This is a genomic window from Nocardiopsis mwathae (genome assembly GCF_014201195.1).
Taxonomy (GTDB): domain Bacteria; phylum Actinomycetota; class Actinomycetes; order Streptosporangiales; family Streptosporangiaceae; genus Nocardiopsis_C; species Nocardiopsis_C mwathae.
Window position 1 is genome coordinate 5,163,167 of record NZ_JACHDS010000001.1, and the last position, 56,529, is coordinate 5,219,695.

48 protein-coding genes, 2 tRNA genes, 1 other RNA gene, 1 pseudogene and 1 riboswitch (1 of these 53 running past the window's edge) are annotated in these 56,529 nt (G+C 71.8%); of the genes and pseudogenes, 28 read left to right on the forward strand and 24 right to left on the reverse strand.

Annotated features, from left to right (window positions below; all coding sequences use genetic code 11):
• Positions 1 to 203: 203 nt before the first annotated feature.
• The 5 genes from HNR23_RS22620 (at position 204) to HNR23_RS27315 (ending at position 2,917) form a co-directional block, all read left to right on the forward strand.
• Positions 204 to 710, forward strand: coding sequence for a tRNA adenosine deaminase-associated protein (locus tag HNR23_RS22620; RefSeq protein ID WP_184080734.1), 507 nt, complete (start codon positions 204 to 206; stop codon positions 708 to 710).
• Between the two features lie 41 nt (positions 711 to 751).
• On the forward strand, positions 752 to 1,249 hold the full coding sequence (locus HNR23_RS22625) for a tRNA adenosine deaminase-associated protein (protein WP_184078524.1): 498 nt from the start codon (positions 752 to 754) through the stop codon (positions 1,247 to 1,249).
• Positions 1,246 to 1,746, forward strand: a complete 501-nt coding sequence (locus HNR23_RS22630; RefSeq protein ID WP_246421834.1) for a nucleoside deaminase — start codon at positions 1,246 to 1,248, stop codon at positions 1,744 to 1,746. Before HNR23_RS22625 ends, HNR23_RS22630 begins: the two co-directional genes overlap by 4 nt.
• A 10-nt stretch (positions 1,747 to 1,756) precedes the next feature.
• Positions 1,757 to 1,841, forward strand: a tRNA-Ser gene (locus HNR23_RS22635).
• A gap of 170 nt (positions 1,842 to 2,011) precedes the next feature.
• Positions 2,012 to 2,917 (forward strand): DUF3558 domain-containing protein, encoded by a 906-nt coding sequence (locus HNR23_RS27315; RefSeq protein ID WP_184078525.1) that lies wholly within the window; start codon positions 2,012 to 2,014, stop codon positions 2,915 to 2,917.
• Between the two features lie 68 nt (positions 2,918 to 2,985).
• On the opposite strand, the gene HNR23_RS22645 is transcribed toward HNR23_RS27315, so the two are convergent.
• Together HNR23_RS22645 and HNR23_RS22650 are read right to left on the reverse strand one after the other, a co-directional pair.
• On the reverse strand, positions 2,986 to 5,550 hold the full coding sequence (locus HNR23_RS22645; RefSeq protein WP_184078527.1) for an ABC transporter permease: 2,565 nt from the start codon (positions 5,548 to 5,550) through the stop codon (positions 2,986 to 2,988).
• A 159-nt stretch (positions 5,551 to 5,709) separates the two neighbouring features.
• Positions 5,710 to 6,483, reverse strand: coding sequence for an ABC transporter ATP-binding protein (locus HNR23_RS22650; RefSeq protein ID WP_184078529.1), 774 nt, complete (start codon positions 6,481 to 6,483; stop codon positions 5,710 to 5,712).
• 108 nt (positions 6,484 to 6,591) lie between these two features.
• Here HNR23_RS22650 and HNR23_RS22655 point away from each other — a divergent pair.
• Positions 6,592 to 7,775 (forward strand): IS3 family transposase gene (locus HNR23_RS22655; protein WP_246421823.1). Its coding sequence is split into 2 segments (ribosomal slippage): positions 6,592 to 6,838 and positions 6,838 to 7,775, totalling 1,185 coding nucleotides; the frame shifts between segments, so codons are not numbered across the junction.
• A 196-nt stretch (positions 7,776 to 7,971) separates the two neighbouring features.
• On the opposite strand, the gene HNR23_RS22660 is transcribed toward HNR23_RS22655, so the two are convergent.
• Both HNR23_RS22660 and cseB read right to left on the reverse strand, forming a co-directional pair.
• Positions 7,972 to 9,258, reverse strand: coding sequence for a sensor histidine kinase (locus HNR23_RS22660; protein ID WP_343070669.1), 1,287 nt, complete (start codon positions 9,256 to 9,258; stop codon positions 7,972 to 7,974).
• A gap of 5 nt (positions 9,259 to 9,263) precedes the next feature.
• Positions 9,264 to 10,016, reverse strand: coding sequence for a two-component system response regulator CseB (gene cseB / locus HNR23_RS22665; protein WP_343070670.1), 753 nt, complete (start codon positions 10,014 to 10,016; stop codon positions 9,264 to 9,266).
• A 491-nt stretch (positions 10,017 to 10,507) separates the two neighbouring features.
• On the opposite strand from cseB, the gene HNR23_RS22670 reads away from it, so the two are divergent.
• Both HNR23_RS22670 and HNR23_RS22675 read left to right on the forward strand, forming a co-directional pair.
• On the forward strand, positions 10,508 to 11,302 hold the full coding sequence (locus HNR23_RS22670) for a hypothetical protein (protein ID WP_184078533.1): 795 nt from the start codon (positions 10,508 to 10,510) through the stop codon (positions 11,300 to 11,302).
• A gap of 423 nt (positions 11,303 to 11,725) precedes the next feature.
• Positions 11,726 to 12,511, forward strand: coding sequence for a hypothetical protein (locus HNR23_RS22675; RefSeq protein WP_184078535.1), 786 nt, complete (start codon positions 11,726 to 11,728; stop codon positions 12,509 to 12,511).
• A 74-nt stretch (positions 12,512 to 12,585) separates the two neighbouring features.
• Here the strand turns inward: HNR23_RS22675 and HNR23_RS22680 are convergent, their stop codons facing one another.
• The 7 genes from HNR23_RS22680 to HNR23_RS27730 all read right to left on the reverse strand — a co-directional run bounded on the left by HNR23_RS22680 (position 12,586) and on the right by HNR23_RS27730 (position 17,716).
• Positions 12,586 to 14,574, reverse strand: coding sequence for an elongation factor G (locus HNR23_RS22680; RefSeq protein ID WP_184078537.1), 1,989 nt, complete (start codon positions 14,572 to 14,574; stop codon positions 12,586 to 12,588).
• A 237-nt stretch (positions 14,575 to 14,811) separates the two neighbouring features.
• On the reverse strand, positions 14,812 to 15,090 hold the full coding sequence (locus HNR23_RS22685) for an ATP-binding protein (protein WP_246421835.1): 279 nt from the start codon (positions 15,088 to 15,090) through the stop codon (positions 14,812 to 14,814).
• Between the two features lie 207 nt (positions 15,091 to 15,297).
• Positions 15,298 to 16,365: a tetratricopeptide repeat protein gene (locus HNR23_RS22690; RefSeq protein ID WP_184078539.1), complete on the reverse strand. Its 1,068-nt coding sequence runs from the start codon at positions 16,363 to 16,365 to the stop codon at positions 15,298 to 15,300.
• Positions 16,366 to 16,571: 206 nt separating this feature from the next.
• Entirely contained in the window at positions 16,572 to 16,862 is a 291-nt protein-coding gene (locus tag HNR23_RS22695) for a hypothetical protein (RefSeq protein ID WP_184078542.1), read from the reverse strand.
• Positions 16,862 to 17,161, reverse strand: coding sequence for a hypothetical protein (locus tag HNR23_RS22700; RefSeq protein ID WP_184078544.1), 300 nt, complete (start codon positions 17,159 to 17,161; stop codon positions 16,862 to 16,864). The genes HNR23_RS22695 and HNR23_RS22700 overlap by 1 nt, the downstream gene beginning before the upstream one ends.
• The gene (locus tag HNR23_RS22705) at positions 17,161 to 17,304 is read right to left on the reverse strand and encodes a hypothetical protein (protein WP_184078546.1); all 144 of its coding nucleotides are present in this window, start codon (positions 17,302 to 17,304) and stop codon (positions 17,161 to 17,163) included. Before HNR23_RS22705 ends, HNR23_RS22700 begins: the two co-directional genes overlap by 1 nt.
• A gap of 10 nt (positions 17,305 to 17,314) precedes the next feature.
• Positions 17,315 to 17,716: an ATP-binding protein gene (locus HNR23_RS27730; RefSeq protein ID WP_394353802.1), complete on the reverse strand. Its 402-nt coding sequence runs from the start codon at positions 17,714 to 17,716 to the stop codon at positions 17,315 to 17,317.
• A 115-nt stretch (positions 17,717 to 17,831) separates the two neighbouring features.
• Here HNR23_RS27730 and HNR23_RS22715 point away from each other — a divergent pair, with 115 nt between their 5' ends.
• Positions 17,832 to 18,581: a GntR family transcriptional regulator gene (locus HNR23_RS22715; protein WP_343070671.1), complete on the forward strand. Its 750-nt coding sequence runs from the start codon at positions 17,832 to 17,834 to the stop codon at positions 18,579 to 18,581.
• A 235-nt stretch (positions 18,582 to 18,816) separates the two neighbouring features.
• Here the strand turns inward: HNR23_RS22715 and HNR23_RS27735 are convergent.
• A pseudogene (locus HNR23_RS27735) lies at positions 18,817 to 18,966 on the reverse strand (helix-turn-helix domain-containing protein); the annotation flags it as partial.
• Positions 18,967 to 19,337: 371 nt separating this feature from the next.
• Between HNR23_RS27735 and HNR23_RS22725 the strand changes: the two are divergent.
• The 5 genes from HNR23_RS22725 to HNR23_RS22745 are packed head-to-tail and all read left to right on the forward strand — an operon-like array spanning position 19,338 to position 24,163.
• Positions 19,338 to 20,171, forward strand: coding sequence for an aminoglycoside phosphotransferase family protein (locus HNR23_RS22725; RefSeq protein WP_221308220.1), 834 nt, complete (start codon positions 19,338 to 19,340; stop codon positions 20,169 to 20,171).
• Positions 20,171 to 20,872 (forward strand): histidine phosphatase family protein, encoded by a 702-nt coding sequence (locus HNR23_RS22730; protein ID WP_184078554.1) that lies wholly within the window; start codon positions 20,171 to 20,173, stop codon positions 20,870 to 20,872. Before HNR23_RS22725 ends, HNR23_RS22730 begins: the two co-directional genes overlap by 1 nt.
• A complete protein-coding gene (gene serS, locus HNR23_RS22735) occupies positions 20,865 to 22,157 on the forward strand; it encodes a serine--tRNA ligase (protein WP_184078556.1) in 1,293 nt (430 codons plus the stop codon). Before HNR23_RS22730 ends, serS begins: the two co-directional genes overlap by 8 nt.
• 3 nt (positions 22,158 to 22,160) lie before the next feature.
• The gene (locus tag HNR23_RS22740) at positions 22,161 to 23,180 is read left to right on the forward strand and encodes a glycosyltransferase (protein WP_184078558.1); all 1,020 of its coding nucleotides are present in this window, start codon (positions 22,161 to 22,163) and stop codon (positions 23,178 to 23,180) included.
• The gene (locus HNR23_RS22745; RefSeq protein ID WP_184078560.1) at positions 23,177 to 24,163 is read left to right on the forward strand and encodes a hypothetical protein; all 987 of its coding nucleotides are present in this window, start codon (positions 23,177 to 23,179) and stop codon (positions 24,161 to 24,163) included. Before HNR23_RS22740 ends, HNR23_RS22745 begins: the two co-directional genes overlap by 4 nt.
• 377 nt (positions 24,164 to 24,540) lie before the next feature.
• On the opposite strand, the gene cysK is transcribed toward HNR23_RS22745, so the two are convergent.
• Positions 24,541 to 25,467 carry a cysteine synthase A gene (gene cysK / locus HNR23_RS22750; protein ID WP_184078562.1) on the reverse strand — a complete coding sequence of 309 codons (927 nt, stop codon included), beginning with the start codon at positions 25,465 to 25,467 and terminating at the stop codon, positions 24,541 to 24,543.
• On the reverse strand, positions 25,464 to 26,072 hold the full coding sequence (epsC, locus tag HNR23_RS22755) for a serine O-acetyltransferase EpsC (protein WP_184078564.1): 609 nt from the start codon (positions 26,070 to 26,072) through the stop codon (positions 25,464 to 25,466). The genes cysK and epsC overlap by 4 nt, the downstream gene beginning before the upstream one ends.
• Before the next feature lie 257 nt (positions 26,073 to 26,329).
• Here epsC and HNR23_RS22760 point away from each other — a divergent pair, with 257 nt between their 5' ends.
• Genes HNR23_RS22760 through HNR23_RS22770 form a run of 3 tightly spaced genes read left to right on the forward strand, consistent with a single transcriptional unit; the run spans position 26,330 to position 30,674 of the window.
• A complete protein-coding gene (locus tag HNR23_RS22760; RefSeq protein WP_343070672.1) occupies positions 26,330 to 27,631 on the forward strand; it encodes a TIGR04053 family radical SAM/SPASM domain-containing protein in 1,302 nt (433 codons plus the stop codon).
• The gene (locus HNR23_RS27580; protein WP_343070673.1) at positions 27,628 to 30,231 is read left to right on the forward strand and encodes a multicopper oxidase domain-containing protein; all 2,604 of its coding nucleotides are present in this window, start codon (positions 27,628 to 27,630) and stop codon (positions 30,229 to 30,231) included. The genes HNR23_RS22760 and HNR23_RS27580 overlap by 4 nt, the downstream gene beginning before the upstream one ends.
• Positions 30,228 to 30,674, forward strand: coding sequence for a hypothetical protein (locus HNR23_RS22770; protein WP_184078566.1), 447 nt, complete (start codon positions 30,228 to 30,230; stop codon positions 30,672 to 30,674). The genes HNR23_RS27580 and HNR23_RS22770 overlap by 4 nt, the downstream gene beginning before the upstream one ends.
• Positions 30,675 to 30,724: 50 nt before the next feature.
• On the opposite strand, the gene HNR23_RS22775 is transcribed toward HNR23_RS22770, so the two are convergent.
• A complete protein-coding gene (locus tag HNR23_RS22775; RefSeq protein ID WP_184078568.1) occupies positions 30,725 to 31,693 on the reverse strand; it encodes an alpha/beta hydrolase in 969 nt (322 codons plus the stop codon).
• Between the two features lie 276 nt (positions 31,694 to 31,969).
• On the opposite strand from HNR23_RS22775, the gene cbiE reads away from it, so the two are divergent.
• The gene (cbiE, locus tag HNR23_RS22780) at positions 31,970 to 33,256 is read left to right on the forward strand and encodes a precorrin-6y C5,15-methyltransferase (decarboxylating) subunit CbiE (protein WP_343070674.1); all 1,287 of its coding nucleotides are present in this window, start codon (positions 31,970 to 31,972) and stop codon (positions 33,254 to 33,256) included.
• A 63-nt stretch (positions 33,257 to 33,319) separates the two neighbouring features.
• Complete coding sequence (gene cobM, locus HNR23_RS22785; RefSeq protein WP_184078570.1) at positions 33,320 to 34,069, forward strand: precorrin-4 C(11)-methyltransferase; 750 nt, start codon at positions 33,320 to 33,322, stop codon at positions 34,067 to 34,069.
• 104 nt (positions 34,070 to 34,173) lie between these two features.
• On the opposite strand, the gene HNR23_RS22790 is transcribed toward cobM, so the two are convergent.
• Positions 34,174 to 35,292 carry a cobalt-precorrin-5B (C(1))-methyltransferase gene (locus HNR23_RS22790; RefSeq protein WP_184078572.1) on the reverse strand — a complete coding sequence of 373 codons (1,119 nt, stop codon included), beginning with the start codon at positions 35,290 to 35,292 and terminating at the stop codon, positions 34,174 to 34,176.
• 62 nt (positions 35,293 to 35,354) lie between these two features.
• Between HNR23_RS22790 and HNR23_RS22795 the strand changes: the two genes are divergently transcribed.
• Positions 35,355 to 36,101, forward strand: coding sequence for a cobalt-precorrin-6A reductase (locus HNR23_RS22795; protein ID WP_184078574.1), 747 nt, complete (start codon positions 35,355 to 35,357; stop codon positions 36,099 to 36,101).
• A gap of 55 nt (positions 36,102 to 36,156) precedes the next feature.
• Here the strand turns inward: HNR23_RS22795 and HNR23_RS22800 are convergent, their stop codons facing one another.
• The 3 genes from HNR23_RS22800 to HNR23_RS22810 are packed head-to-tail and all read right to left on the reverse strand — an operon-like array spanning position 36,157 to position 39,652.
• Positions 36,157 to 37,644: a precorrin-2 C(20)-methyltransferase gene (locus tag HNR23_RS22800; protein ID WP_184080745.1), complete on the reverse strand. Its 1,488-nt coding sequence runs from the start codon at positions 37,642 to 37,644 to the stop codon at positions 36,157 to 36,159.
• A 14-nt stretch (positions 37,645 to 37,658) separates the two neighbouring features.
• Positions 37,659 to 38,354, reverse strand: a complete 696-nt coding sequence (locus HNR23_RS22805; protein ID WP_184078576.1) for a precorrin-8X methylmutase — start codon at positions 38,352 to 38,354, stop codon at positions 37,659 to 37,661.
• Complete coding sequence (locus tag HNR23_RS22810) at positions 38,351 to 39,652, reverse strand: precorrin-3B synthase (RefSeq protein ID WP_221308221.1); 1,302 nt, start codon at positions 39,650 to 39,652, stop codon at positions 38,351 to 38,353. Before HNR23_RS22810 ends, HNR23_RS22805 begins: the two co-directional genes overlap by 4 nt.
• Before the next feature lie 113 nt (positions 39,653 to 39,765).
• A riboswitch (cobalamin riboswitch) is annotated at positions 39,766 to 39,841 on the forward strand.
• A gap of 53 nt (positions 39,842 to 39,894) precedes the next feature.
• On the opposite strand from HNR23_RS22810, the gene cobN reads away from it, so the two are divergent.
• Positions 39,895 to 43,521 carry a cobaltochelatase subunit CobN gene (gene cobN, locus HNR23_RS22815; RefSeq protein ID WP_184078578.1) on the forward strand — a complete coding sequence of 1,209 codons (3,627 nt, stop codon included), beginning with the start codon at positions 39,895 to 39,897 and terminating at the stop codon, positions 43,519 to 43,521.
• A 159-nt stretch (positions 43,522 to 43,680) separates the two neighbouring features.
• On the opposite strand, the gene HNR23_RS22820 is transcribed toward cobN, so the two are convergent.
• Positions 43,681 to 43,768, reverse strand: a tRNA-Ser gene (locus tag HNR23_RS22820).
• Positions 43,769 to 43,910: 142 nt separating this feature from the next.
• On the opposite strand from HNR23_RS22820, the gene ffs reads away from it, so the two are divergent.
• Both ffs and HNR23_RS22830 read left to right on the forward strand, forming a co-directional pair.
• An RNA gene (gene ffs, locus HNR23_RS22825) (signal recognition particle sRNA small type) lies at positions 43,911 to 44,006 on the forward strand.
• Between the two features lie 135 nt (positions 44,007 to 44,141).
• Positions 44,142 to 46,262, forward strand: coding sequence for a DNA polymerase III subunit gamma and tau (locus tag HNR23_RS22830; RefSeq protein ID WP_184078580.1), 2,121 nt, complete (start codon positions 44,142 to 44,144; stop codon positions 46,260 to 46,262).
• A 1,117-nt stretch (positions 46,263 to 47,379) separates the two neighbouring features.
• Here the strand turns inward: HNR23_RS22830 and HNR23_RS22835 are convergent.
• From HNR23_RS22835 to HNR23_RS22850, 4 genes are all read right to left on the reverse strand, one after another.
• Complete coding sequence (locus HNR23_RS22835; protein WP_184078582.1) at positions 47,380 to 48,522, reverse strand: methyltransferase domain-containing protein; 1,143 nt, start codon at positions 48,520 to 48,522, stop codon at positions 47,380 to 47,382.
• A 128-nt stretch (positions 48,523 to 48,650) separates the two neighbouring features.
• The gene (locus tag HNR23_RS22840) at positions 48,651 to 49,496 is read right to left on the reverse strand and encodes a polysaccharide lyase family protein (RefSeq protein ID WP_343070675.1); all 846 of its coding nucleotides are present in this window, start codon (positions 49,494 to 49,496) and stop codon (positions 48,651 to 48,653) included.
• Positions 49,493 to 51,127, reverse strand: coding sequence for an alkaline phosphatase D family protein (locus HNR23_RS22845; protein WP_221308223.1), 1,635 nt, complete (start codon positions 51,125 to 51,127; stop codon positions 49,493 to 49,495). The genes HNR23_RS22840 and HNR23_RS22845 overlap by 4 nt, the downstream gene beginning before the upstream one ends.
• A 213-nt stretch (positions 51,128 to 51,340) precedes the next feature.
• Positions 51,341 to 52,456, reverse strand: coding sequence for an alkene reductase (locus HNR23_RS22850; RefSeq protein WP_184078584.1), 1,116 nt, complete (start codon positions 52,454 to 52,456; stop codon positions 51,341 to 51,343).
• Between the two features lie 60 nt (positions 52,457 to 52,516).
• Between HNR23_RS22850 and HNR23_RS22855 the strand changes: the two genes are divergently transcribed.
• The 5 genes from HNR23_RS22855 to HNR23_RS22875 all read left to right on the forward strand — a co-directional run.
• Positions 52,517 to 52,885, forward strand: a complete 369-nt coding sequence (locus tag HNR23_RS22855; protein WP_184080753.1) for a MerR family transcriptional regulator — start codon at positions 52,517 to 52,519, stop codon at positions 52,883 to 52,885.
• 114 nt (positions 52,886 to 52,999) lie between these two features.
• Positions 53,000 to 53,353, forward strand: coding sequence for a YbaB/EbfC family nucleoid-associated protein (locus HNR23_RS22860; protein ID WP_184080755.1), 354 nt, complete (start codon positions 53,000 to 53,002; stop codon positions 53,351 to 53,353).
• A 122-nt stretch (positions 53,354 to 53,475) separates the two neighbouring features.
• Positions 53,476 to 54,075 carry a recombination mediator RecR gene (recR, locus tag HNR23_RS22865; protein ID WP_184080757.1) on the forward strand — a complete coding sequence of 200 codons (600 nt, stop codon included), beginning with the start codon at positions 53,476 to 53,478 and terminating at the stop codon, positions 54,073 to 54,075.
• A 227-nt stretch (positions 54,076 to 54,302) separates the two neighbouring features.
• A complete protein-coding gene (locus HNR23_RS22870; protein WP_184078586.1) occupies positions 54,303 to 55,574 on the forward strand; it encodes an aspartate kinase in 1,272 nt (423 codons plus the stop codon).
• On the forward strand, positions 55,571 to 56,529 hold the 5' portion of the coding sequence (locus tag HNR23_RS22875; protein WP_184078597.1) for an aspartate-semialdehyde dehydrogenase. Its footprint extends 103 nt past the window's final position; only the first 959 of its 1,062 coding nucleotides appear in the window; the start codon lies at positions 55,571 to 55,573; the stop codon falls past the right edge of the window. The genes HNR23_RS22870 and HNR23_RS22875 overlap by 4 nt, the downstream gene beginning before the upstream one ends.

The window sequence follows — 56,529 nt, forward strand, 5'->3', positions numbered from 1 at the left end:
TGACGATTCGGGTTTGACTTCCTAGATCCCGTTCTGCCGAGGACGGGATGTCCGTTCTAATAGGACGTGTGAGCGCGGACTTCTATCACGGTGACAGGCCCTCTGGGACGGAGCGTGTCGTGGACGAGAACAGGCACCACCATGACGCCGCACCGGCCGATCTGCGATCCTGGCCGGACGATGGCCTGCCTGGTGGGGTGACGATGACGGAACTCGAACAGAGCGACGACGACGAATCCGGCGACTTCGCGGCCGTCGCCTACCGGGAAGAGGAGCTCTGGGACGTCTACTGCCTCCCCGAGGCCCTGGCCCAGGACTTCTCCGGGCTGCTCCACGCGCTGCGCCAGCAGCCGAGCATCAGCGGAGCGATCGGCCTGGTCTCGGTCGGCGACGACTTCTTCATCATCATCCGCGTCTACGGCCGCGACGACGTCAGCCTGTTCCTGTCCGACGTGACCGCCTCCATCGACTGGCCGGTGGCCCGCGAGGTCCTGGACTACCTGGAGATCGACGTCCCGGACGACGAGGACCTCGACCAGGTGCTGCCCGCGGGCGACCTGTCGATCCTGGCCGACCTCGGCATGGACGAGATGGAACTCGGCGCGCTCGCCGGCGACCTCGACCTCTACCCCGACGAGGTCCTGGCGAGCATCTCCGAGCGGCTCGGATTCCAGCAGGCGTTCCAGCGTGCCCTCGACGGGATGGGGTAGGGATTCCTGCGGCTGGAACCGGGAGCGGACGGGAGCGGACGGTGCCGATCTTCTCGGTTCTCTTCTTCCGCGCGGTCGGCGTGTGGAGGGGAGAAGTGGTGGACCTGGCGGGCACGGAGAGCATCGACGACATCGCCGATCTCATGCGCGATGTCGCCGCCGCCCGCGATGTCGAGGCGGTCGACGGCACCATGGTCCTGATGATGGAGGCGGATGACGAGTGGTTCGGCGTCATCCGGGTCGACGACCACGCCGACCCCCGGGTGTTCCTGTCCGACGTCCGTGTGGTGGGCGAGTACCCGATCGCGGCGCTGCTCCTGGACAGCGGTGACGTGCACGCCCCCCAGCAGCGCGAGGGCACCGGCCAGCAGCCCTACCCCGACCCGGGGGGCGACGAGGAGCTTCTGGCGGACCTCGGAACGTCGGGCAAGGCCCTGCGGTCGATGGCGGTGGCCGAGGGGGCGCTGCCCGGTGACGTGCTCGCCGACCTCGCCGACCGGGCCGGCTTCGGCGACGTGCTGGACATGCTGCACTCATGAACGCGGGGGAACGGGCCATGGGGCGGGCGGAGATCGACGCCGCGCTGCGACTCGCGCTGGCCGAGAGCGATCTCACCTCGGGCAGCGAGGACGTGCCGGTCGGGGCCGTGGTGCTGGATCCCGAGGGCGTCCTCATCGGTTCGGGCCACAACGAGCGCGAGGCCGTCGGGGACCCCACCGCACACGCCGAGCTGCTGGCGATCCGCTCCGCCGCCCGGCACCTGGGCGCGTGGCGGCTGACCGGGTGCACGCTCGCCGTCACCCTGGAGCCGTGCACGATGTGCGCCGGGGCCATCGTGCAGGCGCGCGTCGAGCGCCTCGTCTTCGGCGCCCGTGACGCCAAGGCGGGCGCGGTCGGTTCGCTGTGGGACGTGGTCCGCGACCGCAGGCTGAACCACCGGCCGGAGGTCATCCCGCCCGACCTCGTGAGCAGTGACATCGCAGAAAGATGCGGTGGGATGCTGACCGAGTTCTTCTCACGGCGTCGTTTCGGGTAAACTCACTCGCGGTGGATTCGCCTAGTGGCCGATGGCGCCCGCCTCGAAAGCGGGTAAGGGGCAACCCTTCGAGGGTTCAAATCCCTCATCCACCGCGTCTGGCCGCCCTGGTCCTCCAGGGCGGCCATTTCCTTATGCTCGGGCGGTCGCGCCCGGGTTCCGGCTCCCGCCCCCCGACCGGGATCCGCGCGGCGGCCTGCTCTGGGACCGTCAGGACCGATGCGACGTCGCCACCCGCAGGTGGGTCGGCACCGGAAGGATTCGCATGAGCGCAGGGTCTCCGCCGCCCGGGCCGCCCCGGCCTCCGTCCGGACCGCAGGGGCCGTACCAGGGCCCTCCGGGCTGGTACGGCCCGCACCTGCCGGGCGGGCCCGGGGGCCCCAACGGGGGCTGGGGCGGCCCCGGGATGGGCGGGGACTACCCGCCGCCCCCGAAGCGGACCGGCCTGTGGATCGCGCTCGGTGCCGGCGCGGTGCTCGTGGTGCTCACGGTCGTCGGCCTGGTCCTCGCCGTGGGGCTGCCCGGCTACGACGACGCGTCCGAGACGGACGGCTCCCGTCCGACCGGCGGCGCCCACGGCGACGGCCGGGACGGGACTCCGGAGCCGGACGGGGATCCGGCCCGCTACACCGGCCCGGACCGGCCGACGAAGGTGGAGATCGGCGCCGGCCCCTACGAGCTCCCCGACGACCCCTGCGCCGCCTTTTCCCCCGAGACCCTGGTGGGCCTGGGGATCGACGGGGAGAAGGGGGAGCCGACCCTGACCGACTCCACGATCGCGAGCTGTACCTGGTACCACCTGGCCGGCGACGGGTCGTTCCACAATGTCCAGGTCGACTACACCGTGCCGCCGGATGACCCGACGTCGGTGGCCGATGCCGAGCAGATGTACGACTTCCACGCGGAGAAGGGCGTCGGCATCCTCGGCGACCGGGTCGAGGAGGAGAAGTCCGACGTCGGCGACGAGAGCGTGGTCGTCCTCACCAGGATGAAGGACGACGGCCACCACGAAGCGACGGCGCTGGTCCGCAAGGACAACATCATGGTCGAGGTGAGCCGCGGCATCCGCCCGGACCCCTCGGACACCTCCGGCGACCCCACCATCGAGTGGGCCGATGCCCAGAAGCTGATGCCCGAACTGGCCCGCCAGGCGCTGAACAACGTGGGTTGACCGGCGCAGGGCCCCGGCGCCACCGTGCCGGAGCCCTGAGCAGCCCTGCCGCGGCGCGGGCCCGTGCGTCACCCCTCCGCGACGGCTTCCAGCGGGCTCAGCGCGGCTGCCCGGCGCGCCGGGAGGGTGGCCGCGACCCCGCCGATCGCAAGCGACCCCAGGCACACGAGGAGCAGGGTTCCCCAGGGCACCACCAGCCGGTACTGCTCGATCGCGCCGTTGGCCAGCGAGCCGACCGCCCAGGCGCCGAACAGTCCGCCCGCCAGGCCGAGGAGCGTTCCGAACGCGGCGACCGTCACCGCCTCCAGGCGGATCATCCGCCGGATGCCGGCGCGGTCCATGCCGATGGCGCGCAGCACCCCGATCTCGCGGGTGCGCTCCGCGACCGAGATGGCCATGGTGTTCACGATGCCGAGCACGGCGATCACGGCGCCGATGGCCAGCAGCCCGTAGAACAGCGTCAGCAGGCTGCTCACGGCACCGCCGGCCTCCCGGATGAGTGCGCCGCGGTCCGCCACCTTGAGCAGCGGATTGCGGTCCACGGCGGCGCGCAGCTGCGCCTCGGTGGCCTGCGAGGTCACGCCGCCGTTCGTGCGGACGAGGATCCGCTGCACGGATCCGGGCCGGAAGCTGCTCTCCTGCACCTCGCCGAGGGCACCCAGCGCGTCCCCGGCGGTGGGGTTGTCCCGGTAGACGCCCACGACGGTGTAGGGGGTGAAGTCCTCACCCGGCCCCATGCGGGCGTTGAGCTCATCGCCGGCGCTCACCCCGTGTTCCCGGGCGATGGTGCTGGAGACGGCGATCCGGCCCGGACCGAGGTCGTCGAGGGAGCCACTGGTGAAGTCCAGTTTCATGGTGTCGTCCACGGTGCCGGGGTCGACGCCGGAGATCTGCCGGACGTCGCCGCCGACGAACAGGGTGGAGTCCGTGACGGCGGTCGCGGTCCGCACCGCGGCAGTGTCGGCCACCCGTTCGACGGCGTCCGGGTCGATGCCGGTCGTCGGAGTGCGGGTGCTGATCACGTAGTCGGCGCCGAGGCCGGCCGCGGCCTGGTGGTCGAGGGCCTGCTCGGTGGAGTTCCCGATCACGGCGAGCCCGGCGACCAGCGCTGTGCTGATCATCAGGGTGGCTGCGGTGGCCGCGGTGCGCCGCGGGTCGCGCAGCGCGTTGTCCCGGGCGAGGCGGCCGCTGATCCCGAAGCGGCCGGTCAGCCGTCCGGACATCCGGATCACGGGGGCGGCGAGCAGTGGCGCCAGCACGATCATGGCGGCGCCCACGGCGGCGCAGCCGAGCATCGCGGTCTGCAGGTTCTCCACTGACGCGTCCTCCGCCCCGGCGAGCGACACCAGCAGACCGGCGCCAGGGACGAGGAGACCCAGTCCCGCCGCGCAGCGGATCCAGGGACGGGTGGCGGTGGACTGCCGGTCGGCCGAGCGCATCGCCTCGACGGGTGCGACCTTCGCCGCCCTGCGGGACGGCAGCCACGCGGCGAGCACGGTGACACCCACGCCCACGCCGAGCGCCGCCGCGATGGGGCGCGGGCCGATCACCAGGGGGCCGCGGGGCAGGGTCTCCCCCGTCATGCTCAGGATGTCCGGCAGCACCCGGGCGATGCCGAGCCCGAGCAGGAAGCCGAGGGCCGATGCGGCGAGGCCGAGCAGGACGGCCTCCAGGAGGACGGAGCCGACCACCTGGCGGCGCGAGGCGCCGATCGCCCGCAGCAGCGCGATCTCGCGGTTGCGCCGGTTCACGAGCATGGTGAACGTGTTGACGACGAGGAACGAGCCGATGAACAGCGAGACCCCGGCGAAGATCATCGGCAGCTTGGCGTAGCCCCGGGTCAGGGTGTCGACAAGGATGGCCTGCTGGTCGGCCTGGGCGGTGCCGGTCACCGCCTCGGCCCGGTCGGACGGGAGCACCGCGGTGACCCGGTCGGCGAGCTCGGCCTCGCCGGTGCCGGGCTCGGCGGACAGGTCGATCCCGGTGTAGGCGCCCGGGGACGCGAACAACTCCTGGGCGGTGGCCGTGTCGAACAGGGTGAGGGTGCCGCCGGCGGTCACCCGGGTATCGTCGGTGGTGACGATCCCGACGAGCCGCTTGGCCATCACCGGGCCGTCGGTGGCCAGCGTGACCGTGTCGCCGATGCCGAAACCGCCGGCCTCGGCGGTACCGGTGTCCACGGCGAGTTCACCGCCGTTGTGCGGGGCGCGGCCCTCGACCAGCGGATAGCGGGTGTCCTCGCCGTTCTTCCCCGGCACGTAGGCGGCGGCCGGGTTCGCCCAGGCTTTATCGGCCCGGAGCGGGGCACCGTCGGCCGCGTTCAGCACGGCCGAGCCGTCGACCGCGGGACGCACCTCGGCGACGCCGGGCACGTCGGCGAGTTCCGCTGCCAGGGCGTCGTCGAGCACGGGGGCGGGCCGGTCTCCGGCGGACCCCGGTGGTGGGTCCTTCGGGATCACGGTGACCGCGGTGTCCGCGAAGTTCTTCGACGCGGCTGCGCGGTAGGCGGCGGAGGAGGAGTCGGCGAAGACGAGGGTGCCGGAGACGAACGCGACACCCAGGCAGACCGCGAGGACGGTCATGGCCAGACGGGCTTTGTGCGCGAAGACGTTGCGCAGGGCTGTTCTCAGCATGATGGGCTTTCGCAAGACGTGGCGGAACAGGGACGTGCGGCCTGGGGCGCCGAACCGTCCGTTGATCTCGGCGAAGTGCACCGAATGATCGGCGGTGGTTTCTTGTGTTCAGTGCACTTCGCCGAGATCAACTTCAGGATCCGGTGGGCGCGGCGCGGGTCAGCGGGTGCGTGAGTGGGTGTGGAGTGCGGGGGGCTGGGGGTTTCCCTCGGACAGGCGCCGCATCAGGTCCGGGACCCGGTCCGGGGTGGGGTGGGCCACCTCGTCGACCAGGCGGCCGTCGGCGAGGAAGACCACCCGGTCGGCGTAGCCTGCGGCGACGGGGTCGTGGGTGACCATGACCACGGTCTGGCCGAGTTCGCGCACCGAGTCGCGCAGGAAGCCGAGGACCTCGGCCCCGGAGCGGGAGTCCAGGTTGCCGGTGGGTTCGTCGCCGAAGACGATCGCGGGCCGGGAGGCCAGGGCGCGGGCGACGGCGACGCGCTGCTGCTGCCCGCCGGACAGCTGTGCGGGCCGGTGGTCGAGGCGGTCGGCGAGGCCGACCATGGCGACCACGCGGTCCAGCCAGTCCCGGTCCGGGCGGCGTCCGGCGATGGTCAGCGGCAGCGTGATGTTCTCCAGCGCGGTCAGCGTCGGCAGCAGGTTGAACGCCTGGAAGATGAACCCGATCCGGTCGCGCCGCAGCGCCGTGAGCTTCCGGTCGTCGAGCGTGCTCAGTTCGGTCGTGCCGACCCGCACGGAGCCGGAACTGGGCGAGTCCAACCCGGCGGCGCAGTGCATCAGGGTGGATTTGCCGGAGCCTGAGGGGCCCATGATCGCGGTGAACTCGCCCTCCCGGAAGGCGATGCCGACCCGGTCCAGGGCGACGACGCGGTTGTCGCCACTGCCGTAGACCTTCGACAGGTCGGTGGTGGCGGCCGCGATCCTGTCCATGGGGTGCGGTGTGTGCGGGGCACGGGGCTCGGTGGTCACAGTGAGGTGCCCCGAGGTTTCCGGACAGGGACCCAATAAGATGGTCCCGTAAGGAAACGAGGGGAAGAATTGAGCAGGGCAAGCAAGTACTCGCCGGAGTTCCGCGAGGAAGCAGTACGAATCGCGATCGAGTCCGGGCGTCCGATCGCGCATGTCGCCAAGGAACTCGGTGTCAACTCCGAAACCCTGCGCACGTGGGTCAAACGCCATCAAGAGAGCCGCGCCCCCGAAGAACCCGGACTCGACCTGAGCGAGCGCGCCCGCCTCCGGGAACTCGAACGGATCAACCGCGAACAGGCCAAAGAAATCGAGTTTCTAAAAAAAGCGGCCGCGTACTTCGCGAAGGATCGTCCGTAAGCGACAAATACGAGTTCATCGAGACCATGCGTTTCGATGACACCGCGAAGTACGCCTTCACCGTCGACTTCATGTGCTCCCGCCTCGACGTGTCCCGATCGGGGTACTACGAATGGCGAGCCCGACCGGAATCAGCAACCCATCAGCGGCGAGAACACCTGAAACTCCTCATCGAAAAGGCCTTCGACGACTCCGAGGGAACCTACGGCCACCGGCGGGTGCATGCCCAGCTCCAGCGCTGGGATGTGCAGGCCGGCCCCGAGCTGGTGCGCCTGCTCATGCGACAGATGGGCCTGGAGCCCTGCCAACCGCGCCCTGCCCGCGGGTGCCTGACCGACCCCGACGGCACCGCCGACATCCCCGACCTGGTCCAGCGCGACTTCACCGCCCCGGCGCCCGGTATGAAACTCGTCGGTGATGTCACTTACATTCCTACGTGGGAAGGGTGGCTGTACCTGGCGACCGTGATCGACTGCTGCACCAAGGAAGTCATCGGATACGCGATGGGCGACCACTACCGCACCCCGCTCATCATCCAAGCGCTGAAGAACGCTCAGCGAAACGGAAAGGTATCCGCAGGCGCAATCTTCCACTCTGATCGTGGCAGCAACTACACTTCACGGGGTTTCGGCGAATTCCTCGCCGAACACGGATTCCAGCGCTCGGTCGGCCGAACCGGGATCTGCTACGACAATGCCCTGGCCGAGTCGTTCTTCGGTGCGCTGAAGAACGAGCGGGTGAACCGCATGGTGTATCCCACTCGTGAAGGCGCCCGGCGCGACATCACTTGCTATATCGAGCACTGGTACAATCATAGGCGCCTGCACTCCGCACTGGGATACAACACGCCCGCGGAGGTATACGCAGCCCATCAGGAGATGCGATTGGCCGCGTGAAATAGCCGGTTCAACCCTGTCCGGCAACAGCGGGACCCCTCACAGGGACACTCCTCTTCGGTGCGCAACGGTGCACTTCGAAGGGTGTCCGGGGGACGTATCGGGGCCCGTGCCGCCGTGTATCGGCGTCCGCGCCGCTTCGTATCGGTTCTGTAGGGGCGCGGGCCGGGCGGTTCCCGGGAGAAAAGGGCCGGGGTCAGTCCGGCAGGCGCAGGGTGGCGACGGCGCCGCCGTCCGGGGCGTTGCCGAAGTGCAGCTCGGCGCCGAGGAGCCGGGCCTGGCCCAGGGCGATGGTCAGGCCCAGTCCGTGGCCGGAGCCGCGTTCCGCCGCGCCGGTGTGGAAGCGCTGGGGGCCGTGGCGCAGCAGGTCCGCGGGGAAGCCGGGGCCGTGGTCGCGCACGATGACCGTGTGCCCCTCGACGGTGACCTCGACCGGCGGGCTCCCGTGCCGGTGGGCGTTGACGACGAGGTTGCCGACGATCCGCTCCAGGCGGCGCGGGTCGGTCTCGACGGTGTGGGCGGCCTCGTCGACCGGAGCGTCGCGCGGCTCGTCGCACGGCGCGCCGGTGACGGTGACCGCGGTGTCGAGGCCGGTGCGGGCCGCGGCCTCGGTGACGACGGCGCCGAGCGGGACGGGGACGCGGACCGGCTGCTCGACTCCGGCGTCGAGCCGGGAGATCTCCAGCAGGTCTTCGACCAGGCCGCGCAGATCGCGGACTCGGGCCCGGAGCAGGTCCTCGGTCTCACCGGGCGGCAGCAGGTCGGCGGCGGCGAGCAGGCCGCCGACGGGCGTGCGCAGTTCGTGCGCCACGTCCGCGGTGAAGCGCCGCTCGGTGTGCAGGCGACGGGCGAGGCTGTCGGCCATCAGGTCGACGGTGGCGGCGATGTCGGCAACCTCGTCGCGGCCCCTGGTGGGCCCGGTCCGTGTGTCGAGGTCTCCGGCGGAGATCCGGGTCGCGGTCTCGGAGACCCTGCGCAGTCGGCGGGCGAGGAGCCCGGCGCCGTAGACCGTCAGCGGGGCTGCTGCCGCGAGCGCGGCCAGCGAGGCCACGGCCATGCTCATATCGAGCCGCCGCAGCCCGTAGAGCTGCGGGCCCATGTTCACCTGGACGGCGAGCACCGGGCTGCCCGGCCCTTCGGTCCGCTGGGCCGCCCAGACGCTCGGCCCCAGATTGCCGTCGACGCGCGGATCGTAGGCCGTATGCCGGTCGCCGTCGGGCGGGTTCCGCAGGTCGGCGGGCAGCTCGGCCGGGTCGAGCGACGCGCCCTCCGTCAGTGCTCCGGTGCGCCGGTAGACGTCCATGGCCGCGTACACGCTGTTGCTGGCCTGTGCTTCGGCCCGGTTGCGGATGTCGTGTGCGGTCCACACGTGGACGAGCACGCCCACCGCCGCCACGACCAGGAAGGCAGTGGCCGCGGCCAGTGCGGCGATCTTCCAGCGCAGGGACACGCGGTCCGGCCGGAGCCGGTGCAGACGGCGCACCCCTATCAGCGCCTGAGCTTGTAGCCGAAGCCGCGGACCGTCTCAATGCGGTCCCGGCCCAGTTTCCTGCGCAGCCGCTGCACGCACAGGTCCACGACCCGGCTGTCGCCGTCCCAGCCGTAGTCCCAGACGTTGCGCAGCAGGGTGTGCCGGTCCAGCACGATGCCGGGGTGGGTGGCGAACTCCAGAAGCAGCTTGAGTTCGGTCGGGGTCAGCGCCACCGGGTTCCCGTCGACGGACACCTCCATGCCGCCGGTGTCGATGGTCAGGCCGCCGAACTCCAGTAGCCGACCTTCGGACGGCGGCGCGTCGCTAGCGGTCCGCTCAGAGTCGGAGGCGGAGCCGGGGGCGGGGGGCGCGTAGGTCGCCCGACGCAGCAGCGATCGGATGCGTGCCACGAGCACGTAGGTGTCCACGGGCTTGACCACGTAGTCGTCGGCTCCGGCCTCCAAGCCGGCGACGACGTCGAGCCCGTCGCCGCGAGCCGACATCATCAGCACCGGCACCAGGCTGGTCTCCCGGATCCTCCGGCACAGGCCGATCCCGTCCAGGCCGGGCAGCATCACGTCCAGGATCAGGAGGTCGAAGCTCTCCTCGCGGAACAGTTCCAGCCCGGCGAACCCGTCGGCCGCACCCGTCACCCGGTAGCCGTAGCGTTCCAGGGCGACGGCGAAGGACCGGCGCATCAGGTCGTCGTCCTCCACCAGCAACACGCGGACAGCCCCCGCAGCGGCCGGATCCGGAGTGGACGAGGACACGGGCGAATGACTCCTGTTCGAACGGGCGACGTGCAACACCGGCCCCATACGCGCACAGGCGCACACGGTGACCTCAGAGGAATGCTATGCGTAGCCACCGCGTCGACCCGCACTGCCGACGAACGTGCGTCGGCTTTTCACGGGAACCGTCCGCGTCGGATGCGCGCCGAAAACATCGGATGAGATGGTTGACCGGTTTCGTGTGGTTTTCGCGCCGGTCTGCTCCCTGAATGCGGGGAGCCTGTAAGTCGAAGGACGAGATGAGCGACCAGTCCCAGCCCCCGATGCCTCCATCGCAGCCTCCTGGGCCTCCGGCCGGCGGTCCCGGGTATCCGCCGCCCCCGGGTGGGCCGGTTCCCGGGCCGCCGGGTGGGCCGGGGTATCCGCCTGCTCAGGGGTGGCCTGCCCAGCAGGGGTTTCCTCCGGGGGGTCCGCCTATGCACGGAGGGCCTGGTGGCCCGTATGGGCCGGGTGGTCCTGGCGGTCCGGGGATGCCGGGTGGTCCCCCGCCTGCGCCCAAGAAGCGGACCGGTCTGTGGATCGGGCTCGGTATCGGCGCGGTCGTCCTGCTGCTGGTGGTCGTCGGCGGCGTCGTGTTCATGACGTCGGGCGACGACGGCCCGGGAGAGACACCGGTGGCGGCCAAGGACCGGGACTCCGAGGACAGGGCCAAGGACGACCGCAAGGAGGACGACGAACCGCAGGACTCCGACCGGGATGCCGGGCCGAAGTCGGACGGGGCCGACGAATTCTCCACCTATCGGGGGCCCGACAAGCCCACCAAGGTCGACATCGGCTCGGCGCCCTTCGCTGTTCCGAAGGACGCCTGCGCGGCCTTCACCGATGAGACCCTGGCCGGGTTGGGCGTCGAGGGCGATGGCAGCAGTGTGGACATCGGCGACTCCGCCTCCTGCCGCTGGATGAACGTGACCTCCGATGGCACCCTGCACACCCTGAAGGTCGAGTACTGGGTGCCGCCGGGCGACCAGAAGTCGACCAGCAAGGGCGAGCGCCTCTTCGACTTCAAGGAGGCCGGGATCGCCGCCCTCGGCACCCGTAAGGAGGAGGACAAGCTCGACGTCGGGGACGAGGGCAAGCTGGTCTTCGCGGACAACAGCCTGCAGGAGGGCCAACTCGAGGCGACCGGGCTGGTCCGCAAGGACAACATGGTCATCGAGATCACCCGCGGCGTCCGCAAGGACGGCGGCGAGCCGGGGCTGGACTACGCGGACGTCAAGGTCCTGATGCCGGAACTCGCCCGCCAGGCGCTCAACAACGTCGACTGACACGTGTTCGCGAGGCCTTCACCGGATCACACAGCGACTCCCGCGACCCGGCGCCGACGACCCGGCGCCGACGACCCGGCGCCGGGTCCGGCCGGTTCGAGGCTGATGTGCCGAAGACGGTGTCGGATGAGATGGTTGACCGGTTTCATGCGGTTCTCCCGCCAGCCCGCTCCCTGACTGCGGGGAGCCTGTGAGTCGAAGGACGAGATGAGCGACCAGTCCCAACCCCCGATGCCTCCAGCGCAGCCTCCTGGACCCCCGGCCGGTGGCCCCGGGTACCCGCCGCACCCCGCCGGGCCCGGCGGGCCGGGGATGCCCGGCGGGCCGGGGTATCCGCCGCCTCAGGGGTGGCCTGCCCAGCAGGGGTTTCCTCCGGGCGGTCCGGGCGGCCCGTATGGGCCGGGTGGTCCTGGCGGTCCGGGGATGCCGGGTGGTCCCCCGCCTGCGCCCAAGAAGCGGACCGGTCTGTGGATCGGGCTCGGCGTCGGCGCGGTGGTCCTGGTGCTGGTGATCATCGGTGGCATCGTGTTCGCGACGTCCGGCGGCTCCGACGAACCCGCCGACCGCCGCGACGCCCCGGCCGCGGGTGGCACGGAATCCGAGGACAGCGAGGCCACGGGTCGCGCCTCCGACAACCGTGACGGCGATGACTTCGCCCGCTACACCGGTCCCTCCACTCCGACCAAGGTCGACATCGGCTCCGGGCCCTACGAGCGCCCCGACGTGCACGACGTGTGCTCCGTTCTCACCGATGAAACGCTGGACGGACTCGGCATGGACGAGCACGACTACTTCAACGAAAACGAGAGCATCACGAGCTGTGACTGGAGCCGATTGGCCCCCGACGGCAGCTTCCATACTCTGAGCGTTCAGTACTCGGTGCCGCCGGACGACCATGAGTCGGTCTCCCAGGCCAAGAACATCTACGGGTTCCATGCGGAGCGCGGCATCGGCATTCTCGGCGAGCGCATCGAGGAGAAGAAGTCCGACGTTGGTGACGAGAGCCTTATCGTTCTCACCGATATGTCCAGCAAGGACGCCGGCGAGGAGGCGACGGTGATCGTCCGGGCGGAGAACATGATCATTGAGATCGAACACGGCATCAGACCGGACAGCGATGCTCCCGTGGGCGATTCGTTGATGGACTGGGACGACGTCCAGAAACTCATGCCGGAGCTGGCCCGCCAGGCGCTCAACAACGTCGGCTGACGTCGGTCCGGAGCTGTCCGGAGTCATGCCCGGCTCTGCCCTGGAGGTAGGCGCTGGGCCTGTGATCCGCCGGGTCAGGGCCGGCCGGCCGATCGCTTGATCGAGAGCGCGACCAGGTACTCCTGGCGGTCGAGCGGGTTGGCGCCCGTCCTTGGCCGGACCGGGGCCTTCCCGGCGACCGGGCGGTACTCCGCGAACTCGGAGAGGAACACGCCCTCGCCCTGGAAAAGCGCCGGCAGCCGGCGTTCGACCTCGTGCACCCGGCTGGCCGGCAGGGTGCCCTCCACGCGGCAGATGTCCCCGTCGACGACCGGCTCCTCGGGGACCGCTCCGGCTTCGGCCAGCCGCTTCAGAACCGCGTTGAGCGTCCTGACCGGTGTCTCCACCTCGAAACGGTTGACCGGCTCGTACACCCGGGTTCCGGCCTTGCGCACCGCGTCCATCAGCACCAGCGGCGTCAGCGCCCGGAAGTCCCAACCGGTACTGACCGGGGAGGCGTACCCCGAGTGGGTGAGTGTGACGACACAGTCGCTCACCTCCCAGCCGCATAGGCCCTGCCGCAGCGTCTCATGGACGGTCTCCCTGATGGCGGTGTGGAAGGCACCGGGCAGCGAGCCGGGTTCCACACCCAGGCGGTAGACCACCCCGGAGCCGGGCTGGCCGGGCTCGACCCGGAAGCCGACGGTGGCGTAGAACCCATCGTGGCCCCGCTTGTCGATGACCTCGGCGGACGTGCCGACCCCGGTGACCTTCTCGATGTAGACGGTCTGGGTGTCCCCGAAGCCGACGCTGATGCCGAACCGCTCGGCCAGGGTCGCCTGGATGACCTCTTTCTGTACCTCGCCGTAGAGCGAGACGGTGATGGCCTGTCGGCCGTCGGCCCGCCGGACGTTGATGAACGGGTCCTGTTCGGCCAGCTGTCGCAGTGCCGCGTAGAGCTTGGTCTGGTCAGCGCGGTGTTCGGCGCGTATCTCGCTCTCCAGGCCCGGCCTTGCGAAGTGGGGCTGTTCGTACCCCGTCGTGCTCTCGCCGATGCGGTCGCCGATCAGAACATCCTTCAGGCCTCGCACTTCGGCGATACCCCCGGCGCTCAGTCGCGTCTCGGATTCCCGGCCGCGGCGGCCGAACACCCGCATCGCGGTGATCTTTCCGCTGTATTCGGTAGCCTGGCCGCCGGGGCCGGGCCGGTAGAACGTGATCCGGTCACGGACGGCCATCGACCCTGACCACAGCCGCACATAGGCGACCTTCTCACCGGCGGCTCCCCGCTCGATCTTGAAAACGGTCCCGGACAGCGGGCCGTCCGCGTTCCCATCGTCGGTCGGCATGAGCTGTCCGATGGCCTGGACCAGGTCGGCCACTCCCTCGCCGGTCACCGCCGACCCGTAGAAGACAGGGCAGACCCGTCCGCTGCACACTTGGGCGGCCAGCCCGGCGCGGTACTGTTCCGCGGTGATGTGGTGCGGGTCGTCCAGGTATGCGGCGAGAAGGGCGTCGTCCGCATCCGCCAAGGTCTCAGCCAACTCGGTCGGGAAATCCCTGCTGCCGAATGACCGCGGGGTGACCTGAGCCGCAGCGGTGCCGATCCCCTGGACTTCACTCATCACGACGACGTGCGGGGTCAGTCGCTCCCTGATAGCGGTGACGACATGGGTGCCGGCGCCCATCCTGTCGATCTTGTTGGCGAAGATCAGGGTAGGGACGCCCAGCCGCTGGAGTGTGCGCATCAGCACCCGGGTCTGGGCCTGCACCCCCTCCACGGCCGAGACCACCAGGATCGCGCCGTCCAGTACCCGAAGCGCCCGTTCGACCTCGGATATGAAGTCCGCGTGGCCCGGAGTGTCGATCAGATTGACATCGAGGTCGTCGATCGAGAACGAAACAACGGCCGATCTGATGGTGATGCCACGCTTTCGCTCCAAGTCCATGGAGTCGGTCTGCGTGGTGCCGCTGTCGACGCTGCCTACCGTTTCGATGGCTCCGGTCTCGAACAGCAGCCTTTCGGTCAGGCTGGTCTTCCCGGCGTCAACATGGGCCAGGATTCCGATGTTGAGGGTCTTCATGGAGGATGGACGTCCTTGCATGCGCAGTGGTCAGATATCCGTTTCGGGTTGCATCTGACGCCTGGCGCATGTGAATCCTCCCGATGTTCATCGTGTCCGCGGTCGTGTCGTCTCGCGAGAGCCCGACACCGATCGGCCGGGTGCCGTACGGGTGAGTGTCCTGCACGACGACGCGCACGTCGAGGCATTTTCCGGGTCGCCCGCATGGCGTGACCGGTGCTACGACTGCCCGGCCACTCACGCGGATCCAGCACTGATGTGGTACGGGCTCGCAGGCCGGTCGTGTTCGGTCAGCATGGCGCTGATCCTGCGCAGGGATTCAACATCGGTGGCCTCGGTGGCGTCGAAGTAAAAGCCTCCGACGGCACGGCAGGCGGCATCGAGGAGGAAGGTCTTGCCCTGGTGACGCCTGCCCGAGATTACGCCGAGAGTGGCCCCGGGCTGATCATCGGTGATGAAGCGGGTCAGTGACGACCACTCATGGTCGCGGTCGAACATCTCGGCAGGCTTGTCCATGGCGACCCTCTCCCCAGGGCGCATGGATGTAGAAACACACTTCTATAAAACGTACCCCTATAAATCGCAGAAACGATCCGTCGATCCCGGCGGGCTCTGCGAGCCAACACGCGCACACGCGGACCTGCGCTGTTAATTCCAACCCATCGACGACGCCTGGCTTTCGGTCGAAGTGATCCAGCGATCGGGACAACGGAACCTGGAGGCCTATTCGGGCAGGCGGGCGATCATCGCCTCCACCTCATCCGCCCTCGGGTCGTCGACCGACCTGAGGAGGTCGAGGGCGGCGCCGAGGTGCATGCGGGCCTGGTCGGTGTCGCCCAGCGCGGTGAAGGCTTCGCCCATGCCGATCAAACTGGCGGATTCACCCTCGCGGTGTCCGAGCTCGTGGAAGACACCACGTGCCGCGCGGTACTCCGCCACGGCTTTGGGGTACCGCCCGGCCGACACCAGCGCGGCCGCGAGTGAGCAGCGGCTCCAGGCGATGCTCCACGTGTCGTCGATCTCGGTGAAGATCGTCCGCGCGGCGAGGCTGTGTGCGAGAGCCCGGTCGATGTTCGCCGTGGACCGCTCACAGTCGGCGAGGCTCAGCAGTGCCATGCCTTCCCCTCGTCGTTCACCCGCGCGCCTGAACGCCTCGATCGCCTGCCGCAGGAGATCTGGTGCTCCCGCCGCCCGGTCCTGCTGCCAGCGGATCAGGCCGGCCTGGCGTAGCGCGAAGCCCTCGATCCACCCGTCGTCGACGTCCCGGTTGGCGGTGAGGGCGGCGGCGTAGCGGTCCAGAGCCGCGGGCAGGTTCCCGAGGAGCCATTCGGCGTCGCCGAGGCCGAGAAGGTTACGCGCTTCCCCGTGGCGGTCACCGAGCAACCTCGCGGCATCCAGTCCCCACAGGTGCATCTGCCGCCATTCGTCGCGGTGCCGGTGCATTTCGAAGAGCGGGTAGGCGACCGCGGGAAGCCGCCAGGCGAGGTCGAAGTGACGCTGGTCGAGTGCGCTGCGCATCGCAGCGAGGAGGTTCGCGCGCTCGGTCTCGAACCAGCCGAGCGCCGCCGCGGCGGAGTCGAAGCCGAGCGGTTCGACGGGCACCGGTTCATCAGCGGGGACATCGACGAGGCGGAAGTTCGGCATCACCGCCTGAACCGCGTTTCTCGTGCTGCCCAGGTACCAGAGAAAGTGGGACCGAAGTTCCCGGTCGCCCTTCCGGCCGAATGCCTTGCTCATGCCCTGCTCGGCATGGGCGGAGCCGCCTTGCCTCGGGCGGTCGTCGGTGGCCATCGAATCTCCTCAGTGCAGTTCCTCGGTCACATGGCGGTCGGTACGTTCGACGAACTCCGTCGTAGTGTCGCTTTGACGTGCGGAGGCGACCGGATCTCTCTCAGCCCGGACCGATTCGAGGGCGGGGTGCCCGACCCCCTCCGTCAGGCACCCCGCGATCGGAAGGTCTCCCGGCAGACCGTTCACGTGCCGGGACACCGCGGTCTCTACACGGGGGTCAGCTGTCGCAGTCGGGACCGTGCCGAGATCCCTCGGCCGGGCCACGATCGCCGGGGCTGATTCGGCGGCAGGACTCGGGCTAGCTGCTGGGTCTCGCGCATGGTCCACAACCGGGAAGCCACCAGGAGTTCCAGGGCCTCGATGCTGGGAGCTTCCAGCAGGCGGGGGTGGTCGGGAACCATGGCCCACCACCGTTCTGTGTGGGAGCCGCGCCAGACCACGGTGCCGGGGTAGCGGGCCCGCAGCCACATGGCGGCAGTGGTTTCGGGGCCGGCCATCACGCACCCCCTGCTTCCTCGCCGGTGGGCTTCCACGCGTGGCCGTTGACGTCGAGGTGAAGCCCGCCGTGTTCGGCGGGGCGGACGCAGGGCGATCGGAGGAGCGCGGGGCCGGGGCGGTCGGGCGTGGTGTCGATGTGCCCGCAGGCGTCCCCGAGCCAGTCGGCGACGCGCTTGAGGATGCGGATGGAGGCGTCCCGGGCGCCGCCGAGCCAGTAGACGCGGTCGCAGGTGCCCGCGGCGATCAGGTCGGCCAGGGCCCGCAGGCGCCGGACTTCATCGGGGGTGAGGTCGAGCATCAGGCCACCTCCGCCGTGTCGGCCTGGATGGACCGCGCGTAGGGCCGGACACGGGCGGCCCGCCTGCGGGAGGCGCGGGGCGGCGCTGCGGATGGGGGTGGAGGTTGCAGGACCAGGAGGACAAAGGCTGAGACGAGTCGCATGAGCGATCTCCTAGGAGCAGTGCCGGATGGGAGGTCCGACGGGCGGGAACTCAAGGAATGCGGATCGGATAACGGCCCAGGTCATGCAGTTGCCGGACCGATGGCGAACGGAACCGATCATGTCGGCGATCGCGGAGGCGAGGGCAAGGCCGTCAGGGCCCGTACCTTTCTCGACTGCGTCGAGACGGGGACGCCGCCCGCGCTGGTCCTGTACTTCGAGACGGACGTCGCCGGTGTCGATGAGCCGAATCGTGATGTCTCCGCAGCTCGCCTTGATGGCATTCGTCAGGAGTTCCGAGACGACCAGCTCTACATCGTCGAGGCGTTCGAACCCGGCTAGGAGACCGCGCACTCCTCGCCGGACTGCAGGCACCATCGCGGCTTTCGCCGGAACAGTGATCGTCTCCTCCATGAACCGTCCTATCGGATCGGCACGTTCAGATTATGAAGTTGTACGTGCAGCTTGTTTTGGCACGTGCGGGTTTGTCAAGCTGTTCGTGCCAATCGGTCTCAACCGAGGAGTGCCCGTGGCCCGCCCGACCTACCAGCGCATCGCTGATGAGCTGCGGAAACGAATCCTCGAAGGCACATATAACCCCGGAGACAGACTCCCCTCACGGCAAGCACTGGCCAGTGAGTTCGACGTCGGGCCCCGCGTCGCCGCCGACGCGATACAGCAGCTTGCAGTCGAGGGCTATGTCGTCTCCAAGACGGGATCGGGAACCTATGTGCGCCCCCGCCCGGCAGTCCGCCGCCTCACGCGCTCCTGGTACCGGGAAGCGCGGGGCGGTTCGCCATTCCGGGCCGACATGGCGGCACAAGCGGTCCGCGGTGGCTGGGAGTCGGCATCCGAACCGGTGACAGCCCCTGCCGAAATCGCGGAGCGGCTGGCCCTGGACACCGATGCCGAGGTCATGCGGACGACGTACACCTTCACCGGTGATGGCGAACCGGTCATGCTGTCGACGTCGTACGAGCCTCTGGAGCTGACTCGGGGAACAGCCGTGGTTCTGCCCGAGGACGGTGGGTACGCCGGGCGCGGCGTGGTCGAGCGGATGCGGGCGATCGGCCAGCACATCATCCAGGCGTCAGAGATCGTCACAGCGAGGTCTGCCGGTGGCGAAGAAGCCGAGCGGCTGGGAATCGGCCGCGGCACCGTCGTGATGGTGATCAAGAGGACGTACTTCACCGAGGAGCGGCCGGTGGAGACGGCCGACATCGTGGTTCCGACGGATCGCTACGAGCTCGCGTACATGATCCCGGTCGAGCAGGGCTGATGTCAGCTGATGCAATTGAGAACGGCCCCGCCTGAGCAGGGCCGTCATACGCATTCCCATGCGTTCCCGCGACAATGCTAACCGGCGGCGCGTGCCCTGGCCAGGCGTCTGGCTGGCGCCAGGACTCCGTGCTGGCCACGGCGCTCACCGGTACCTGAGCGGTCGTGAAGAGCAGGGGCCGCGGTCCGCCGCGGGGCCGTCGCTGACGAGGTCGGCGTTGAGGATCGGCGCCCGGTCAGTGGGTCGCCGGGTTGCGGCGGAGGCGGTGGAGGGTGAGGGCGAGTTGGAGTCGCAGCCTGCCCTGCGGGGTGCGTAGGGGCCAGCCGAGGAGGGATTCGGCGAGGGGCAGGCGCTCCTGGAGGGTGGAGTGGTGGACGTTCAGCTCGGCGGCCGCCGCGCAGGCCCGGAGCCGAGGCGACGCTGGACAGCGTCACCAGCAGCCACGGTGCGGCGGCCTCCGCGTCCGGATCCGGGGCCGTCAGAATTCCGGCGAGTTCGTCCATGCCCCCGTCCTCCTCTCAAGGGTCGGGTGTCACTCCCCCAGGAGTCGGCGCAGCCAGTTCAGGCGGGCGGTGCGGGCTGCCTGGGAGAGGGCGGCGTGTGGGGCGAGGCCATAGAGGACTTTCCAGCACTCACCCGCGAGATCGTGGCCGATGGGGTCGTGCTCAGTTGATGACCACGCCCGACCTGGCCGCCCCTCCGGAAGGTGCTAGACGCCGGTTGATCGGCCACTACGGATCCGAGGTCGCCGGATGGATGAGTGCAGCCCCGGACCTGCTGACTACGGCGGCGCGCCGCTGGAATCTCACCGCCACCGGCTATCACGACGTCGGCCATGCCTCCCTCATCGCCACCGCGACCACTGTCGAGGACGAGCGCGTCCTCCTCAAGGCCTGGCCGGACGCGACCCGGTTCCGAGCGGAGACCGACGCTCTATGTCTATGGGCGGGCGGGCCTGTCGTGCGACTCGTCGCCGCGGCCGGCGACCACTGCGTTGCCGCGCTGGCACAGGTGGGATGTCGGCCGGGCGGTTGCCGCCGCCCCGAGGATGAAGCCGACGTGACGGCCTTGGCGCTTCACCAAGTCCACTCCAAGGGACGCTCTGGAACCAGGTTGCAGGACTTCGAGAGCCTCGACCACTACATCGACACCGATGTCCGCCCGCGAATCGGCCGACGCAGTCACCTCGCCCGTGAGCATGGGTACACAGCCCAGCTGGCGATCGGTGGGGCGGCGCTGCGGCGCGCGAAACAGTGCCCACGTCGAGCCACGCTGCTCCACGCCGACCTGTACCAGGAGAACGTCCTCTTCGATGAAAGGGCGCGTCCGGTCTTCATCGATCCGCTGCCCATGGTCGGCGATGCGGTGTTCGACTGGGCCTTCTGGATCGTCTACTACACCCTTGGATCGGGGACACGTCGACGCTTCGACGTGGCGGCTCACACCTCGGGCATCAGCGTCCATGAGCTCCGGACGTGGTGCTTGGTTCTGTGCCTGGACGGACTCCTCTACTACCTGGACGTCGACGACCCACGAGCTCCCCGCATCGCCGAAGTCTTGCTGCTGATCTCCCAGGAATGGGGACAGTGATGACGACCTTGGTGATCCGGCACGGACGCACCCCCTACAGCGCGCGCTACCTGGTCAATGGGGACCCGAGCGCTCCCGTCCTCCTGGATGAGGAGGGTCTGCGCTCCACCGCTGCGCTGAGGGGCAGGCTCGCGCCGCGACGCTTCAGCTCCTACGCCAGCAGCACCTTTCCGAGGACGCGACAGACGATTCAGCTGCTCACCGGATCGCAGTCAGGCCATCGTGACGCCCGTCTGAACGAGTTGGACTACGGGCGTTTCGAAGGAGGCCCCTTCGCCACCTACGCCCGATGGCTTCTAGCCAACGGGCCCTGGGCTGTCCCGCCCGGCGCGGCCGAGTCCCAGCGTGACGGCATGCTGCGGATGCTCGGCGGCCTCCGCGGACAGCTGCACACGCCAGGACCCCGCTTGATCGTCGCACACGGGTTGTTGGTGTCCCTGTTGTCGTGGCACCGAGCCCATGCAGCGAGGGCGGAGCGGATCCCGTTGTTTCTGCCCGAAGCGCCCTATGCCGAGCCCATCGTCGCCACTGATGACGAGATCACCGAGGTGACAAAGGACCTTGCACGTCGGCTGGGTGCCGAGCCGCGTTGTTGGAGAGGGCCAGGCGACGCGGCGATATCGTCGGAAGACGACAGCACTGTCCTCGCTCTTTTCGGGCCAGTGTCCGTATCACTGGAGGAGAACGAATCCGATGCATGATGCCCGCGCACTGATCGACATGGGTGCCGAAGCCGTCCGGAAACTGGCCCGCCGCGGCTACTCGCTGGACATCTCCGCATTGGACAGTCTCCAGTCCCGGCGCAACCACAACATCCGCACCGCCGACGAACTGCGCGCCGAGTCCAAGCGGGTGGCCAAAGAAGTCGGGCAGGTCGCCCGGTCCGGCGGTGACGCCGGCGAGCTCAAGGAGCGCGCCCGCAAGATCAAGGAGGAGATCCGCGACCTGGAGGCCGCGCAGGACGACATCGAGCGCGAGCTGCGCGACTTCCTGCTGGTGATCCCCAACATTCCGCTGGACCAGGCCCCCGATGGCGACTCCGAGGAGTTCGCCGTCGAGCTGCGCAAGGTCGGTACACCCCCCGCATTCGGCTTCGAGCCCAAGGACCACGTCGATCTCGGCGAGGCCATGGGCATCCTCGACTTCACCCGGGCGACCAAGCTGTCCGGACCCCGCTTCAGCGTCGCCCGGGGCGTTGGCGCGGCCTTGGAGCGCGCGCTTGCGACCCTGTTCCTGGACATCCACACCCGCCGCCACGGCTACACCGAGTACAGCGTCCCCTTCCTGGTCAACCCGAAGACGATGACCGGCACCGGGCAGCTGCCCAAGTTCGAAGAGGACCTGTTCAAGACCGGTGTGGCCGAACGGGACCTCTACCTGATCCCCACCGCCGAGGTCCCCCTGACCAACCTGTTCGCCGATGAGATCATCCCGGCCAAGGAGCTGCCGCTCGCCTTGACCGCCCACACCCCCTGCTTCCGCTCAGAGGCCGGGTCCTATGGGCGCGACACCCGCGGCATCCTGCGCCAGCACCAGTTCTCCAAGGTCGAGATGGTGCGCATCTGCGCGGCCGAGGACTCCCAGGCGGAGATGGCCACGATGGTCGCCCACGCCGAGGCCTGCCTCAAGGAGCTCGGGCTGGCCTACCGCGTCGTCGAGCTGGCCGCCGGGGACATGGGCTTCTCCGCCCAGCTCACCCACGACATCGAGGTGTGGCTGCCCAGCCAGGACACCTACCGTGAGATCTCCTCGGTCTCCGACTGCGGCACCTTCCAGGCCCGCCGGGCAGGCATCCGCACCCGCGGCGCCGACGGAAAGACGACCCCGGTGGCCACCCTGAACGGATCCGGACTGCCCATCGGACGCACCCTGGCCGCGCTGCTTGAGCAGAACCAGCAGGCCGACGGGTCGGTCGTGCTGCCCGAAGCCCTCATCCCCTACCTCGGATTCCGCCGCATCACGGCGGACGGCACCCCCCAGGAGTAGCCCTTGCTCGTCGGCGTCTGCGACTTCCCCGGAACCTACGCCTTCCCACCCCACGGCTATGGCGGCATCGAACGGTGGCTGTGGGCCGCCGCCCAGGGAGCCCAATCCGCAGGCGCCGACGTGCACCTCCTCGGTCCCCGATGGCGTGATGATCTCGGTACCGACTGGGGCCTTTACCCGATTCGGTTAGAGGAGGTGGAGCGAGGCTCCCTGCAAGACAAGGAGCTGCGGCAGGCTGGCTACGACCTGCTGATCGTCGGACACGAGTACCCCTCGCTACCCGAATGGCGGAGGACCGCCGAAGCCATGGAGTGCGACGTCGCCACGTTCCAGCACGCACCGGCCTTCCGCCACACCCCCGACGCCTTCGACGGCCACCAGTACCGCCTGTACTGCTACTCACCGCAGATGATGGAGCGCTACGCCTCCCACGCCCCGATCCAGCAGTTGGCCGTGCATACCGGGTTCCAGGAGGAGGAACCAGCGGCGGTCAAAGGCCGAGGCCTTGTCTGGGTCGGCAGGATCGACGAGGAGAAATCGCCCCATATCGCCGTGCGCGCCGCCCAGATCCTCAAGCGCCCGATCCGCCTCATCGGTCCCGTCTTCGACCATGACTACCTCGACCGGCACAAGGCCCCTTTCGCTTCTGACCACGTCGAATGGGTGGGCGAACTGGGAGGTACGGCCAAGACCGCCGCGTTCACCGGAGCGGAAGTGTTCGTCTACACCTGCGCCCGCGACTACATCGAAGCCGGAGCCGCCGTTTTCGGCGAATCACTGCGTGCTGGAACGCCCGTTGCCGCCCTGGCGTGGGTCGAGGGCACCTGCGCGCAAGCGGCCTTGTGTGAGAAGAGCGGAGAGGTGGCGGTCGTCGACCCGGCGGCCGACGACGAAGCGGCCGCCCGCGCGTTGGCCGAAGCCATCGAGAAGTCCGAGAGCCTGGACCACACGGACGTACAAGCCATCGGCCGACAACGCTTCGACGCCCTCAAGCACTTCGAAGCCCTAGCCGCGCGCCGGTGACCCCGGCCGATGAGGTCGGCCGGATACCGGAGCTCCTGCACCGAAGACTCGGGTCCCGCTGGGAGATCACCACCAGCGGGACCAAGATCCGGGCCGAACACAAAGACCGGGGTAGTCTCTACCTGCCGCCGCGCCGCGACCTGTCCTGGAGCGAGTTGCTGCAGGCGATCGAGGAAGCGTTCGCTGCCCAGGGTGTGCGGCGCGATCACTGCCTCCCGCTTCGCTGGGGGCGCGACACCGACCTGACCATTTCGGCGGTCCAAGCGCTCGACCCCCTACTCAAAGATGGCCGCCCGGTCACCTATCGGCAGGGATACATTCCCCAGCCCGTCGTTCGCTTCACCGGTCGGCGCGACCAGTTCGGAGAGCTGCGCGACGGCTTCCTCACGTCCTTCGTCAACGTCTCACGCGTCGAACCCATCGCCGGCATCACCGATTACATCGAGGCCATCGACGGCTGGCTCAGCGTGCTCTCCCGCATCAGCCTCCACGCCAGACACATCTCCATGAGCGGGGACCTGAAGGTCTGGCACCGCCGCGAAGTCCGTGGCGTCACCCTCCACTTCCAGCACCTCGGCGAAGAGATCGGCGACATCGTCCTTCTGTGGAACGCACAGAACCCCGCCCGCGCCGCACTCGATCTCGGCTCCGGCCTGGAACGCCTCGCCTGGGCGCGATCGCGTTCCCCATGGCAGCGCCTGATTCATGGGGATTACGCGGGATCCTGCTCGCCTAACGTTCTGGATGCCCTCCGAACGGCAACCCTGCTGCTGGGCAATGGGATAACGCCAGCCGCGCGTGGGGCCGGAGCCGCAACGAGACGATCGCTGGCTGCGATCCCACGACGCATCGCCCGGTTCGGTGTAAGCGCGATCGTCCGTTACTTCCGCGCCTACTGGACCACCGTGGTTCCGCTGCAGGTGGGGTGGTCCCAGGTTGCGCTGCTCCTTGAGAACGGCGTGCGCGGCCAATGGCGGGAATAATTCGCCGACGAGCGACCGATGGAGACAGTTGGCATTGTGGAGTCCACGGGCCGCTATGAGGTCGCCTACATGATTCCGGGGGCGCAGGGCTGACGCCTATGCAGAACAGCAAACTGCCTGGCCTCAAGTTCGACGAGGCACTTCCCGTCCGCACTCCATTGGGCAGAAAATGAGAAAGCCGACTATCCCAGCTAACCACATGGGAAGAAGTCCCATGGACCTCTTATCGTCGGCAAGCTGAGTCAACGCTGCCCGGAACAAGGTTGTCAACCTCAATTGGAGAGTCCATACCTGCGGGTATGTGGGACTGGCCGCTGCTGGCCAGTTCACAGCGAGTCTGCGCGTCCCGTCAGCTCGACGATGCACGACACCCCTGATCAGACCTCCTCGAAGAGCGGAGTACTGAGGTAGCGCTCTCCCGTGTCGGGGAGGATGACGACGATCATGGCGCCGTCGTGCTTGCAGCAGCGGGCGACGCGGGTGGCGGCGTGGAGGGCGGCGCCGCTGGAGATGCCGGCGGCGATTCCCTCGGTGCGGGCCAGGCGCCGGGCGGCGGCGCGGGCGTCGTCGATCGACACGGTGCGGATCTGGTCGTAGACGTCGGTGTCCAGGACCTCGGGGACGAATCCCGCGCCGATGCCCTGGATGCCGTGGGGGCCCGGCTCTCCGCCGGACAGGACGGGGGACTCGACGGGCTCCACCCCCACGACCGTGATCTCCGGCCGCTTCTCCTTGAGCACCTGGCCGACGCCGGTGACGGTGCCGCCGGTGCCGACCCCGGCGACCAGGACGTCGACGAGCCCGTCGGTGTCCTCCCAGATCTCCTCGGCCGTGGTGCGGCGGTGGACCTGCGGGTTGGCCGGGTTGGCGAACTGCTGCGGCATGAACCATCCGTTCCGGTCGGCGAGCTCGGCCGCCGCGGCCACGGCGCCGGGCATGCCCTGCTCGGCGGGGGTGAGCACGAGGTCCGCGCCGTAGGCGCGCAGCAGGGCGCGGCGTTCCACGCTCATGCTCTCCGGCATGGTGAGGGTGAGGGCGTACCCCTTGGCGGCCGCCACCATGGCCAGGCCGATGCCGGTGTTGCCGCTGGTCGGCTCGATGATGTGGTGGCCGGGGGCCAGGTGCCCGGCCGCTTCGGCGTCCTCGACCATTGCCAGGGCGATGCGGTCCTTGACGCTGCCACCGGGGTTGGCCGACTCCAGCTTGGCGACGAGCTGGGCCGGGAGGTCGCCGCTGAATCTGGACATTTCCACCAGCGGGGTGCGGCCGATCAGAGAGGTGACCGACGGGTGTATCGACGTCATGGGCGGGTTCCTTCCGTGCGGGCGGTGTGCGGGGTGGCGGGGTCGGCGGGAGCCGATATGTGCGCCGCGGTGGATGCGGCGGCACGGTCGGCGGGGGCGATGTCGGCCTGCGGGGCGCGGACGGTGGCGTGGGCGGGGACGTCGCGCAGGACCAGGGCGTGGGCGCCGATGACCGCGTCGTGGCCGACGCGCACCGGCCCGAGCACGGTCGCGCCGACGCCGAGGACCACCCGGTCGCCGACGGTGGGGTGCCGCTTGCTCCCCTTGTCGTCGGTCCACCAGCCGGTGCCGCCGAGGGTGACGCGGTGGTAGAGCATGACGTCATCGCCCAGCTCGGCGCTCTCGCCGATCACCACGCCCATGCCGTGGTCGATGAAGCAGCGGCGGCCGATGGCGGCGCCGGGGTGGATCTCGATCCCGGTGAGCGCCCGGGTCAGTTGGGAGAGCAGTCGCGGTAGCAGGGGGAGTCTCCAGCGGTGCAGACGGTGCGCGATGCGGTGCGACCAGATCGCCCAGAGGCCCGGGTAGAGCACCACCTCGATGACGCGGGAGCCGTGCAGGGCGGGGTCCTTGCGGCAGGCGGTCCTGAGGTCGTCGAAGATCATGGGCCGCCCTGCGGCCACCCCGGGCTGGGAGGGGTTCCGGTTGGTTCGGTGACCGACGTGTTCGCCATGCGAACCACACTAGATCGGTGGGGTATTCCCCGGCCGAGAGCCGAAGGTCCCGGGACGGGCGACCGAACGACCCCGGACGATCATCCCGGACGCGCCCCGTTCGACCCGGTCAGCGGGGACGATCCGCCCGAGCGGGCGGGCGCGGCCGGTGGTCACGCTGATAGGGAACCGCCCGAAGGGATTTCAGCGTGTCCGAACCGAAGCCGCCCCCCGGCGACCTCCCGCGTCGGCCGGGGGCGGAGAGCCCGCGGCGCCGCCACCCCCACGTCGCCGCTACCGCGCGGTCCGCGCCGTCCGGCCGTCCGCTCCGCCGCCAGCGCCAGGACGTGGCGGACAAGCCGTTCATCGTGATCTGGGAATCGACCCGGGCGTGCCCGCTGGTCTGCCGCCACTGCCGCGCCGAAGCCGTCCCCGACCGCGACCCGCGGGAGCTGGGCACCGCCGACGCCAAGCGGCTGCTGCGCCAGGTCGCGGACTTCGGGCGGCCGGCGCCCCTGTTCGTGATCACCGGTGGCGACCCGTTCCAACGCACCGACCTGCAAGAACTCATCGCCTACGGCGCGAGGGCGGGAGTGCGGGTCGCCGTCGCCCCGTCCGGCACCCCCACCCTCACCCCGGACAACCTGCGGGCCGTGTACGACGCGGGCGCCGTCGCACTCTCGCTCAGCCTGGACGGCTCCACCGCCGAACGGCACGACGGGTTCCGGGGCGTGCCCGGGGTGTACGACCGGACCCTGGACGCGTGGCGCGCCGCCCGGGAGATCGGCCTGAAGGTGCAGGTCAACACCACGGTCGCGCGGCACAACCTGGACGACCTGCCCGACACCGTCCGTCTCGTGCGCGACCACGGGAGCGTGGTGTGGAGCGCCTTCTTCCTGGTGCCGACCGGCCGCGGCCGCAACCTGGCCGGGCTGACGGCGGCCGAGACGGAGGACGTGCTCAACTTCGTCCACGACGTCGGCCTGGCCGTTCCGGCGAAGACGACCGAGGCGCACCACTTCCGGCGGGTCGTGCTGCAGCGCCGGGTACTGGCCGCCCGGGGCGAGGACCACGTGGCGGTGCTCGGCCTCGGTCCGCTGTACGAGCGGCTGCGCGAGCGGGCGCGGGAGCTCGGGCTGGAGGAGGCCGAACGGCGCGTGCGACGACCGCCGCTGGACGTCAACGCCGGGCGCGGCTTCGTGTTCGTCTCCCACGTGGGAACCGTCCACCCGAGCGGGTTCCTCCCGCTGGACGCGGGCAGTGTCCGCGAGCGCCCGCTGGCCGACATCTACCGCTCCTCCGCGCTGTTCACCGGCCTGCGCGACACCGACCGGCTCGGCGGTCGGTGCGGGGAGTGCGAGTTCCGGCACGTCTGCGGCGGGTCGCGGTCCCGCGCCTTCGGCGTCACCGGCGACGCCTACGCCGAGGAGCCCTGGTGTGGCTACCGGCCCGGCACGTTCCCCTACCAGCGGGAGCTGCGAGCTCTGCTGACGTCGCAGGAGGCAGTGTGAGCACCGGCCCGAACGAGACCGCCGCCCCCACCCCGGAGCGCCCCCGCCCGGGCGCCTCTTCGGCCTCCGCACCGCGGGTCCGGCACCTGCGCGCCCACGTCGTCATCGTCGTCTGGCTGGCCCTGGCGCTGATCACGGCCACCACCCAGCACACGCTTCCGGTGGCCCACTGGCTCGCCATCCACCTGTTCCTGCTCGGCGCGGTCACCACGGCCATCATGGTGTGGACCGAGCACTTCGCGGTCGCGATGCTGCACGCGCCGCCGCCCGACCCCCGATGGGGCGGCGTGCGCCTCATCGCCCTCAACGTCTCCGCCGTCGCCGTGCTCACCGGTGTGGCCGTCGACTGGCCGGTCCTCGCCGGCGTCGGCACGCTCGGGGTCGTCGCCGCGATCATCGGCCATGTGGCGGCGCTGGTGCGGCTCGGCCGTGGTGCGCTGGGCGGACGGCTCGCCCCCGTCGTCGGGTACTACCGCCTCGCCGGGGTCGCACTGATCGCCGGTGCCGTGCTGGGCGGGCTGCTGGCCACCGGTGCCCTCGGGGAGGCCGGGCGAACCGGAGTGGAGCTCGCGCACATCCACGTCAACCTCCTCGGCTGGGTCGGGCTGCCGATCGTGGGCACCCTGTTCATGCTGTGGCCGACGGTGCTGGGCGTACGGATGGAGGATCGCACGGTCCCGGTGGCGCGCCGGGTGCTGTGGCTGACCGGTCTGGGGCTGCTGCTCGCCGTCCCCGCGCTGCTGCTGGGTGCCCGGTGGCCCGCCGTCGCGGGGCTCGCCGTCTACGCGGTGGGGGTGGGCTGGGCGTCGGCGCTGTTCCTCCGCACCGTGCTGCGCCGCGCCCCGCGTTCGGGCGCCTCCTGGATGCTGGCCGCGGCCACCTGCTGGCTGGTGGTGGGGGTCGTGGCGGACCTGGGGCTGATGGCCACCCGGGAGCTGTCGCACCTCGACCCTGCGCTGCACGGGCTGCTTCCGGTGCTGCTCATCGGCTTCGTCGGGCAGACGCTGCTGGGCGCTCTGACCTACCTGCTGCCGGTCGTCCTCAGCGGTGGGCCGACGGACCGGGCCGCGCTGGCAGATCTCCTCGACTGGGGGTGGCGGACCCGGCTGGTGGTACTGAACGCGGGCGTGCTGCTGTTGTTCCTCCCGCTTCCCGCGCCTGTCGGGGCGGTCGGGTTCGGGGCGGCCGCGGCGGCGTTCGCCGCCTTCCTCGGCCTCGCCGCGGCTGCCCTGGTGCGCAGCAGGGAGGGTGCCGTGACAGGGGGCGCCGGAGGTGCCGCGGCGTGGCGCGCTCCCCTGGCCGGGGCAGGGATCGGGGTTCTGCTCATCGTGTTCGCCCTGGTCGCCGCGGGCCTCCCGGCGGGGACGACCTCGGGAGGCGGGGGGAGCGGCACCGCCGCGACCGGTACGCGCACCGTGGAGGTCGAACTGAAGGGGATGGCGGTGAGCCCGAGCCGCATCGAGGTCGCGCCCGGCACCGTGCTCCGGCTGGAGGTCGTCAACCGGGACACCCAGCGCCACGACCTGCGGGTCGAGGACGGGCCGCGGACCCCCATGCTCGGCGAGGGCGAGAGCCACCTGCTTGAGGTGGGGCCGATCGCCGCCGATCTGGAGGCATGGTGCACGGTGCCGGGACACCGGGCGGCCGGTATGAGCATGACGATCGCGGTCACCGGGTCGGCGGACGGCGGTGCGGAGTCCGAGCCCGGTCACGGCCACGCCTCCCCCGACGGCCTCGACCCGGCCGCCGAACACTCCGACGGGTGGGAGCCCCGCTCGGCCGTGCTGCCGCCGGCCGAGGAGGCGCGCGTGCACGAGGTGGAGCTGCGCGCCGTCGAGGCCGACATCGAGGTCGCCCCCGGGGTGAGCCAGCGGATGTGGACGTTCGGCGGCACCGCGCCGGGGCCGACGCTGCGCGGGAAGGTCGGCGACGTCTTCGAGGTCACCCTGGTCAACGACGCGGAGATGGGGCACGGCATCGACTTCCACGCGGGTGCGCTCGCGCCCGACGAGCCGATGCGCACCATCGGTCCGGGGGAGCGGCTGGTCTACCGGTTCACCGCGGAGCGGGCCGGGGCGTGGCTGTACCACTGCAGCACGCCGTCGATGCTCCAGCACATCGGCAACGGGATGTACGGCGCCGTCATCATCGACCCGCCCGACCTGGAGCAGGCCGATCGGGAGTACGTACTGGTCTCCTCCCAGCTCTACCTGGGCGAACCGGGTAGCGAAGGGCAGGTCGCCAAGATGCGCGAGGGCCGTCCGGACGCCTGGGTGTTCAACGGCGGCGCGGGCCAGTACGCCGCGGCACCTTTAGCGGCGCGCGCCGAGGAACGCGTCCGGTTCTGGGTGGTCGCGGCGGGGCCGAGCGACGGCATCGCCTTCCACATCGTGGGGACGGTCTTCGACTCCGTCTACAAGGAGGGCGCGCACCTGGTGCGCCCCGACGACCCGGGCGGGGCCCAGGTGCTCGACCTGGCCGCGGCCCAGGGCGGGTACGTCGAGGCCGTCTTCCCCGAGCCCGGGCACTACGCTCTGGTCGACCACGACATGCGCCGTGCCGAGGCGGGCGCGCACGGGATCGTGAAGGTGACGCCATGACCGGGGTGGACCTGTGGACCATCGTGCGCTTCGTGCACATCCTGGGTGCGGCGCTGTGGGTGGGCGGGCAGCTCGCGCTGTCCCTGGTGATCCTCCCGCTGGCCCGGCGCATGCTCTCGGCGGAGGCCAGGGAGGGCTTCGTCGGCGCGGCGGGCCGCCGGTTCGGCCTGCTCACCGTGGCGCTGTTCGTCCCCGTCCAGGTCGCCACCGGCGTTGCCCTCGCCTGGCGGGCCGGCGTCACCTGGGAGTCGCTCGCCGCCCCCGGATACGGGCGGGTCCTGGCCGCCAAGCTCGTCCTGTTCGCCGCGGTCATGCTGCTGGCGGCCGCCCACGGCTGGGCGCACGGCCGCGGACGGCGCGACCTCGCCCGAGCCCTGGCCGTCGCCGCCCTGGTCGGCTCCCTCGGCGTCGTCCTCCTGGCCACGGCGCTCAGCGGCGCCTGAGCGGTCGGTCCGGTTCATCCGTGCACCCGCCGCTTCTCGAAGGCCGGGTGTCACTCCCCCAGGAGTCGGCGCAGCCAGTTCAGGCGGGCGGTGCGGGCTGCCTGGGAGAGGGCGGCGTGTGGGGCGAGGCCGTCGAAGGAGTGGAAGCCGCCGGGCCACACGTGGAGTTCGGCCCGGCCTCCGGCGTTCCAGATGCCCGACGCGTAGGAGACCGCCTCGTCGCGGAAGGTCTCCGCTGAGCCGACGTCGATGAAGGTGGGCGGGAGCCCGGAGAGGTCCGTGGCGCGGGCCGGGGCCGCGTAGGGAGGCACGTCGTCGGAACCGCGCAGATCTCCCAGCAGCGCGCTCCACCCCACCTCGTTCGCGGACTGGTCCCAGAGGTCGTGCCCGGCCATCTGGTGCGCTGAGGGCGTGTCGTTGCGGTCGTCGAGCATGGGGCAGACGAGGAGCTGACCGATCGGGGTCGGCCCGTTGCGGTCGCGGGATAGCAGGACCGTGGCCGCGGCGAGCCCGGCGCCCGCGCTGGTCCCGGCGACGATGAGCCGGTCGGCGTCGCCGCCGATCTCCGCGGCGTGTTCCGCCGTCCACAGCAGCCCCGCGTAGCAGTCCTCCACGGGGTCCGGGTACGGGTGTTCGGGGGCCAGCCGGTAGTCCACCGAGACGACGGTCAGGCCCAGTTCGCGCGCCCACTCCTGGGGGCGCTCGATGCCGGAGGTGGCGTCGCCCATCACCATGCCGCCGCCGTGCATGTAGTACAGGACCGGCCGCGGCCCGCCCGGGTGGGCGGGGCGCAGGACGAGCAGGTCGACATCGGGGGAACCGTTGCGGCCCGGGGCCGTACGCTCCTCCACCTCGAAGGTCCCGCCGCAGCTCAGGTTCTCCGGCGACGGCCGGTGTGCGGCGGCGGCCGCCCGCTGGGCGGCGATCACCTCGGGGGTGAGCCGCTCCGGTGACTGGTCGCGCAGGAGTTCCAGGGCCGGGGCCAGCTCCGGATCGAACGGCGGGGGCGGCGGTGCCATCGGGTCTCCTCGTACTGTTCCGTGGGGCGTCCGTCCGACGATGGGCGGAACGATCATCGCGCCCCGGAGCGGCCGGTGTCATCCCGATATCGGATGGGTCCCCGTCCGCTGCTCGGTGGGGACGCCGAAGCCCGGGGCGCGATCGGGCGCGCTCCTTGGGGCGGGGCATGCGGTGTACGGTGCTGGTCCGGCGCGGCGTACCCGGGGGCGGGCACGCCCGGTGGCGGCCGGTAAAGTGCGTCTCCGTCCCCTTCCGAGTCCCCGAGGTAGTAGGCAGTGAACCCCGCAGTTCCCGCAGCACCGGCCGCCGTGACCGTCGTCGGGATCGGAGCGGACGGCTGGGAAGGGCTGCCGTCACCCTCGCGCGCGGAGCTGATCGCCGCCGAGGTGCTGATCGGAGGGCCGCGACAGCTGGCGCTGCTGCCGCCGGAGTGCGCCGGTGAACGGGTCGGCTGGCCCTCGCCGCTGCGGCCCGCGGTCCCCCGCCTGATCGCCGACCACGCCGGACGCCGGATCGCCGTGCTGGCCAGCGGAGACCCGATGTTCTACGGGATCGGGCGCGTCCTCGTCGAGGAACTGGGCGCCGACGCGGTGCGGGTGCTCCCGCACCCCTCGTCCGTCTCCCACGCCTGCGCGCGGCTCGGCTGGCCGCTGGAGGACACCGAGGTCGTCACCCTCGTCGGGCGGCCCGCAGCCCGACTCGCCGCGGCGCTGCACGACGGGCGCCGCATCCTCGTGCTCAGCGCGGACGCCGCCACCCCCGGCCAGGTCGCCGCCCTGCTGTGCGACCGCGGCTTCGGGCCGAGCCGGATGCGCGTCCTGGAGCAGCTCGGTGGCGGGAAGGAACACGTGACCGGCGCGGCCGCCGCGGACGAGTGGACGCTCCCGCCCGGCGACCCCCTCAACATCGTCGCGGTCGAGTGCCGCCGCGCCCCCGGCACCCTGCGTCTCGGTGCCGTACCGGGCCTGCCCGACGAGGCCTACGAGCACGACGGGCAGCTCACCAAGCGCCACATCCGGGCCGCCACTCTCGGTGTGCTCGCGCCCGCGCCCGGCGAACTGCTGTGGGACATCGGCGGCGGCTCCGGTTCGATCGCCGTCGAGTGGATGCGGACGCACCCGTCGTGCCGGGCGGTCAGCATCGAGCGGAACCCCGTGCGCGCCGGGCGGATCACGCGCAACGCCGAGCGGCTCGGGGTTCCGGGGCTGCGGGTGGTGACCGGTCGCGCCCCCCGCCGCACTGTCCGGGCTGCCGCGGCCCGACGCGGTGTTCGTCGGCGGCGGGCTCACCTCCGAGGGGCTGCTCGACGCCTGCTGGGACGCGCTGCCCGCCGGCGGGCGGCTGGTCGCCAACACCGTGACACTGGAGTCCGAGGCGGTACTCGCCGACGCCCACCGGCACAGGGGCGGCGAGCTGGTGCGGCTCGCCGTGGCGCGGGCCGCGCCCGTGGGCGCCTTCACCGGGTGGCGGCAGGCGATGCCGGTGACACAGTGGGCCGTGCGCAAGGCGGCCGCGGACGACGCCCCGGCTGGGACATGAGAACACCGCCACGAGATCTCTGACGCGGGATTCCCGACCCGCATCCCTGACACGACATCCCTTCGATACCTTCCAGGAGCAGCGAGATGACGGTGCACTTCATCGGAGCCGGCCCCGGCGCCGCCGACCTGATCACCCTGCGCGGCGCCCGGACGCTCGCCGCCTGCCAGGTCTGCCTGTACGCCGGCAGCCTGGTGCCGGAGGAGCTGCTGGCCGAGTGCCCGCCGGGGGCCCGGCTGGTGGACACCGCGCAGCTCACTCTGGACGAGATCACCGCCGAACTGGTCCGCGCGCACGAGGAGGGGCACGACGTGGCGCGGCTGCACTCGGGTGACCCGTCGGTGTTCAGCGCGGTCGCCGAGCAGATGCGGCGGCTGGCCGCACACGGGGTGCCCTACGAGGTGGTGCCGGGCGTCCCCGCGTTCGCCGCCGCGGCCGCGGCCCTCAATCGGGAGCTGACCGTGCCGACCGTCGGCCAGACGGTCATCCTCACCCGCGTCGCCAACCGCGCCACCGCCATGCCCGAAGGCGAGGACCTGGCCACGCTCGGCCGCAGCGGGGCGCTGATCGTCCTGCACCTGGCAGCCAAGTACGTGGACCGCGTGGTCGAGGAGCTGCTGCCGCACTACGGGGCCGACTGCCCCGCCGCCGTCGTCGCGTACGCCAGCCGCCCCGACGAGCTGGTCGTGCGCGGCACCCTCGACGGCATCGCCGACCAGGTCAAGGCCGCGGGCATCGTGCGCACCGCGGTCATCATGGTGGGCCGCACGCTGGCCGCCGAGCAGTTCGGCGACAGCCACCTGTACTCGCCGGAGCGGGAACGCCACGTCTGTTAGGGATACGCCTGCTGAGGGGCGCGGTGTCCGCCAGGGGGTGGTCCGCCAAGGAGCTCGCCACCGGCCACGCCCCGGTGGCGCCGGCCGGGCGGTCCCGGCAAGCGCTACCGCACCGAGCTGCGCCCCACGATCGCGCCGGACCGGTCGATGCAGATCACGTCGACCGCGACGGGGGCCCCGCGCAGCACCGCCAGGGCCTCGTCGCGCGCGGCCCGCGCCACGAGGTCGCCGAGCGGCACCCCGGCCGCGGCGCACAGCTGGAGCGCGGCCAGGCCGGTGTTGGCGTCGGCCACCTCGGCGGCCAGTGCCGTGTCGGCGCCGCCGAGGCGGGCCAGCTCGGCCAGGAAGCCCTTGTCGACCTGGGAGCGCGCCGAGTGCAGGTCCAGGTGGCCGGCCGCGAGCTTCGACAGCTTCGCGAAGCCGCCGCAGATCGTGAGGCGGTCGACCGGGTGGCGGCGGACGTACTTCAGCACCGCGCCGGCGAAGTCGCCCATGTCGAGCAGCGCGTCCTCCGGCAGCCCGTACTCGGCGGTGACGGTCTTCTCCGAGGTCGATCCGGTGCAGCCGGCCACGTGGGCGCGTCCAGCGGCCCGTGCTACATCGACTCCGCGCCGAATGGAGTCGATCCACGCCGAGCACGAGTACGGCACCACGACCCCGGTCGTCCCGAGGATGGACAGCCCGCCGAGGATGCCCAGCCGTGGGTTCCACGTGGAGCGGGCGATCTCCTCCCCGTAATCGACGGAGACGGTGACCTCCACGTCGCCGCCGTCCCGGTACCGTTCGGCGACGCGGGCGATGTGCTCGCGGATCATCTGCCGGGGCATGGGGTTGATCGCCGGTTCGCCCACGGGGAGCGGAAGCCCGGGGCGGGTGACGGTGCCGACGCCCGGACCCGCCCGGAACGTGACACCGGAGCCGGCGGGCAGCCGCCGCACGGTGGCCCGGACCAGCGCGCCGTGTGTGACGTCCGGGTCGTCGCCGGCGTCCTTCACGATGCCCGCCATCGCGTACCCGTCGGCCAGCTCCTCGGCCGCGAGCGCGAAGGCGGGTGTGTGCCCCTTGGGCAGGGCGATCGGCACCGGGTCCGGGAACTCGCCGGTGAGCAGGGCGGTGTAGGCGGCGGTGGCCGCGCCGGTCGCGCAGGCGCCGGTGGTCCAGCCCGCGCGCAGGCCGGTGTGCTTGAGTTGGGCTCCGCGACCGCCCTCGGGATGGCCGCTCATGTCCTGACCCTCATGTCCTGCCGCCGGTACTCCGCTGTTCGAGAGAAGGGGGTCGAACCCTCGTGCACGTACTGATCCTGGGCGGCACCACCGAGGCCCGCCGCCTGGCCGAGGCCTTGGCGGCCCGAGCGCCGGGCCTGCGGGTGACGACCTCGCTGGCCGGGCGGGTGGCCGCACCCCGACGGCCACCCGGTGAGGTGCGCGTCGGCGGGTTCGGCGGAGCCGAGGGGCTCGCCGGGTGGATGCTCGCACAAGGGGTGGACGCACTCATCGACGCCACCCACCCCTTCGCTCGGACGATCAGCCTGAATGCGGCCCGGGCCGCCCGCATTACCCATGTTCCCCTGCTGGCGGTGCGGCGCCCGGGGTGGGTCCCCGGCCCCGGGGACACCTGGCATGAGGCCGACTCGCTTGAGGCCGCGGCCCGGCTGCTCCCCGGGCTCGGCCGCCGCGTGTTCCTCACCACCGGCCGCACCGGCCTGGCCGCCTTCGCCGCGCTGGACGACCTGTGGTTCCTGGCGCGCTCCGTGGAGGCGCCCGCGGCGCCGTGCCCCCGGCACATGCGGGTGGTGCTCGACCGCGGCCCCTTCACCCTGGACGCGGAGCGGGAGCTGCTGCGCGCGCACCGGATCGACGTTCTGGTCACCAAGGACAGCGGCGGCGCCGCCACGGCACCCAAGCTCGCGGCGGCGCGCGAGGCGGGGGTGCCGGTCGTCATCGTACGCCGTCCGCCCGCCCCGGAGGGTGTCCCGGTGGTGCAGGGCCCTGACCAGGCCGCCCGGTGGATCACCGAGTCGGCGCTCGGATGAGCCGTGCGCGGGCGCTCGGCCGAGCGGTGCGCCCTTCCTCACCGCCCCCGCGCCGTCACACCCCGGGGTACCGCCGCGGGGTCCAGACGGCCTGCTCGCCGTCGCCGCGCCGTGCCGTCCGTGTCTGCGACGAGCCGACCAGCAGGATCGTGCGCATGTCGACCTCGGCCGGGTCCAGATCGGCCAGGCGCACGGTCCGCACCCGCTCCTCCGCGCCGCCCACGTCCCGGGCGACCACGACCGGGGTGTCCGGCGCGCGGTGCTCCAGCAGCAGTTCGCGGGCCTTGCCCACCTGCCAGGTGCGGCTGCGCGAGCCGGGGTTGTAGAGGGCGAGGGCCAGGTCGGCCGATGCCGCGGCGCGCAGCCGCTCGGCGATGACCTCCCACGGTTTGAGTCGGTCGGACAGCGATATCGCCGCGTAGTCGTGGCCGAGGGGGGCGCCCGCCCGCGCCGCGGCGGCGTTGGCGGCGGTCACACCGGGCAGCACGCGCACCGGCACCTGCGCGTACTCCTCGTGCGCGGCGGCCTCCAGGACGGCGGTGGCCATCGCGAAGACCCCCGGGTCGCCGCCCGACACCACCGCCACCCGCCGGCCCTGCAGGGCGAGCTGGAGCGCGAACTCGGCGCGCTCGGCCTCCACCCGGTTGTCCGAACCGTGGCGGCGCTGCCCCGGCCGCACCGGGACCCGGTCCAGGTAGGTCGTGTAGCCGACGAGGTCGTCCGCGGCGGCCAGCGCGCCCCGCGACTCGGGGGTGAGCCACAGCGGCCCGGCCGGACCGGTGCCGACCACGACGACCCCGCCCCGCTCCCGGGCGGGCGGCTCCGCGTCGGCCCGGCTCGGCAGGACGGCGAGCGAGAAGTAGGGCACCGACTCCGGATCCACCTCCGCGAGATCGGCGGTGCGCTCCCCGGCCATGGTGGCCCGCTCGACGTAGTGTGCCTCGTCGAGCCGGTCGGAGCCCTCCAGTGCCCGGCGCACCTTGGTGAACGTCCGCCCCAGCTTCATGACCACGGCGGGGTCCGTACCGGTGAGACGCGCGGCCAGCTCCTCCTCGGGCAGCGTGCCCGGCAGGATCGTCAGCACCTCCTCGCCCTCGGCGAGCGGCGTGCCCAGCCGGGCCGCTGCCGCGCTCACCGAGGTCACCCCGGGGATCACCTCGGTGGCGTACCGGTGTGCCAATCGCTTGTGCATGTGCATGTAGGAGCCGTAGAAGAGCGGATCGCCCTCCGCGAGCACCGCCACCGTCCGGCCCGCGTCGAGGTGTGCGGCCAGCCGGGCCGCCGCTTCGGCGTAGAACTCGTCGATGGCGCCCCGGTAGCCGCCGGGGTGGTCGGTGGTCTCGGTGGTGACGGGGTAGACCAGCGGCTCCTCGACGTGGTCGGCGCGGATGTGGCGGGCGGCGATCGAGCGGGCGATCGACCGGCCGTGCCGGGCGCTGTGGTAGGCGACCACGTCGGCCTCGGCGATGGCCTCCACCGCCCGCACGGTCATCAGCGACGGGTCGCCCGGTCCGAGTCCGACGCCGTACAGCCGCCCGGTCATCTGCTTGTCCCCGCTCACTCTTCCTCGCTCGCGATCGCGTTGATGGCCGCCGCCGCCATGGCGCTGCCGCCCCGCCGACCGCGGACGACCAGGTTCTCCAGGGCGGAGGGGTGGGCGGCCAGCGCCTCCTTCGACTCGGCGGCGCCGATGAAGCCCACGGGCACGCCGATGACCGCGGCCGGGCGGGGCGCACCCTCCTCGATCATCTCCAGGAGGCGGAAGAGCGCCGTGGGCGCGTTGCCGACGGCCACGACCGCGCCCTCCAGCCGGTCCCGCCACAGCTCCAGGGCGGCGGCGCTGCGCGTGGTGCCCAGCCGCGCGGCCATCCCCGGAACCCCGGGGTCGGCGAGCGTGCAGACCACGTCGTTGTCGGCGGGCAGCCGCTTGCGGGTCACACCGCTGGCGACCATGGCGGCGTCGCACAGGATCGGCGCACCCGCCAGCAGCGCCTCGCGGGCACGGGCGACCACACCGGGGGTGTAGGTGATGTCGCGGACGAGGTCGACCATCCCGCAGGCGTGGATCATCCGGACCGCGACCCGGCCGACGTCGTCGGGCAGGGCCGCGAGGTCCGCCTCCGCGCGGATGGTGGCAAAGGACCGGCGGTAGATGGCCGCTCCGTCCTTCTCGTACTCCAACAGGGTTCTCCCATCCGACACCGCGCTGCCGTCCGGCACCGGGCTCTCGTCCAACACTGCGTTCCCACTCATCCGTCCAGGCCCGCGACGCGGGCGGCCGCCACGGCGGCGGCGAGTTCCGAAGGGTCGGCGATCGTCGCCCCGGTGTAGTGGCGACCACCCCGGACGACGGCGACCCCGTAGCCGCCCGGTGCGGCCACCACGTCCACGTGGTCCCCGCGCGGTCGGCCGCAGCGGCGATCACACCCGGACCAGTACACCGGCAGCGCGCCGCCGGTACGCGGGGCCCCGCCGGTGTGGAGCGCCGCGTCCGCGCGCACATCCGCCAGCGACCTGGCGCAGCCCGGGTGCCCGACGCAGGCGCCGACGCCGAGCAGGGGCGAGGAGGAGTCGGTGATCAGGCCGGCGGCGGCGAGGCGGGTGAGCGCGGCGGCAGGGGACCCGGGCAGGACCGCCCCGCGCCACGGGGTCAGGCGCAGCTCCCGGTGGGCGGCGGCGGTGAGCTCCGCCCACTGCGCGGCGGAGAACCGGCCGAGAGGAGCGAGGACGGAGATCGCCGTGGCGCCGTCAGGGTCGGCGCCGCCGGAGCCGGTGACGACGCCCGGCGGCGGCGCGTGCCCCACCGGCATCGCGGGTCGGGCCCCCACCGCGGCCGGGACGCCCCGGCCCCGCAGCAGCCGGACCACCTCCCCCACGCCCCCGGGCAGTTCGGAGACCCGCCAGGCGCGCCCGTCGGCGGCCTCCAGGAAGGCCTCCGCGGCGAGCAGGGCGAGCCGGGGCGCGTCCTGGACGTCCCGGGCGTCCACGTGCAGGACACCGGTGTCCCCGACCAGCAGCCGCGCGCCACCGTCCGGCGCCGCGCGCAGCGTGACGTCGGCGGCGAGTGCGGCCACGTCCCCGCGACCGTCGTCGAGGGCGAACAGGAACCGCCCGGACAAGCCACCGGCGGCTTCGCTCCCGCACAGCATGCGGTCCAGGGCGCCCAGCCACTGCCGCACGTCGAGGTGCCCGCGCCCGTCGAGCCCGGAGAGCGGAGAGGCGACGATGTTGCGCACGCGCTCGTTGCGGTGCGAGGGCAGCAGTCCGGCGGCGTCGAGCCGGGCCGCCAGCTCCCGGACGCACCCCGCGTCCAGGCCGCGCAGCTGCACGTTGCCCCGCGACGTCAGATGCAGCTCCCCGTCGCCGAGATCCCGCGCGGCGCGGCCGAGCGCCCCGGCCTGGTCGAGGCGCAGCACTCCCCCGGGGATCCGGACCCGGGCCAGTGCCCCGTCGTCCGCGGCGTGCAGCCGCAGCGTTCCCGGGCAGGCGTCACCGCGGTCCCGTGCGGTCGGAACGGCCGGGGGCGGGGGGTGGTCGGGAGGTGTGCGCACGGCGGCGAGCATACCGACCCGCGCACCGGCCCTCTTCCCCCGCACGGCCCCGGTGGCCCTTACTATGCTCGCGGTGGATCGTCCGATCCGCCCTCGCCACAGACGGCGCAGGGGAGGAAGCCCGGTGCGACTCCGGCGCGGTCCCGCCACTGTGAGCCCGCCCCACCGGGGAGGGTGAGCCAGGAACTCCCGCCGTCCGACACCGCCCGGGGCGCGGACACCCCGAGGAAGGCCGACGCAGCATGCAGCATTCAGCCGGGGCACCGTCCCCGCACCCCCGTATCCTGCTCCTGTCGACATCCGACACCGACCTGCTCAGCGCCCGCGCGGCCGGCGGCCCGGTGTCCTACCGCTTCGCCAACCCGAGCCGGCTCGACCTCGGCGACCTGCCCGGCCTCCTCGACGGTGTCGACCTGGTCGTCGTGCGCCTCCTCGGCGGCATCCGCGCGTGGCAGGACGGACTCGACCTGCTGCTGGCCGACGGCCGCCCGATCGTCGTCCTCACCGGTGAACAGGCCCCCGACGCCCAGCTGATGGCCACTTCCACGGTCGCCGTGGGCATCGCCGCCGAGGCCCACGCCTACCTCGCGCACGGCGGCCCCGCCAACCTGGAGCAGCTCGCCCGCTTCCTCTCCGACACGGTCCTGCTCACCGGCCACGGGTTCGAGGCGCCGACGCCCGCCCCCACCTGGGGGCCGCTGGAGCGCTCCGCGCGGGAGGGCGCCGACGGCCCCACCATCGCCGTCGTCTACTACCGGGCCCACCACATGAGCGGCAACACCGCCTTCGTCGACGCCCTGTGCCAGGCCATCGAGGACGCGGGCGGGCGGCCGCTCCCGCTGTACGTCGCCTCCCTGCGCGCACCCGAACCCGAGCTGGTCGCCACGCTGCGCGACGCCGACGCCATCGTGACCACCGTCCTGGCCGCGGGCGGCACCCGGCCCGCCGAGGCGTCGGCCGGCGGCGACGACGAGTCCTGGGACGCCGGTGCCCTGGCCGCGCTGGACGTGCCGATCCTCCAGGCCCTGTGCCTGACCGGATCGCGGGCGGACTGGGCGGAGAACGACGAGGGCGTCTCGCCGCTGGACGCCGCCAGCCAGATCGCCGTCCCCGAGTTCGACGGGCGGCTGATCACCGTTCCGTTCTCCTTCAAGGAGTTCGACGCCGACGGCCTGCCCGCCTACGTCACCGACCCGGAGCGCACGGCCCGGGTGGCCGAGACCGCGGTGCGCCACGCGCGCCTGCGCCACGTCCCGGCCGCGGAGAAGCGCGTGGCCCTGGTGCTGTCCGCCTACCCGACCAAGCACTCCCGGATCGGCAACGCGGTCGGCCTCGACACCCCGGCCAGCGCCGTGGCCCTCCTGCGCCGGCTGCGGGACGAGGGCTACGACTTCGGCGACGCGGACGTTCCGGGCCTGGCCTCCGGCGACGGCGACGAGCTGATCCGCGCGCTGATCGAGGCGGGCGGCCACGACCGGGAGTGGCTCACCGACGAGCAGTTGGCCCGCAACCCGGTCCGCATCCCGGCGGCGGACTACCGGCGCTGGTACGCCACGCTCCCAGAGGAACTGCGCACCTCAGTGGAGGAGCACTGGGGCCCGCCCCCCGGCGAGATGTTCGTCGACCGCAGCCGCGACCCGGAGGGCGACATCGTCCTGGCGGCACTGCGCCACGGGAACCTGCTGATCCTCATCCAGCCGCCGCGCGGCTTCGGTGAGAACCCGATCGCCATCTACCACGACCCCGACCTGCCGCCCTCGCACCACTACCTGGCCGCCTACCGGTGGATCGCCGCCTCCCGCGCCGACGGCGGCTTCGGCGCCGACGCCATGATCCACCTCGGCAAGCACGGCAATCTGGAGTGGCTGCCGGGCAAGAACGCCGGCCTGTCCGCGGCATGCGGCCCCGACGCCGCCCTCGGCGGCGTTCCGCTGATCTACCCCTTCCTGGTCAACGACCCGGGCGAGGGAACCCAGGCCAAGCGCCGCGTCCACGCCACACTCGTCGACCACCTGGTGCCGCCGATGGCCCGCGCCGACTCCTACGGCGACATCGCGCGCCTGGAGCAGCTACTCGACGAGTACGCGCAGATCTCCACCATGGACCCGGCGAAGCTCCCGGCGATCCGCGCCCAGATCTGGACCCTCATCCAGGCCGCCAGGCTCGACCACGACCTGGGGCTGGAGGACCGCCCGGACGACGACGGGTTCGACGACTTCCTCCTGCACGTCGACGGCTGGCTGTGCGAGGTGAAGGACGCCCAGATCCGCGACGGACTGCACGTCCTCGGCGCCCCGCCGGCGGGGGAGAACCGGGTCGACCTGGTCCTCGCGATCCTCCGGGCCCGCCAGATCTGGGGCGGCACCACGGCCCTGCCCGGCCTTCGCGAAGCCCTCGGTCTCGACGAGTCGGCGGCGACCCGGACCGCGGCCGACCGGGCGGAGGAGACGGCCCGCTCCCTGGTGCAGGCGATGGAGGACGCGGACTGGGACCCGGGGGCCGTGCCTAGGGAGCACGGCGAACAGGTCGCCGCGGTGCTGGAGTTCGCCGCCCGCGAGGTGGTGCCGCGCCTGTCCGCGACCACCGCCGAGATCGACCACGCCGTCCACGCCCTGAACGGCGGCTTCGTCCCGGCGGGGCCGTCCGGCTCCCCGCTCCGCGGCCTGGTCAACGTCCTGCCGACCGGCCGCAACTTCTACTCCGTCGACCCCAAGGCCGTCCCGTCCCGCCTGGCCTGGGAGACGGGCCAGGCCCTGGCCGACTCGCTGCTGGAGCGCTACCGTGCCGACAACGGGGACTGGCCGACCTCGGTCGGACTCTCCCTCTGGGGCACCAGCGCGATGCGCACGGCAGGCGACGACATCGCCGAGGCGCTCGCGCTGCTGGGGATCCGCCCGGTCTGGGACGACGCCTCGCGCCGCGTCACCGGCCTGGAACCCGTCCCGGCCGAGGAACTGGGCCGCCCCCGCATCGACGTCACCCTGCGCATCTCCGGCTTCTTCCGCGACGCGTTCCCGCACACGATCGGCCTGCTGGACGACGCGGTGCGCATGGCGGCGTCCCTGGACGAACCCGCCGAGGCCAACCACGTGCGCGCGCACGTCCGCGCCGACCTGGCCGAGCACGGCGACGAGCGCCGCGCCACCACCCGCATCTTCGGTTCCCGGCCCGGCACCTACGGCGCGGGCCTGCTCCAGCTCATCGACTCCCGCGACTGGCGCACCGACGCCGACCTCGCCGAGGTCTACACGGTCTGGGGCGGCTACGCCTACGGCCGGGAACTCGACGGCCGCCCGGCCCGGGAGGAGATGGAGACGGCGTACCGGCGCATCGCGGTCGCGGCGAAGAACACCGACACCCGCGAGCACGACATCGCCGACTCCGACGATTACTTCCAGTACCACGGCGGCATGGTCGCCACGGTCCGCGCGCTGCGGGGAACCGCCCCCGAGGCCTACATCGGCGACTCCACTCGCCCGGAGACGGTCCGCACCCGCACCCTGGTGGAGGAGACCTCCCGGGTGTTCCGCGCCCGCGTGGTCAACCCCAAGTGGATCGAGGCGATGCGCCGCCACGGCTACAAGGGGGCCTTCGAACTCGCCGCGACGGTGGACTACCTGTTCGGCTACGACGCCACGACGGGCGTCGTGGCGGACTGGATGTACGACAAGCTCACCGAGACCTACGTGCTGGACCCGGCCAACCGCGAGTTCCTGCAGGAGGCCAACCCCTGGGCCCTGCACGGCATCGCCGAGCGGCTGCTGGAGGCGGAGTCGCGCGGCATGTGGGCGAAGCCGGACCCGCAGGTGCTGGACGCCCTGCGGGAGGTCTACCTGGCGACCGAGGGAGACCTCGAAGGGGACGAATGAGCAGGCCCCCCGGCATGCACGCGTCCGCGTGCATGCCGGGGGGCCTCCTGCTACTTGCTACTACTTGAGTAGGAGCCAGGGCATCCGTGCCCGCTCCGCGAAACGACGAAGGCCCGAACCACGCACCTGGTCCGGGCCCTCGTTCTGCCTACTAGAGGCTGGCGGAGGATACGAGATTCGAACTCGTGAGGGGTTGCCCCCAACACGCTTTCCAAGCGTGCGCCCTAGGCCTCTAGGCGAATCCTCCGCAGACCACTCTACAGGGGGATCGGAGGTGCTTCGAACGCTTTCGGGGTGGTCCGGGTGTGTGGCGGGCGGGGATCCCGGGGAGTGGCGGGCTGTCGGCGACGGGGGTACGCAGGGGTCCGCCGTGTCCTATAGACTTTCGGGCAGACCCCTCGTGCGGCGTCATCTTATGAACCTCCCCAGGGCCGGAAGGCAGCAAGGATAAGTAAGCTCTGGCGGGTGCGCGGGGGGTCCTTTTCTTTCCCCGGACCGGGGTTTCCCGCCTCCCCTCTTTCCCGTGTGCCCTCCCCGCTTTCCGCCGGATCCGGCGCGGGGTGTCACGGTGACACGGTTCAATGGGGGCGTGGACGTGCGGAGGGAGAAGTGAACGCGCCGTGAGCATCGCGCTGTATCGCAAGTACCGGCCGGCGACGTTCGGCGAGGTGCGCGGGCAGGAGCACGTCACCGAGCCGCTGCGCCAGGCGCTGCGCAACGGGCGGATCAACCACGCCTACCTGTTCAGCGGGCCGCGCGGGTGCGGAAAGACGTCCAGCGCCCGTATCCTCGCCCGCTCGCTCAACTGTGCGCAGGGCCCCACCCCCGACCCGTGCGGGGAGTGCGATTCCTGTGTGGCGCTGGCCCCCGACGGCGGCGGCAGTATCGACGTCATCGAAATCGACGCCGCCTCCCACGGCGGTGTGGACGACGCACGTGAACTGCGAGAACGCGCGTTCTTCGCGCCGGTGAGCTCGCGGTACAAGGTCTACATCATCGACGAGGCGCACATGGTGACCCGCGAGGGTTTCAACGCGCTGCTCAAGCTCGTCGAGGAACCGCCGCCGCACCTGAAGTTCGTGTTCGCGACCACCGAGCCCGACAAGGTCATCGGCACCATCCGGTCGCGCACCCACCACTACCCCTTCCGCCTCATCCCGCCGAGTACGCTGCGCGAGCTCATGGAGGAGGTCCTCAGCGAGGAGGGCGTCGCCTTCGACCCCGCCGCGCTGCCGCTGGTGGTGCGCGCGGGCGCGGGCTCGGCGCGCGACTCGCTGTCCATCCTCGACCAGCTCCTCGCCGGGTCCGACGCGAGCGGCATCACCCGCGACGGCGCCGTCGCGCTCCTCGGCTACACCGACTCCTCCCTGCTCTCCGAGATGGTCGACGCGCTGGGCGCCCGCGACGGCGCGGCCGTGTTCGGCCTGATCGACCGGGTGATGGAAGGCGGCCACGACCCCCGGCGGTTCACCGCCGACCTGCTGGAGCGCGCCCGCGACCTGGTCGTGCTCGCGGCCGTGCCCGACGCGCTGGACAAGGGCCTGATCAACGTCTCGCCCGACGCCGTCGACCGGATGCGCGAGCAGGCGCAGCGCCTCGGCGCGGCCGAGCTCACCCGCGCCGCCGAGATCCTCAACCAGGGGCTGACCGAGATGCGCGGCGCCACCTCGCCGCGCCTGCTGCTGGAGCTGCTGTGCGCCCGGGTGCTGCTTCCCGCAGCCGACGCGAGCGGCGACGGCGGCGCGCTGCTGGCCCGCCTGGACCAGCTGGAGCGCCGGGTGGCGTCGGGCGCGGTGGCGCCCGCGGGCTCCGCGCCCCCGGTCGGACCGCCGCCCGCGGCGCCCCCGGCCGCACCGCCGTCTGCTCCGGCGCCGACGCCGTCTGCTCCGGCGCCGTCCGCGCCCCCGCCGCCCGAGCCCGAGGCGGCGCCCGAGCGCCCGGTGGCTCCGGCGGCCGACGACTGGCCCGACACGCCTCCCGCGCCCCCGGCGGCCTCCGCCCCGGCGCCGCCTCCGGCACCCGCTCCGGCCGCCCGTCCCGCGGCGGGCGGGGCGCTCGACCTGGGGACGCTCCAGGCGTCCTGGGGCCGGATCCTGGAGACGGTCAAGGGCATGCGCCGCTTCACCTGGATGGTGCTCAGCGGCAGCGATGTCCGCCCGGCCGCCGTCGAGGGCAACGTGGTGCAGCTCGCCTTCGCCCGGCCCAACGACGCCAAGGGGTTCTCCAACAGCGGCAGCGACCAGGTGGTCGCCGGGGCCATCGGGCAGATCCTCGGCGTGGAGGTGCGGGTCTCGGCGGTCGCCGGGACGGGTGCGCCGCCCGCGCCGCAGCGCCCGGCGGCCCCCGCTTCGGCCCCGCCCCCCTCCCCGGCCCCCGGTACGGAACCGTCCGGCTGGGACGCCCCCGCTGCGGCCCCGCCGCAGAGCACGCACCAGCAGGACTCGCGGCCGCAGAGCCCGCAGCAGCCGGGTCCCGCCGCGCCCGAGGAGCCGCGGCAGCAGCGCCCTCCCGCGGGCGCGGGCGGTGCGCGGGGTCCCATCACCGACCTGCCGGAGCCGCCACCGGACCCCTATGAGAACGCCGCCGCGGCTCCGCCGCCGGAGCGGGGGCCCGAGCCCGACCCGTCCGAACCGCCGCACGACCCGGCCGCCGATGAGGCGCCGCGGCCGTCCGGCTTCGCGCTGATCGAGAAGGAGCTCGGCGGCAAGGTCATCGACGAGATCGACCACACCGCCCGGTGACCCGCCCGCGGCCACCGCCCGGAGGGTGTGTGGCCGGGGTGGCCGGGGGTCCGCTGAGCGGCCTTGCCCGCACTCGCGCGCGGGGTGTCCTGTGGTGAAAAGCAGCAGCGACGGTGGGAGCGGGGCGAGCGCCCCTGCCACCTCACGGTCGGCGGCCGCGCCGAGCCGATCGGCACCCCTGTCGGCGTTGATCTCGGAGATATTGGGGTGATACTCGCCGGTATCACCCCAATATCTCCGAGATCAACGCCGACAGGGGCGGAAAGCGCGTTCCGGAGGTTTTTCGGGTCTGGTGGGCGGTTGCGGGTGCAGGGGGCGGCGGCTTCGGTCCGGCCGGAAGCCAGAATTTCCGCTTCGCGTGAAGCACATTCCGCGATTCGAGATACATGTGCCTCGCTGTGCTCGCGTCGCCAATGATCATGGGCTGGCATCCGATGGTGTCCGTTGCGCCCGATTAAATCCCACTGTCATTCGCGGGAACAGGATAAATCGGGCGCCAGACGGATGGGGGTCGTCCGCCATCGCCGCTCCGACATGTCCGGAACCTGACCGCCCTTGGAAGGCACTTCCAGCCCCGACCCGGCCGCCGACCGTGAGGTGGCAGGGGCGCCCACCCCGCTCCCGCCGTCGCTGCTGCTTTTCACCACAGGGCACCCCGCGCGCGATTGCGGGCAAGGCCGCTCAGCGGACCCCCGGCCACCCCGGCCACACACTCACCTGCAGGGAAAATGTGTCCCTGGCTGCCCACCCGCTGTCGCTGCTGCTTTTCACCACAGGGCACCCCGCGCGCGATTGCGGGCAAGGCCGCTCAGCGGACCCCCGGCCACCCCGGCCACACACTCACCTGCAGGGAAAATGTGTCCCTGGCTGCCCACCCGCTGTCGCTGCTGCTTTTCACCACAGGGCACCCCGCGCGCGATTGCGGGCAAGGCCGCTCAGCGGACCCCCGGCCACCCCGGCCACACACTCACCTGCAGGGAAAATGTGTCCCTGGCTGCCCACCCGCTGTCGCTGCTGCTTTTCACCACAGGGCACCCCGCGCGCGATTGCGGGCAAGGCCGCTCAGCGGACCCCCGACCACCCCAGCCACCCCGGCCACCCCGGCCACCCCGACCACTCACCGGTTCGGCTGGGCGAAGTCCCAGCCCGGTCCGTTCGGGGTGTCCAGCCACACGCGGTGCCGGTCGTCGGGCGCCACGGTGAGCCCGAACCGGTCCTGGTCCGGTGAGCCGAGCGCGTTCCACTCGGCCGTCGCGCTCTCGACCTCGTCCCACAGCGAGCGGGGTCCCCCCTGTTCGACGGTCCATACGCTGCCGTACGGGTACACCCGCGCCCACGACGGCCCGTCGGTGGCCGACAGCCACAGCCCCATCCCCGTGCCCATCCTCCGCAGCCCCATCCGCCACCGCGGCACCATGAAGGTGATCGGGAAGGCGGTCGCGAACTCGGTGAGCGGCGTGATGGGGTCGACGTCGACCAGCCGCGTCTCGTCCGGCTCGGCGCCGATGTCGTGCGAGGGCGCGTCGGGGGAGCGCTGCCCGCGCAGCAGCATGAATCCCAATCCGCCGCGGAACCGGCCCGCCGCCGACCCGTCCGCGGCGACGGTGAGCGGGGCGAGCACACCCGCGCCCTCCATGGCCGTCCACGGCGTGACGACGATCCCGCCCACCCGCGTCTGCTCGATCCAGGCCCGCGGGACCCGGGTCACGCTGCAGGTGGCGATCGTCCGGTCGTAGGGGGCGCCCGGCGGGTACCCGGTTTCGCCGTCGCGCAGGTGCACGGTGGGCGAACGCCCCGAGGCCGCCAGCGCGGACCGCGCCCCCGCCAGCACCTCGGCGTCGACCTCCAGCGTGGTCACGTTCGCGTCGCCGAGCCGGGCGGCGAGCAGTGCCGCGTTCCATCCGGTGCCCGTGCCGATCTCCAGGACGCGCTGCCCGTCGCGCAGGTCGGCGGCTTCCAGCATGCGCGCCACGATCGTCGGGGCGGAGCTGGAGGAGGTGGGCCGACCGCGCGGGCGGGCCGGGTCGCCGTCGTCGACCTGCGTGATGATCGCGTCGTCGGCGTAGACGGCCGCGAGCCAGGCATCCGGGCTTGTGCGGCGGTCGAGCACGGTGCCGTGCACGGTGAGCGCCCCGGCCTCGGGGATGAACAGGTGGCGCGGAGTCGCCCGGAAGGCGGCGATGAGCCGGTCGTCGACCAGTTCACCGGACCGGACGAGCGTGTCGATCAGCGCGGCGTGGCGCTGGTCGGCGGTGATCATCTGAGTGTGCTTCCGATTCTCGTGCCGATGGGGCGGGGAGCGCGGTGCCACCGGTCACGGTCTTCCCCGGCCACGCGCGATCGAACCGCGACCGCCGCCGGTGGCGGCACGACGGGTCCGGTCGGCGGTCACCCGGCCAGGTCGAACACCCCCACCGCGTCGTAGGCGTGCCATGACCCGGTGTGCTTGGTGATGTCGATGGCGTTGTCCCCAGCGGCGAAGTACTCGGCCGGAAGCCGCAGCTCGACGAAGGACGGGCGCAGCGCCGTGCCGGGCACGGTGGCGTCGCCCTCCAGCGACCCGCGGGTGGCCCCGCCCTCGAAGTACACCTCCGTGGCGGTCCGCCCGTTGACCGCGATCGCCGCCGTCCCGGCCAGGGTGGCGTGCGTGTCGATCAGCCAGACCACGAAGCCGGGGTCGGTGGTGGGCCGCGCCGCCAGGTCGAACCGGAGCCGGAAGGTGTGCGCCCGGTTCCCGGCCCACCGGTCGCGCGGCCCCGGGTGCAGGTAGCACCAGTCGGCGGCCGGGTCGCTCTCCCCGTAGCGGAAATCCACACCCTGTGGAAAAGTCGCCAGGTAGTTCTGCTGCCCGCGGTCGGGGGCCAGCGCCAGCTCCAGGCTCTTGGAATCGAACTCCCCGACCTGGGCGTACGGGCGGCCGCGGACGGTCATCGACTCCGCCGACACCCCGCGCACCGGCCGCGAGGGGCGGCTGCGCCGGCCCGCCGCGTCGACCGTGACGATCCGGTAGTGGCGCGTCTCCGCCTGCGGCCCGAGGGTGTCGTGGGTGAACCTCCCGTAGACCGTCTTGCCGATGATCGTCTCCGGGGTGATCTCGACGTCGTGGTCCTCGGCGGCGTGGATCGCGAAGTGGTCGACCAGCGGCTCCCAGCCGGGCAGCCGCCAGGTCAGGTCGATCGCGCCCACGCGCCCCTGGGCGGCGATACGGGTGACGGGCATGGGGGGTCTGCTCACGGGCGTCCTCCGCCGATCGGGTTCAGGCCGGGGCGGCCCTCCTCGGTGACGAACCGGGCCACGGTGCTCACCGTCCCGGAGTCGTCGGCCTGGATCCGGTCGATCACCTTGAAGTCGGAGGTGACCGCGTCGGGCGTCATGTGCAGCTGTACGTAACCGCGCCGCCCGTTGTACATCTTGACGTGCTCGTTGCCCAGCCAGATCGGCGCGAAGCGGTCGCGGTCGGCGCCGTCGCCGTCGGAGGCCACCGACGTGGTGACCAGCTCGGTGCCGATGGTGGCGGAGTCCGGGTCGGCGAAGTCGGCCTTGAGCTCGATGGCGGCGTGCCGGTGGATGTCGCCGGTGAGCACGAGCGGGTTGGCGACCTCGTGCTCGGTCAGTACGTCGAACAGCCGGTCGCGGTTGGCGGTGAAACCGTCCCACTGGTCCATGCTGTAGGCGGTGCCCGGTCCGGTGTCGCGGTCGATGAGGGCCATCACCACCTGCTGGACCAGCACGTTCCAGGTGGTGTCGCTGTTGCGCAGCCCGTCGTAGAGCCACTTCTCCTGCGGTCGGCCGAGGATGCTGCGCGCCGGGTCGGTGTGGCCGCCCCCGGGCACGCCGCCGTCGGCGGGGACGTCGTCGCGGTACTGGCGGGTGTCGAGCACGCTGAACTCGGCGAGCCGCCCGTAGCGCAACCTCCGGTACAGGTGCATGTCGGGCCCCTTGGGCAGGGACGCCGCGCCCAGCGGCTGGTTCTCGTACCAGGCGCGGTAGGCCACGGCGCGGCGCCGCAGGAAGTCCTCCGGGGCGACCCCGTACCGGGAGTGCTCGCCGGCGTAGTCGTTCTCCACCTCGTGGTCGTCGGCGGTCACCGCCCACGGCGCGGCGGCGTGCGCGGCCTGCAGGTGGGGGTCGGACTTGGTGAGGGAGTAGCGCAGCCGGTACTGCTCCAGGGTGAGGACGGCGGCGGCGTGCGCCGCACTCAGGGGCGGGGCGCCCTGTCGCCACAGGTTGGCCGGGGTGATCGCGTACTCGTAGATGTAGTCGCCGAGGAACATCATCAGGTCGAGGTCCTGGGCGGCGATGTCCCGGTAGGCGGTGTAGTGCCCGTGGTACCAGGCCTGGCAGGAGGTCATGGCCAGGTTGAGCGCGGAGACGCGGGCGCCGGGCGCGGGCGCGGTCTTGGTGCGGCCGACCGGGCCGATCTCGCCGCCGGCGCGGAACCGGTAGAAGTACACGCGCCCGGGCTCCAGCCCCCGCACCTCGGGGTGGACGGAGTGCGCGAGGTCGGGGGTGGCGACGGCGGTGCCGCGCCGGACGACGTCGCGGAACCGGTCATCGGTGGCGACCTCGTACTCGACGGGCAGGTCCCGGGCGGGCATGCCGCCGCGGCCGTCGTCGGCGAGGGGGTCGGGGGCGAGGCGGGTCCACAGGACCACGCCGTCGGGGGTGGGGTCGCCCGACGCGACACCCAGGGTGAAGGGGTAGTCGGGCAGGGGCCGGGCGACGGGTGCGGCGTGCCCCGCGACGCCGGTCCCGAGGACGAACGCGGCGGTGCCGATGCCGGTGAATGCGAGGAAGCTGCGCCGGTCGGGGGTGGGGAGGCGATGGGGTCGGGCCATGCGGACCTTGCGGACCTTGCGGACCATGTGTCGAATCCGTCCACTCGAACGGTCAGTGCTCATCGATCCTCAGCGGCGCGCCTTGACTCCATATAGATACCAGGTGATGACCGAGTGGCATCGCGGCCAATGGGGTTCTGCGTTCGGTGGTGGGCCGCACCGACCGTCTCCACCTGCATTTACGCCGAGGCCCGGCCCCGCGCGGGCGTGCGGTGGGGCCGGACCGGTCGGGCGTGTCCCCTATCCGGCGACCGCCTTCCGAGGGGCGGCCGGGTAGTCGACGTAGCCCCGCGGCCCCGACGTGTAGTGGAAGTTCTTCTCCCGGATCGGGGCCCACGGCACACCGTCGGCGATACGCGCGGGAAGGTCGGGGTTGGAGATGAACGGGCGCCCGAACGAGACCAGGTCGGCGCGGTCCTCCCGGATCAGCCGCTCCGCCGACTCCCGCGTGGTCTCCTCGTGCTCGCCGGTGTTGCCGATGAGCGTCCCACTCCACCGCGGCCGCAGGTCGTCCAGGGCGGGGTAGCCGGGGTCGTCGGTGACGTGCAGGTAGGCCAGGCCCAGCGGGTCGACGGCGGCGAGCAGGGCGCGGTACACGGGGGCGGGGTCGGCCTCGACGAGCTCGTTCTCCGGGTTGCCCGGCGCGACGCGCAGTCCCACCCGGTCCGCGCCGACGGCGTCGGCGACGGCCTCGGTGAGCTCGATGGCGAAGCGGGCGCGGTCGGCCGGGCCGCCCCCGTAGGCGTCGGTGCGGACGTTGGTGTTGTCGGCGAGGAACTGGTGCGCAAGGTAGCCGTTGGCGCTGTGGATCTCCACGCCGTCGAACCCGGCGCGCAGCGCGGCGCGGGCCGCGTCGGCGTGGTCGTCGATCGTCGTGCGGATGTCGGCGGTGGTCATCGCGCGCGGTGTGACCGGGTCGACCTTGCCGCCGAGGGTGTGCAGCGGCCGGGTGGTCGCGACCGCCGACGGCGCCTCGGGGGTGCCGCCGTCGAGCCGGTTGGCCGGGTGTCCGTTGCGTCCGGCGTGCATGATCTGCGCGAAGATGCGGCCGTCGGCCGCGTGCACGGCGTCGGTCACCCGCCTCCAGCCCGCGATCTGCTCCTCGGTGAACAGTCCGGGTTCGTTGAGGAAGAGCTGGCCGCGCACGCTCGGCGCGATGCCCTCGGAGACGATCAGGCCGGCGCCGGCGCGCTGCGCGTAGTAGTCGGCCATGACCGGCTGTGGAACACCGCGGGTGTCGGCGCGGAGCCGCGTCATGGGCGCCATGACGATGCGGTTGGGCAGTTCGGTCCCGGCGATGGCGGCGGGGGTCAGCAGGGGGCTGCGGGTGCCGGTGGCGGCGGTGTCGATGTCCATGCGGCAGAGCGTAGAATCTGACACTCATGTCAGGTTCAACCGTTTGTGGCGGAGGTCATAGTGCGCATCGGGGAGCTGTCGCGCCGCACCGGGGTCAGTGAGCGGTCGCTGCGCTACTACGAGGAGCAGGGCCTGCTGGTGGCGCGGCGTACCGCCGGGGGCCACCGCGAGTACTCCGACGCCGCGGTGGAACGCGTCGAGCGCATCCAGTGCCTGTACGCCGCCGGAGTGAACAGCTCCGGCATCTATGAGCTGCTGCCCTGCATGTACGCCCAGGAGCGCGGTGACCCCGCGCCGGACCTCCTCGACTCCCTCGCCCGGGAGCGGGGGCGCATCTCGGCGATGATCGACCGGCTCGCGGCCTCGCGCGATCTGCTGGACGAGGTCATCGCGTCCGCCTCGGCGCGCTCGTCGCCGCGCTCCGGCTGAGCGGGCGCGCCGCGCTCCCCCGCGGCCGCCCCGCCGCGACGTCCCGAGCGGCTACGCTCGCAACTGTCGGTACATGACGCAAGGAGATGTTGGCACGTGAACCCTGGCGGCGGAATGGACATGCAGGCGCTGCTGCAGCAGGCCCAGCAGATGCAGCAGCAGCTCATGGAGGCCCAGCAGCAGCTCGACGAGGCCAAGGTCGAGGGCACCTCGGGCGGCGGGCTGGTCACCGTGACGGTGAGCGGCCGCGGTTCGGTCGAGGACATCCGGATCGACCCGAAGGCCGTCGACGCGGATGACGCCGAGGAGACGGCGCAGACCATCGCCGACCTGGTGCTGGCGGCCATCCGCGACGCCGAGGCGTCGGTGGAGGAGCTGCAGCAGGAGAAGATGGGCCCCCTCGCCGAGGGCCTGGGCGGTGGCGGCCTGCCGGGCGGCGGCGGGATGCCCGGTCTGCCCGGTTTCTAGACCGTCCGCCCGCAGAGGGCGGCGCGGCGGCCCGGCGCACCTGTCGGCGGGCGCGGGTGAGATGTGTCCGACTCGGCTCGACTACCGTGGAGGCCGAGGGAACGACGAGTGAGTGGTTGGCGATGTACGAGGGCGCGGTTCAGAACCTGATCGACGAGCTGGGGCGGCTGCCCGGTGTCGGTCCGAAGAGCGCGCAGCGCATCGCCTTCCATCTGCTCTCCGCGGAGACCGCCGACGTCAAACGCCTCGCGAACGCGCTCATCGAGGTCAAGGACCGGGTGCGGTTCTGCGGGGTGTGCGGCAACGTCGCCGAGGAAGCGGAGTGCCGCATCTGCCGCGACCCGCGGCGCGACCCCGCCGTCATCTGCGTGGTGGAGGAGTCGAAGGACGTCGTGGCGATCGAGCGGACCCGCGAGTTCCGCGGCCGCTACCACGTGCTCGGCGGCGCCATCAGCCCTATCGAAGGCGTCGGCCCGGACGACCTGCGCATCAGGGAGCTGATGTCGCGGCTGTCCGACGGGCAGGTCACCGAGCTGATCCTGGCGACCGACCCCAACCTGGAGGGCGAGGCCACCGCCACCTACCTGGCGCGGCTCGTCAAACCCATGGGGCTGAAGGTCACCCGTCTGGCCAGCGGGCTGCCCGTCGGCGGCGACCTGGAGTACGCCGACGAGGTGACGCTGGGGCGGGCCTTCGAGGGGCGTCGGAGCCTGGAGTTCTGATCGCCTGCGGCCCGGTCAGCGGGCGCTGCGGCGGTGCGAACCGCCCGCGGCGGCGGCGCGTCGTACAAGTCCGGACGGTGAGTTTCCGAAAGTCGGAGTAGGTGGCCGATTGTCGGGTACGACCCGTTCTCGGTGCCTTTCGCCGCAGGTGAGAGGGCATCCGATGAAACCTGATAGCTACACTTCTGGTTGATTACCTTGATCCCAACTCCTCAGGAGCAACGACCGTGGCTCTAATCGTGCAGAAGTACGGCGGGTCCTCCGTCGCTGACGCAGACGCCATCAAGCGGGTAGCCCAGCGGATCGTCGCTCAGAAAAAAGCGGGATATGACGTGGTCGTCGTGGTCTCGGCCATGGGCGACACCACCGATGAGCTCCTCGACCTCGCCGAGAAGGTCTCCCCCGTTCCCCCCGGCCGCGAGATGGACATGCTGCTGACCGCCGGTGAGCGCATGTCGATGGCCCTGGTCGCCATGGCGATCGGGAACCTGGGGTACGAGGCCCGCTCCTTCACCGGCTCGCAGGCCGGAGTCATCACCACGTCCCTGCACGGCAACGCCAAGATCATCGACGTCACCCCGGGCCGGATCCAGGAGGCGCTGGACGACGGGTCGATCTGCATCGTCGCCGGGTTCCAGGGTGTCTCGCAGGACAGCAAGGACATCACCACGCTGGGCCGCGGCGGCTCCGACACCACGGCCGTCGCGCTCGCGGCGGCGCTGAACGCCGACGCGTGCGAGATCTACACCGACGTCGACGGTGTGTTCACCGCCGACCCGCGGATCGTGCCGACCGCCCGCCGCATCCCCAAGATCTCCTATGAGGAGATGCTGGAGATGGCGGCCACCGGCACCAAGATCCTGCACCTGCGGTGCGTGGAGTACGCGCGGCGGTACAACATCCCGCTGCACGTCCGCTCGTCGTTCAGTCAGAAGCCCGGTACCTGGGTCGTCTCGGAAGTTGAGGAAACCGAAGGCATGGAACAACCGATCATCTCCGGCGTCTCGCACGACCGCAGCGAGGCCAAGATCACGGTCGTCGGTGTCCCCGACAAGGTCGGTGAGGCCGCGGCGATCTTCACGGCCCTGGCCGACGCCGAGATCAACATCGACATGATCGTGCAGAACGTGTCGACCGCCGCCACCGGGCGCACCGACATCTCCTTCACGGTGCCGATGGACTTCGGCCAGACCGCGATGACGGCGCTGCAGAAGATCCAGGAGAAGGTCGGCTTCGAGGGGCTGCGCTACGACGACCAGATCGGCAAGGTGTCGCTGGTCGGCGCGGGCATGCGTTCCTACCCGGGCGTCACCTCCCGGTTCTTCGACGCCATCGCGCGCTCCGGCACCAACATCGAGATGATCTCGACCTCGGAGATCCGCATCTCGGTCATCGTGGAGCAGGACCAGATCGACTCGGCCGTCGCGGCCGCCCACACCGAATTCGAGCTCGACGCCGACCAGGTCGAGGCCGTCGTGTACGGAGGTACCGGACGATGAGCAACCGCCTTCCCACCCTCGCCATCGTCGGCGCCACCGGTGCCGTGGGCACCGTCATGCTCGACATCCTCTCCACCCGCGAGAACGTGTGGGGCGAGATCCGGCTGATCGCCTCCCCGCGCTCCGCCGGCAAGCGCCTCACCGTCCGCGGCGAGGAGATCGAGGTCCAGGCGCTGGCCCCCGAGGTCTTCGACGGCGTCGACGTCGCCATGTTCGACGTGCCCGACGAGGTGTCCGAGCAGTGGGCGCCGATCGCCGCCGAGCGCGGCGCGGTGGCGGTGGACAACTCCGGCGCGTTCCGGATGGACCCCGACGTCCCGCTCGTGGTTCCCGAGGTCAACGCCGAACAGACGCGCAACCGCCCGCGCGGCATCGTCAGCAACCCGAACTGCACCACGCTGTCGATGATCGTCGCCATGGGCGCGCTGCACCGCGCCTACGGGCTGACCGACCTGGTCGTCGCCTCCTACCAGGCCGCCTCCGGCGCCGGCCAGGAGGGCATCGACACCCTGCACGACCAGATCTCCAAGGTCGCCAGCGACCGCACCCTCGGCAGCCGCGCCGGAGACGTGCGCGCCGCCGCGGGCGAGCTCGGCCCGTTCCCGGCGCCGCTGGCCATGAACGTGGTGCCGTGGGCCGGGTCGCTGAAGGAGGACGGCTACTCCTCGGAGGAGCTGAAGGTCCGCAACGAGTCGCGGAAGATCCTGGGCCTTCCGGAGCTGCGGGTTTCGGCCACCTGTGTGCGCGTGCCGGTGGTCACCACCCACGCGCTGGCCGTGCACGCCACCTTCGCCCAGGAGGTGGACGCCGCCGCGGCCCGCGAGGCGCTGGCCGCCGCCCCGGGCGTGGTGGTCCAGGACGACCCGGCCAAGGGCGAGTTCCCGACCCCGGCCGACGTCGTGGGGACCGACCCGACCTGGGTGGGGCGCATTCGGCGCTCGCTCGACGACCCCAG

What these genes read in the sequence shown, in the direction of transcription:
- HNR23_RS22620 (WP_184080734.1), top strand. Translation starts at nt 204, where the DNA reads ATGACGGAACTCGAACAGAGCGACGACGACGAATCCGGCGACTTCGCG.
- HNR23_RS22630 (WP_246421834.1), top strand. Translation starts at nt 1,246, where the DNA reads ATGAACGCGGGGGAACGGGCCATGGGGCGGGCGGAGATCGACGCCGCG.
- HNR23_RS27315 (WP_184078525.1), top strand. Translation starts at nt 2,012, where the DNA reads ATGAGCGCAGGGTCTCCGCCGCCCGGGCCGCCCCGGCCTCCGTCCGGA.
- HNR23_RS22645 (WP_184078527.1), bottom strand. Translation starts at nt 5,550, where the DNA reads ATGCTGAGAACAGCCCTGCGCAACGTCTTCGCGCACAAAGCCCGTCTG.
- HNR23_RS22650 (WP_184078529.1), bottom strand. Translation starts at nt 6,483, where the DNA reads ATGGACAGGATCGCGGCCGCCACCACCGACCTGTCGAAGGTCTACGGC.
- HNR23_RS22670 (WP_184078533.1), top strand. Translation starts at nt 10,508, where the DNA reads ATGCCGGGTGGTCCCCCGCCTGCGCCCAAGAAGCGGACCGGTCTGTGG.
- HNR23_RS22675 (WP_184078535.1), top strand. Translation starts at nt 11,726, where the DNA reads ATGCCGGGTGGTCCCCCGCCTGCGCCCAAGAAGCGGACCGGTCTGTGG.
- HNR23_RS22680 (WP_184078537.1), bottom strand. Translation starts at nt 14,574, where the DNA reads ATGAAGACCCTCAACATCGGAATCCTGGCCCATGTTGACGCCGGGAAG.
- HNR23_RS22685 (WP_246421835.1), bottom strand. Translation starts at nt 15,090, where the DNA reads ATGGACAAGCCTGCCGAGATGTTCGACCGCGACCATGAGTGGTCGTCA.
- HNR23_RS22690 (WP_184078539.1), bottom strand. Translation starts at nt 16,365, where the DNA reads ATGGCCACCGACGACCGCCCGAGGCAAGGCGGCTCCGCCCATGCCGAG.
- HNR23_RS22695 (WP_184078542.1), bottom strand. Translation starts at nt 16,862, where the DNA reads ATGGCCGGCCCCGAAACCACTGCCGCCATGTGGCTGCGGGCCCGCTAC.
- HNR23_RS22700 (WP_184078544.1), bottom strand. Translation starts at nt 17,161, where the DNA reads ATGCTCGACCTCACCCCCGATGAAGTCCGGCGCCTGCGGGCCCTGGCC.
- HNR23_RS22705 (WP_184078546.1), bottom strand. Translation starts at nt 17,304, where the DNA reads ATGCGACTCGTCTCAGCCTTTGTCCTCCTGGTCCTGCAACCTCCACCC.
- HNR23_RS27730 (WP_394353802.1), bottom strand. Translation starts at nt 17,716, where the DNA reads ATGGAGGAGACGATCACTGTTCCGGCGAAAGCCGCGATGGTGCCTGCA.
- HNR23_RS22725 (WP_221308220.1), top strand. Translation starts at nt 19,338, where the DNA reads ATGAGTGCAGCCCCGGACCTGCTGACTACGGCGGCGCGCCGCTGGAAT.
- HNR23_RS22730 (WP_184078554.1), top strand. Translation starts at nt 20,171, where the DNA reads ATGACGACCTTGGTGATCCGGCACGGACGCACCCCCTACAGCGCGCGC.
- serS (WP_184078556.1), top strand. Translation starts at nt 20,865, where the DNA reads ATGCATGATGCCCGCGCACTGATCGACATGGGTGCCGAAGCCGTCCGG.
- cysK (WP_184078562.1), bottom strand. Translation starts at nt 25,467, where the DNA reads ATGACGTCGATACACCCGTCGGTCACCTCTCTGATCGGCCGCACCCCG.
- epsC (WP_184078564.1), bottom strand. Translation starts at nt 26,072, where the DNA reads ATGATCTTCGACGACCTCAGGACCGCCTGCCGCAAGGACCCCGCCCTG.
- HNR23_RS22770 (WP_184078566.1), top strand. Translation starts at nt 30,228, where the DNA reads ATGACCGGGGTGGACCTGTGGACCATCGTGCGCTTCGTGCACATCCTG.
- HNR23_RS22775 (WP_184078568.1), bottom strand. Translation starts at nt 31,693, where the DNA reads ATGGCACCGCCGCCCCCGCCGTTCGATCCGGAGCTGGCCCCGGCCCTG.
- cobM (WP_184078570.1), top strand. Translation starts at nt 33,320, where the DNA reads ATGACGGTGCACTTCATCGGAGCCGGCCCCGGCGCCGCCGACCTGATC.
- HNR23_RS22790 (WP_184078572.1), bottom strand. Translation starts at nt 35,292, where the DNA reads ATGAGCGGCCATCCCGAGGGCGGTCGCGGAGCCCAACTCAAGCACACC.
- HNR23_RS22800 (WP_184080745.1), bottom strand. Translation starts at nt 37,644, where the DNA reads ATGACCGGGCGGCTGTACGGCGTCGGACTCGGACCGGGCGACCCGTCG.
- HNR23_RS22805 (WP_184078576.1), bottom strand. Translation starts at nt 38,354, where the DNA reads ATGAGTGGGAACGCAGTGTTGGACGAGAGCCCGGTGCCGGACGGCAGC.
- cobN (WP_184078578.1), top strand. Translation starts at nt 39,895, where the DNA reads ATGCAGCATTCAGCCGGGGCACCGTCCCCGCACCCCCGTATCCTGCTC.
- HNR23_RS22835 (WP_184078582.1), bottom strand. Translation starts at nt 48,522, where the DNA reads ATGATCACCGCCGACCAGCGCCACGCCGCGCTGATCGACACGCTCGTC.
- HNR23_RS22845 (WP_221308223.1), bottom strand. Translation starts at nt 51,127, where the DNA reads ATGGTCCGCAAGGTCCGCAAGGTCCGCATGGCCCGACCCCATCGCCTC.
- HNR23_RS22850 (WP_184078584.1), bottom strand. Translation starts at nt 52,456, where the DNA reads ATGGACATCGACACCGCCGCCACCGGCACCCGCAGCCCCCTGCTGACC.
- HNR23_RS22860 (WP_184080755.1), top strand. Translation starts at nt 53,000, where the DNA reads ATGGACATGCAGGCGCTGCTGCAGCAGGCCCAGCAGATGCAGCAGCAG.
- recR (WP_184080757.1), top strand. Translation starts at nt 53,476, where the DNA reads ATGTACGAGGGCGCGGTTCAGAACCTGATCGACGAGCTGGGGCGGCTG.